Below are 56484 nucleotides of genomic sequence, written 5' to 3'. Positions count from 1 at the left end.
GGTCTTTGCCAATTTGTAAAGACCATCCAGCAAACGCGGAGAAGGCCGGCAGAATAATGGTTCTTCCATGATGTGAATATTGTTATTCCGGACGGCCTTCATATCAGACCACCCTTTCCGTTTCTTGACCAGCTCTGGGTTTACTTTTCGTAAAGGGACACCGACCCAAGCTAAGCAAATATGGTCGGGATCCTTTTTTTGGACATCTTCGGAAGTGACTTGAATGCTTGCCATGTCTACATCTTCGAAAAGGTTATATCCTCCCGCAAGCGTGCTGATCTCGGATAACCAATTAACTCCCCCTGGGCTGAATAAGGGATTAGGCCACCATTCCCAATACAGGGACGGCTTTGTTTCGATTTTGTCGGCGACGTTTTTATATTGAAGGATGGCATCACGGAATTTGGCAGCCTGTTCCTCTGCTTTTTCCTTAAGGTCCATGGCCTCGCCCAAGGTCAGTAAATCTTTTGCGATATCTTCAAGTGATTGCGGGTTGAAGATGATATGGGGGATGTTCCGTTCTTTTAACCCCTCAATATTTTTTTCCATGCCCGGTACACTCAGTGAAGCCAGCACCAAATCGGGTTTTAGTGATTCAACATGATCGATGTCAATCGATAAATCGGGCCCAACCTTAGGAAGGTGCTGTATGGTTTCAGGCCAATCAGAGTAGTCATCGATGGCGATCAGCTGATCTTCAATCCCTAGATATGTGCATAGTTCCGTATTGCTGGGGCAAAGAGAGATTATTTTCAAATTGAACACCTACCCTTGAAAGATGAAAAAGTGAAGTGCCAGTGCAATGAATACTCCGGTCAAGGCTCCGAAAAATACCTCGATTGGCTTATGGCCCAACAGTTCCTTTAATTGTTGCTGTTTCTGTTTATCTTCTTTTTTCTGCCAGTTCTTTGCTTGCTCGACAAATGTATTGAAGTCGGTAACGAGCTGGTTCAAGACGGCTGCCTGTTCTCCTGCCTGCCGTCTCACTCCTGTTGCATCGAACATCGTGATGACTGCAAAGATCGTGGCAACCGCAAATACAGGGGAATCCATTCCGGTTTCGATCCCTACCGCTACGGTTAGGGCTGACACGGCCGCAGAGTGGGAGCTTGGCATACCGCCTGTGGAGTTAATGAGTGACCAGTTCACTTTACGAAATGCTATGAAGTGGATGGGCACTTTAATGAATTGAGCAAAGAAAATGGCAATCAATGCTGCGATTAAAGGGAAGTTGAGTAATAATTCCAAGAGTATCAGCCTTCTTTCTAGTTATAAGTAAAGATGAAATCCATATCTGGGTAAATACATCCTGCTCGGAATAAGGCCCTTATTATTAGTTCCATTCAGTCCTGTCGATTCCCTGCTGGTAATAGCAAAATATGATCTTTCTTATACTATTACTCTAAAGTCACCCATTCTAAACAATATCCCTTTTTATTATTATTTACGCGGGCCTTATTCGAAAATTTTTGAAGATTTCGTTATAATGAATGTAATTGAATGGAGGAGGTAGCAGAATGTTCACAGTAAAAGGTTCCCTGAATATAGATTTGATTGACGAATGCCTGATTCTAGGCGTATTTGACAGACCCGTAAAATTTACAGGCATAGGAAAAGAAGCGGATGAACGATTAGACGGCCAGCTAACAGAGTTAGTGAAAGCCGGAGAAATCTCTTCCAAGAAAAAATCGGTGGTCAAAATACATACATTAGGTAAATTAAGCGTAAAGAGATTGATTTTTGTAGGGTTGGGCAAGGAAAAGGAGCTATCCTTTGAAACCCTCCGCGAAGCGTTTGGGAAGGCGCGTAAGACGATTAATGAATCCAAGATTACGACTCTTTCGATCGCTTTGGATACATTCACGACTGAAAATCTGGATGCATTGGACGCAGCGCATGCTTGTTCCGAGGCTTTCGAACTTGCTTCCTATAAATTTGACGGATATAAGCAAAAATCGAACCAGGTCGAAAAAAGCCTCGAATCGATTACGGTTTACAGTGAATATGATCAAGAAGAGGTCGGTGCCGCGCTTCATGTAGGGAGAATCTTCGGAAGGGCGACGAACTCAGCCAGAACATTGGTCAACACACCAGGCAATTTGTTGACTTCCACTGATTTGGCGGATTATTCATCCGCATTGGGCGAACGTTATGGTTTTGAAGTGGAGATACTCGAGAAGGGAGATATGCTCAAGTTGGGAATGGGCGCACTCCTTGCTGTCAATAAAGGTTCGGTCGAGCCTCCGAAAATGATCGTCCTGAAGTATCAAGGTAAGGATGAATGGAAGGATGTTATCGGGCTGGTCGGTAAGGGCATCACATTCGATACGGGTGGATACTCATTGAAAACGAAGGCTGGAATCGTTGGGATGAAGACGGATATGGGCGGTGCGGCGGCAGTTTTAGGTGCAATGGAAATTATCGGTGAATTAGGACCGGATCAAAATGTCGTGGCTGTCATTCCATCCACTGATAACATGATCAGCGGTGATGCATTCAAGCCGGATGATGTGATCACTGCCATGAGCGGCAAGACGATAGAGGTATTGAATACGGATGCGGAAGGCCGGCTGGTTTTGGCGGATGCCATGACTTACGCTAAACATCATGGTGCTGACTATCTTATTGACGTTGCCACTTTAACGGGCGGTGTAATAACGGCGCTGGGCATGGATATGACGGGTGCAATGACAAATGATACGGAATTCTATGAGCAAGTGGTCAAAGCCTCAGAGGAGGCCGGGGAGCCCATTTGGAGATTGCCGATTACAGAAAAGGATAAAGAACGGGTACGCAATAGTAAAATGGCGGATTTGAATAATTCACCTGGAGGGGCAGGACATGCGATCATGGGCGGGGCCTTCATCGGCGAATTTGCTGAAGACACTCCGTGGGTTCATCTGGATATCGCCGGAACTTCCACAACCTCGAGCAGCTCCGAATTGTGCAGGGCGGGGGCTACCGGTGTCATGGCACGAACGCTTGCACTATTGGTTGAAACCTTTGAAACGAAAACAAGATGAACCCAAATATCCGAAGCCGAAAATAGGCTTCGGTTTTTTTACCAAAAGAGTGTGGTGGACGTTATACATCACTCCATTTCAAGCTGACGATGATATGACAATTTTCTTCTCCCGCTTTAGGATAGAAATCAAAACGGATCCCATCGGGGTTATACGTGATATCAGGTTCGTTCTTAATTCCTATCTTTCGGATCATATCGATCACGACACTCTTTTCCGATGCTTGGGCAGCAGTCATCAACCGGTTCGAGAAAGGCTTCGATGTGGCTAAAGTATCCATGACTTTTTTTACATCAAGCATTAAAGATTGCGAGGTCTTTGCCGATTTAACCAGCAGATCTGGGTTGGGTGCCGAGTAGGGACGCAATGTTCCTTCCCGCTCCCGATTCATATTCATTGCCCCGACGTGAGGCGGAAATAGAATAGGGTCATAAAAAAAATAAGGGAAATCCTCCAAAAGGTTTCCGTCCTTTCCTTAAGTCTGTCTATAGACACGTTTTCGTTATACGTTAAAATATGTATAAAGGCCAGCCGATATGATAGCGGTTTGTGAATGACCTTTCATCTGCAAAAAAAAACTTCTTGAAAATTATGACCAAAGACACACTATTATTTGTAAACTGCTTCATTGACAGGTATAGTGTATAGTAATATACTTACTTACCTAAAGTAAGGAGAAGGCACACTATAAATTATAAAATAGGTGATGTTAACATGAAAATAACCGAGGAAACAAAAAACCTTTTAATAGATAAAATGAATATCATCAAAACTCCGGGAAAAGCTGATATATGCCTTGTGGGGCCTGTGAACCTGCCTGTTGAACAAGGAGATTTCTCAACGGTTTTCCAATGGTATACATGGCTTCAGCTTGACGGCGCGGATAATGACAAGGAAGCGGTGCTTGATTCGCTTTCGGAAGCCAATCTCGCTTTTGGACAGCAATCCTCCGTATTGGTGTATGGAGATTTTAAAAATTCCGGGGATGCACTTGTCCGGATGCATAGCATCTGTCACACGGGTGATATCTTCGGCAGTAAACGCTGTGATTGCGGCTACCAGCTCCACCAATCGATGAAGATGATAGCCGAGCATGGGTGCGGGGCCATCTTTTACCTTGCGGACCATGAAGGAAGAGGGATCGGCCTGTTTTCCAAGTCTCTTGCCTATTTGCTTCAGCAGGAGGGTTATGACACGGTCGAGGCGAATGAGGCTTTAGGATTCGAAGATGATACGCGATCTTACGAGGGAGCCATTCGAGTGTTGAGCGAACTGCGCGAGGATCCGGTGACTTTAATCACGAACAACCCGAAAAAGCTGGACGCCCTCATGAAGCATGGACTTGCGGCAAAGGACCATATTCCGCTTTGGGGCGGTTTGACGGAAGATAATAGTTTCTATCTGGATACAAAAGTTAAGAAGTCTGGACATATCCCCCAAAAGAAGCCAACTTTGATTGTATAAGGAGAGCTATAGTATGAATGATGATCAATATTACATGAAGCTGGCACTGGATTTGGCGGCCAGTGCAAAAGGAAAGACGAATCCGAATCCAGTGGTCGGTGCAGTCATAGTCAAAGACGGTGTGATAGCTGGGACAGGAATCCACCGTAAAGCCGGTGAACCGCATGCGGAAGTACATGCATTCAAAATGGCGGGTGAGTATGCAGAAGGTGCAACGCTATATGTGACTCTTGAGCCTTGTTCGCATTATGGAAAGACACCTCCTTGTGCAAATTTGGTAAAAGAATCAGGTGTGCGGCGAGTTGTGGTGGCTACTCAAGATCCGAATCCGGAAGTAGCGGGCAGAGGGATATCGATCATCAAGGATGCGGGCATTGAAGTGGAAGTTGGCATCCTGGAAAAGGAAGCTCAAAGGCTGAATGAGCGTTTCATTCACAATATGCTGACGAATCGGCCCTTTGTCATATCGAAGTATGCGATGACGCTCGATGGAAAACTTGCAACCCACACAGGCCATTCAAAATGGATAACAGGGGAACAATCACGTCATTCCGTTCATTTGCTGCGTGATGAGGTGGATGCCATTCTTGTTGGTATCGGGACTGTATTGGCCGATGATCCATCACTGACGACCAGACTTCCGGAAGGCGGAGGGAAAAATCCGATCCGGATCATTTTAGACAGTGAATTACGTGTTCCCTTGGATGCCAATGTTGTACAAGTATCAGATGCGAAAACCTTGATCGTAACGCATGAAAATGCATCCGCGGATAAAATGGACATTTTACGTGAAAAAGGGATCGAATTCATTTTCGTCCCTAAAAACGAGACGGGACTGAATCTAAGGGTTTTGATGGAAGAACTATATAAAAAAGGGATTACGGATGTCTTGCTGGAAGGCGGAAGCGAAGTGAATGCCTCTTTCCTTAGGGAAGGGCTCATCGATAAATACTTGATTTATATAGCTCCTAAACTATTGGGCGGAAGAAACTCACTAACACCGTATACTGGAATGAATGTTGATACGATGGATGAAGCGATGGATGTTTTCTTCTCTGGCGTGGAAACGTTTGGTGAGGACATACGCATCACGGCTTATCCTAAATAAAAATAGACAACAGGTGAAGAGGCATGTTGGTTAAATCAGATGTATGCATAGTAGGTTCAGGACCTGGAGGAGCCCTGCTGGCCTACCTATTGGCCAAGCAGGACATTTCAGTCGTATTGCTTGAGAGGCATTCTGAAGTTTCAAGGGAGTTCAGGGGCGAGTTCTTGAACGATGAAGGAGAGGGCATTCTTAAAAAGCACGGTTTATTCGAGAGTGTGGAAAGACTAGGCTTGCTTAGGATGGAACAAATTGAATATTGGAATGACGGCCAATTATTCAAAAGGATATTCCCTGATTGGCCTGTCGATCATGTTGGGATACATGTCCCTCAAAATCATCTGCTTACAGCTATATTGAATGAAGCTGAAAAGCTGGACTCTTTTCAATTGATGATGAATACGAGGGTTACGGACTTGATACAAAATGAAATGGGCCGTTTTACGGGTGTCAAGGCTCGAAATGGCGGAAATGACCTGGAAGTGCAAAGTTCATTGATAATCGGAGCGGACGGCAGATTTTCCATCGTTCGAAAAAAAGCGGGAATTCCAGTGGAGATTAAAAATCATGGTTATGATTTACTGTGGGCAAAAATTCCAGCTCCAGAGGGATGGAAGCCTTCGATCAAGATGGCATTGGTCAATGGCTCACAGGTTGCCCTCTTCACTCAGGCTGGAGGTTTCATCCAAATTGGCTGGAATATAGAACATGGTTCGTTTCCCCATTTGCGAAAACAGCATTTTGATCCGTTCATTGAAGATTTGCTTTTATCCTTTCCTGAATTAAAAAAGGTTGTGAGTGAAAATATCCGCTCTTGGCATGACTTCATTTTATTGGATGTTTACAGCAGCTATTGTGAAACATGGACAAAGGATGGCGTTGCTTTATTAGGTGATGCAGCCCATACGATGACACCTACAGGTGCGTTCGGACTCAATTGTGCCATGAAGGATGCCGATATATTAGCCGAGCTTATTTCTGGATGCATCCTGCAGGGGGATACTGGTTTCCTGGGGCTAAAAATGGCTGAGCCAAAAAGAAAAGCCGAAATTGAAAGATTACAGGCCATTCAGGTGGACAAGGAAGTTTCCTTCGCATCACAGTTTGCCGCCGCTTATGTTTAAATGGGAGTGAAGGATATGAAATTCGGTTTTGATATTGACGATACCCTTATTAACTTGAGGGAGTTCGCGTTTCATCTTTATAATGAAAAGCTTAATACGAACATAGAGATAACGAAATTCAGAGCTTTAAAGACGTTGGAGATCCATGAAGCTTTCGGGCTTGATAAAGAGGCTGGGGGCAAGATGTGGAACAGCCTTGCCGAGGAAGTGTATTATTCATCCTGTCCAGCCTTCGAGGGCGCAGTGGAAACGCTGCAGGAGCTTGAACGCGATGGTCATGAAATCTATTACATCACCGCCAGAAAAGCGGAGCATGGTGAACGGACGAAAAAATGGCTGATTGAAAACGGCTTTCCGGTTAAGGATGACCATTTTTACTGCGGTATGAAGGATCATGAAAAAATTGATACGATCCGCAAATTGGAATTGGATTATTATTTTGATGATAAACCGGCAGTGCTGGAAACTTTATTGGATATTCCAACGAAAGTGTATGCAATAGATAACTCCTATAACAGGGAATTGGATATTCCAAGGCTGACAAGCTGGCTTGAATTAAAAGAAATCCTCTCCAAATAATACAATTCATATTATTGACGGATGACTTAATAGACTTGGGTCATCCTTTTTTTGTATACTGATATGAATAGTGATTCATTTTTTTGATGTACATGGTAAGAAAAAAACATGAGAGTTAGGGGTAATGGGATGGAGAGAAATATTGAAAAGTCATTGATAGGCACGCTTGGGATAGAAATGAAAGAAGTCGGTGATGGGAAAGTCATTGCGACGATGCCTGTGGATGAACGAACTAGGCAGCCGTATGGTTTATTGCATGGGGGAGCTTCTGTTGCCCTTGCGGAATCTGTTGCAAGTTTTGGCGGCATGCAGCTGGTGGATAGTACAAAACAAGCTGTCGTTGGCCTTGAAATCAATGCCAATCATGTAAGGGGCGTCCGTTCCGGTTTTGTTACCGCAGAAGGGAACATCATCCATCGCGGGAGGACGACGATGGTATGGGATGTGAAAATCCATGATGAAGAGGATCATCTTATCTGCGTTTCACGCTGTACATTGGCCGTTATCGACTTACCAAAGCCAAAGTGAATCAAAAGAACAATCCAATAAAGTGGTGTAATGATTCTACAATGTCCGGTTTAAGTATAATATGGCAAAAGATTATTGTATGAAAAGAGGTATTTTTATGCTGGTTGGACATATACAAGAAATCACCCGTCATCCTGTAAAATCATTCACTGGTGAACAGGTACAGAAAACGAGGGTGATGGATTATGGACTATATGGAGATCGCAGTCATGCTTTTAAAGATAAAAATGGGAAATTCCTTACGATAACCCAAGTCCCGGAAATGGTCCGTTATCAAGCTGCTTTTTCTGGTGAGGAAACCCTAGACCAATATCCGGAAATCAAGGTGAAGACCCCAACAGGACAGGTGCTGACATGGGGAGGGGAAGCCTTTCATGAGGAAATGGAGCGGTTATTAAACCAGGAGGCTACCACCATTGTTTATCCGCCTGGACATATCCCATTGGGGGCGATTGAAGAAGAAAACATCCTGCTTGTCAGTGATGCCTCGATTGGCGAATTGACAAAGCTTTGGGGAAAAGAACTCGATGGCAGGAGATTCAGGCAAAATTTGGTGCTATCTTTAGTGAACAAAACACCCTTTTTAGAAGAGCAATGGTTCGGAAAAAGGATTCTAATCGGAAATGAAGTGGAATTGGAGATCAAAAGGTATTGTGAGCGTTGTATGATCATAACGGTCGATCCAAGCGATTCCCAGAGAGATCCAACTCTCCTGAAAACTGTCGTCAAGGAAAGGAATAATCATTTTGGCGTATATGCCTCGGTCATCAAAACAGGTGAAATCAGAGTGGGCGACCAGGTATTTTTAAAGGATTGAGACAGAAAAGAGCTGCTCCTGTAATCAGGGCAGCTCTTTTGCAATGGCAGGAATCAGCGGGTTTTCTTTAAATCATCCTGGACACTCCGATCCCACATCTTGACGCCAGAATGATATGCCGAGCGATTGATTAAATGCCCGGCTACAGGGCCGGTCATGAAGATAAAGATGATCGCGAGCACGACCCGGAAATCGAAATGGCTATGTTTATAGTAAAAATATAACAAGGTGCCGATCAGGATGAACATGATCCCAAGTGTCGAGCATTTTGAGGCAGCGTGATTTCTTGTATAGACGTCGGGCAGCCGGATGATACCGAATGCCGAGACTAAAAAGAGAAAGACTCCCATTAAAATGAATAGGGCCGATAGGATTTCAACGATTGCGGTCATCTTCGATAATCTCCCCTCTCTCAAGGAATTTGGCGAAAGCGACCGTTCCGATGAATGATAGGATTCCGAGCAGAAGAATGGCTTCCAGATATGCACTTGTATCCATGACAATGGAGGCAAGTGCAACGATTGCGATAAGATTGATTCCCATCGCATCGAGTGCGACGACCCGATCCGGTACGGAAGGCCCTTTGATTAAACGGTATAAGAATCCAACCATGGAAAGCGAAACACCGAGCAGCGCGATTTTAAGCATTAAATCGAACATTATTTGCTCACCTCCATAATCGCTTTTTCAAATGTATTTTTAATGCTGTCCACAGCCTCATCTTTGTCGGCAATATCCATCGCATGGATATAAAGAATCCGATTATCTTCCGATACTTCAACGACAAGTGTTCCTGGTGTCAACGTAATTAAATTCGATAGTATCGTAATTTCCCAATCCTTGGTCAGTACCGTTTCAAATGCGAATATGCCAGGTCTAATATCCAGGCTCGGTTTAAGCACGGCCTTAAGGACGCTAATGTTGGAAAGTATGAGTTCCCTTGCGAATATGAGCAGCAATAGAACGACGGCATTCACCCTTTTCAAGTAAAAACGTTCATTGAAAAAATGACGGAAGACGAACATGATGCCGAGCCCCAACATATATCCGATGATAAAAGTGCTCCCGTTAAACTCATTTTTCAAAAACATCCAGATAACCGCAAGGAACACATTCAGTAAAATTTGGAATGACATCAGGCACTACTCCTTTAAAACCGCTTTGTTATAGATTTCGGGATTCATTAATGAATCCACAGCTTGTGTAATGAATGGGTAAATCGATTCAGTTCCCACTCCGAATAAAACGGAAATGATAACAAGTAGGACGGCAGGGACCAGCATTTTATTAACCGTTTCATTAGTTAAGGCATAATCAGCTTTCGGAGTTCCCCAAAAGCCATTCATGAATATTTTCATGACGGAATATAGGACCATCAAACTTGAAAGTAAGACAATGGCCATTCCAAAGTAGGCCCCTTTTTCGGCAGCTCCCTGAAGAATCAGGAGCTTGCCGGCAAAACCGCTGAACGGCGGTATACCCGCCAATGATATGGCAGCTATGAAGAAGGTCCATGCAACGGCCGGGTATTGCTTGATCAAGCCGCCCATGTCTCGTAAATCATCCGATCCGCTGATTTTGATCATAATGCCAACAAGCAGGAAGAGTGCAGCCTTGATCAGCATGTCATGAATGATATACAGAATGGAGCCTGATAAGGCCTGTTCATTCATGACGGAGATGCCGAACAGGATAACTCCGACGGCGATGATGATATTGTAAATGATGATTTTTTTTACATCCCAATAGGCTATCGCACCAATGACACCGATGATGATGGTCAAGATGGCAAGTATCGCAAGGAAAGTATGGGTGAAATCCTGGTCATGATAAAACATGAGTGTATAGGTCCTGAAAATAGAGTAGATCCCGACCTTTGTCAGCAATGCACCGAATAGGGCCATCACGGGAATGGGTGGAGCATAATAAGACCCAGGCAGCCATTGGAAGAGCGGGAAAATGGCTCCCTTCAAACCGAATACGATCAAAAAGCCAATTGCTATCACCGAGACGATTCCAGGCTGGTTGACTTCCGCTATCCTCTGGCTGATGTCCGCCATGTTCAATGTTCCTAGAACTGAATAAAGGTACGCCACCATGATGACGAAAAAGGAAGAGGAAAGCACATTGACGATGATATACTTCAATGATTCCCTCAGCTGAATTTTCGTCCCTCCCAGTACAAGCAGCACGTAGGAAGCCATCAGCATGACTTCGAAGAAAACAAATAGATTGAAAAGATCTCCCGTAAGGAAGGCGCCGTTTACACCAATCAGCAAAAATTGATAAACAGGATAATAATAATGTCTTTCACGTTCCTCCCCTATGGAGTGAAACGAGTAAAGCAGTATGGCCAATCCTATGATATTTGTGGTCAGTACGAGCAGTGAAGAAAGCATGTCTGCGACGATCACGATCCCGAATGGCGCATCCCAGCTGCCGACACCTAAAGTCAAGATCCCTTGAGTATGGACCGTAAACACCAAATAAAGGGAAATCGCAATTCCCATAAGAGAGGAAAAAAGGGATATCCCTCTTTGCAGCTTGATTTTTTTTGCAAAGAAAATGAGAAAGATGCCTGTGAAAAGCGGCCATAAAACAGGCATGAAAGTAAGATTATTCATTCGCTTCGGTACCTCTCATTTCTTCCATGTCATCCGTACCGAGTTCCTGGTAGGTCCGATATGCAAGTACCAGCAGAAATGATGTGACCCCGAAACTGATGACGATTGCCGTCAAGATAAGCGCTTGCGGAAGCGGATCGACATAGGATGCTGCTTCATCACTCAGCAATGGAACGGAACCGCCTTTCAAACCGCCCATCGTCAAAATCAAAAGGTGGGCGCCGTGACTGAGCAGCCCAGTACCGATTATGATTCTTAAAATGCTTTTGGAAAGCATTAAATATGTCGCACACATAAATAGTATTCCAATGACAATAGCCATTAAAAGTTCCATTATTCACTCTCCCCTATCGTTTGAATAATGGTCATCGTTACACCAACAACCACAAGATAAACACCCAGATCAAAAAGTACCGCGGTATGAAGCGAGATGTGCCCAAGAAGCGGTAAATCAACATAATGATAAACATGTGTCATGAGGGGCACCCCGAATACCAGCCCCCCGGCTACGGTCAGGCTTGATATGAACAAGCCTGAACCGATCATTAACTTATAGTCAATCGGCAAGATGCCGGTAACGGTCTTAATGTCGAAAGCGAGCAACAGCAGGACTATGGCGGCTGAAGTCATTAACCCGCCGACAAACCCGCCTCCTGGCGAATAATGCCCGCCTAAAAAGATGGCAACCGCGAACAGCAGGATAACAAAGGCGGCGACTTTCGTAACCGTTTGTAGAATCAGGTCATTTTGCTTCATGATTTATCTTTTCCCCCCGTCAAACGCAATTTGATCATCGCGAATATTCCGAGCGCAGCGATGGAAAGGACACTGATTTCAAACATCGTATCAAGTCCGCGGAAGTCTACGAGAATGACATTTACGACGTTTTTTCCGCCTGCTTCCTTATAAGCATTTTCAAGATAGTAATTTGATATGGAATCAAATAGTTTATTGCTATGTGCCGATAAGGCAATCAATGTCACGATGACTCCTACACCAATGGATATCAAGGCGTTATTCAACTTGAATGTCATCCGTTCTTCCTTTCTGCTTGCCATTAACGGAAGGTGGAAGAAACAGAGCAAAAACAGGGATACCGAAATCGTTTCGATGACTAGTTGAGTCAGGGCTAAATCCGGTGCCCGCAGCAAAACGAAAAATAAGGAAATCGCATAACCGACCGCTCCTAAGATGATAATGGAAGTTAAACGGGATCTTGCAAACAGAATGGCGATCGAGCCAAACACGATGATCGCTGCTAATACCAATTCATATAGGCCGATCGGGGCAAAATTCCCTGTATCCAATTTAAATGCATCCTTCCAATAGAGCGTAAACCCTAATGAAAGAATGAAGAAAAGGAAGATTGAAAGCAAATATGTCCGAATATAACCTGTCATTAAAAATTTCATGATGGAAGATGCTGAGCGTTCGAGCCCTCTAACCCCGTTATCATACAAAGCATTCAGGGAGATACGTTCAGGAATCCACTGAGTGATCTTCTGCCACTTCGGAAGCGTTTTGTATAAAAGGATTCCAAATGCTATGATGCCGACGGTCATCCATACTTCAGTATTCAATCCATGCCAGAAGGCGATATGGACCTGGAAATCGGGACCCGTCAAGCTTGGCTGTATGCTTGCTACCGCAGGTTCAATGATTCGTGAAGATAGCAAGTTTGGAAAAATACCGAAAACGATGACCAACGAAGCAAGGATGATCGGGGATATCAGCATCCCGACCGGTGCCTCGTGGGGCTTCTTGTCCAATAGTTGCAACTGAAGTTTGCCTGTAAAGGGTTTGAGCACGACGATCATGCTATATATAAAAGTGAATACACTGGCTACCCATGCCACCACAGGGAAAAGGACCCCCCATGTCTCCATATTGAAGATATTCAATTCCAATACATTCACCATGCTGGCCAAGAACATTTCCTTGCTCAAAAAACCATTGAAGGGCGGAAGTCCAGCCATTGAAAAAGCACCTATGACAGCGACGGTGAAAGTGATCGGCATCAGCTGCATCAATCCGCCAAGCTTTCTAATATCACGTGTACCGGTTTCATGGTCAATGATGCCTGCAACCATGAAAAGGCTGCCTTTAAAGGTTGCATGATTAATCAAGTGGAATACTGCAGCAACCGTGGCTGCCAAGTATATATTTTCCCCCAAAGATTCATAATGGAGGGCCGCCGCACCAAGTCCCAAAAGCGACATGATCAATCCGAGCTGACTGATGGTGGAAAAAGCGAGAATCCCCTTTAAATCAGTCTGCCTGATTGCAGAGAATGAGCCCCAGAACAGGGTGATCAATCCGGCGATCGAAACGAGCCAGAACCATAATCCTGATTCGGCAAAAACAGGGCTTAATCGGGCTACCAAATAAATTCCGGCCTTGACCATTGTGGCGGAATGAAGGTAAGCACTGACCGGTGTCGGGGCTTCCATCGCATCAGGAAGCCAGATATGGAACGGGAACTGTGCGGATTTGGTGAACGCGCCAAGCAGCACAAGCAAAAGTGCAGGAATGAAGAGCGAGTGGTCCATAAGTTCCCCGCTTTGGGCAATCAATTCACGAATGCTGAATGTGTTCCCCATAATGGAAAGGAGAATGATGCCGCCAAGCAAGCTTAAGCCTCCAAGCACAGTGATCAGCAGGGATTTCTGCGCCCCATAACGTGAACGCTCCCTTTCATTCCAATATCCTATCAATAGAAAAGATGATAAACTCGTGAATTCCCAAAATGAATAAAGGACAATTAGATTATCGGATAGGACGACACCAAGCATCGCTCCCATGAAAAGCAAAAGGAAGACGTAAAATTGGTTCAGCTTTTCTTTCTCTTTGGATAAATAGAAAATTGAATACAGAACGACGAGTGAACCTATACCTGTAATGAGCAAGGCGAACAAAAGCCCTAGTCCATCTATATAGAAATCAACATGAATTCCGAGAGAAGGGATCCATGTAGCGCTTTCCATAATGATATCCCCTTGTTTGGTCAAGGAAATGAACCTTGAAAAATAGGTGAAAAGGAGAATCGGTAAAATCAATACAAACCATCCTGTATGTATTTGTCGAAATAGTTTGTATAATATTGGTACAATAATTGCTAATAGAAACGGTGATAGCACCGCCCAATGAAGTAAAGACATAAACTCCCCCCTTTTTAAAAACGAAGTCAGTCGTCTTATTATGCTTTTTTTGAGCAATCCTAGACGTTAGGAAATCTTCGCTGAATATGTATTTTTTTATCGAATACTTGCCTCGCTTAAAAGTATAACGCAATTTATGTGGGTTTGCATGGCTTTGAAAACGGTGAAGGCCAACTTAAATGAAGTTTTATATATAGGTAGAAAAGGAGGGGGAAACGACCTGAAAAATTTATTAAAAAAATTTTTTCAAGGGTGAATTAGTAGAGTATCCATTGTGAAATGGTGGATTATCTAGCATAATATAGGATAAAAGACGCATGGATGGAGAAGTCATGAAAAACACATATTTACTTAGCTATTTACCAATCATTTCAATCTTATTATTCAGCCTCTCCTTTGCCGTTTATGGGGAAATGCAAATGCTCAAGTTATTTGGGAATTTGGGAATCTACCAAGGGATGCTTGAGTTCTTTTCTGAAACCGGCATCAAGCTGGCGCTGCTGATCGTATTGCTCCTATTATTCTTCATGGTTTTTGCTGCATTGAAGCTGATCTCCGATACGATATTGGAGCTGTCTTTATTATTCTTTTCCAAGGATTCGGAAGGTAAAGCCCTGAACAGTGTAAGAAAGGGATCTGTCATATATGTGATTGGCGGTGCCTGTTCATTGTTCAGTGTTCAATTCATCATCGGGCTTGGGTCGATCTTTATCGCAACGAATGTCGCGGCTTTAATTTATTTTGTCAATAAGTTAAGCTCGAGCCTGAATTTATCGAGGCTGGTGGGATTGGTCTTCTTTCCAATCTTCGCTTGGACGGCACTGATTTCAATAGTCGCTTATGCGGGATTGAAGCTTTATAACAGCGTTATTGCAAGTCTTCCCATATAGCAAAAAAGAAGGTGCCATCATCGGCACCATACAGACTGTAGATAAACTCGATAATCATTGAGTTTGCCTACAGTTTTTTTTCTAAAAAAAGTTCCAGTTGTTTTCAGAAATCAGCTCCCTTTCCGCCGACTGTCTGCCAAGCCTCATCAAGCAAGTGTCTGTGGGGTCTCGGCTAGATAGTTATTTTGCAGGAGTGTCGCAAATTTCTTCAAACTAGTAAGGGTTTCATCCATATAAAAAAGTAAAAAAACATGGAGTATAACCATGCCTTGTTTTAAAATCATAGTAATAATTCCCTTGATAAAATCGTTCAGGGATATCGACAAACCAAGAAGGTGACATCTCGGCACCTTCTTTTTTCACTCGGCAGTCTGGCTGATATCTTTCCAAATCAATACATGGGGTGATTGTGAATAAATGGATTGTAGATTGGATGGTTTGTCCCTTCCAACCCAAACCCCCGTTGTATAGTTTGCTGTCAGACCGACAAACCACATGTCTTTCACATCATTGGTCGTACCGGTTTTACCGCCGACATAATCCGTAGGAAAGTAGGCTTTGCGGGCTGTCCCGGAAAGGGTTGTTTCGTGGAGCAGCTGCCGCATCTTGGCTACGGTGCTTTTATTCCATATCTCCTTGGAACGGTCTTTCCATTTATAAAGGACTTTACCTTCTTGATCGGTGACTTTAGTAATGGCGCGCGCTGGCTGATAGTTTCCGTCATTGAAGGAAGTATAGGCATTCGTCAGTTCAAGGGGACTCATGCCATATTCGAATCCGCCTATGGCCGAACTTGTATGGTGGTCTTTTTCGCTCACCTTTTTAAAGTCGAAAGCATCCAGGTACTTGAAACTCGTTTCCACCCCCGTCTTTTCAAAAAGTCTTATGGCGGGTGTGTTATAGGATTGAGCGAAGGCAGTTCTTAGTGTGACCATCCCGTAGCTGTCGCCGCTATAATTCTTTGGGCAATAGCTATTGCTGCAATAGCTTGCTCCGCTAACGAGCTGATTGATGTCAGCATCCGTTTCTTCTAAATAGGGAGCATAATCGAGAAGTGGCTTAATGGCTGACCCTGGCTGCCTATAGCTTTGGTATGCCCGATTGAAAGAATTTTTTTTATAATCCTTTCCCCCAATCAAAGAGACAAGCTCGTGCGTATGATGCTGTATAACCACTAAAGCTCCCTCGATATCATTGACACCGAGTTTTGATTGAACAGCAGTCTTTGACTGTGTTTGCAGTTTAGTATCGAGGGCGGTATGGATGGTTACACCGGAATTCAAAAGCTTTTTTACCCTTTTATCCAGCTCGGCTTCCGCCTGCTTACGTATAGCGACATCGGGACTTTGCAGGGAATTGTCGAGACCCTCGGAGGATGCCACCAGGTTTTTCAATTCCTGATGAACATACGTCACGTAATCGGGATATAAGTCGACCGGGGTGGACAAGTCTAATTTAATCGTACTTTTGATAAGCTTTTCGTACTCGTCCTGTTCTAAATCACCTTCGGCCACCATTTGTTTCAGTAATCTCTCCTGACGCTTTTTCGTCGCATCGAAATGTTTAAGAGGATTATAGTTTTCCGGATTATTGGGGATTGCGGCCAGGAAGGCAAGTTCCGCCTTGGATAACTCTCCAGTAGGTTTACTGAAATAATATTGGGAAGCAGCTTCGATTCCATAAGCTCCATTACTGAAATATATGGCATTCAAATACAGCTCCATGATTTCCGGTTTTGATTTTTTTCTCTCTATCTGATGGGCATAAATGAGTTCACTGAGTTTTCGGTTATACGTCCTATCATGTGAGAGATAAACATTCCTGGCCAGTTGCTGGGTAATGGTATTGCCGCCTTGTTCGATTGTTTTATTTTGTGAATTGATAAGAAGCGCCCTGCTTATGCCGGATATGTCAACGCCTGCATGATCATAAAATTTCTGATCCTCTGTAACGATGAACAGATTTTCCAGGAAAAGGGGGATGTCTTCAAGTTTTAGGTAAGTCCGTTTCTCACCAGTGGAAATTTCACTGATGACCTTTCCATTTGCGGCCTTCATGTAACTATTCTGAGCCAGTTTTATCGATTCAATGGGAATTTGCTCGTCGAGTACATGATAGGGAGATTGTGCTGAGGACCACTCCTGATAAGAAAGGAAAATGAAAAGGATCAATATGGGAACTAAGAGGAAAATCGTGATATAACCAAGATACGTGCGCATAGTTCAACTTCCTAACAAATATATTTTTAGTATGTCCTTGGATTGAAGGGATGAAAATGGTACTTTTGGTTCATTCATCCATCATAATCCAAATAAGGTAGACAATAAAGAGTTTTGGGTAAATTAGGTATGACGTCAGATCCGTATCCGAATGGTGTGTTACGATCCTAAGAAAAAAACTTTCTAAATCTTCTGTTATAATGAGAAAAAACCATTTTTTGTTTATATGTTGATGTCAGGAATATGAAGGGGGTCATAAAAATGGAGGAACAACAGCAATATGTATTCATTGATTTTGAATTTACGATGCCGGAAGGAAAAGCCAATCCAGTAGGGTTTTATCCGGAAATCATTGAGGTTGGTTTAGTCACCGTCATTAATGAGACCATTCAGGAACAATTCTCATCTTTTGTTAACCCGATGAAATTTCCAGTTTTGACGGGAAGATGCAAGAAGTTCTTGAACATTGCACAGGATCAGGTGGACCGGGGGATTTCATTTGAAGAGCTGGTCACTTTATTGAAGAAAATAGATGAGCAGCACCCGACGACGATTGTTACCTGGGGAAATATGGACATGAAGGTGCTTCGCCAGAACTGTCAGAAATCAGGGTTGGATTTCCCTTTTTCAGGGAAACAAATTGATCTTTGCCTGGAGTATAAACGCTTTTTCGGGGATCAAAACCAAACCGGACTTTGGAAAGCTGTACAGGCCTATGGCAAAGAAGGGACAGGCAAGCATCACAGGGCGCTGGATGATGCCATTACGACATATAATATCTTTAAGTTAGTAGAGAAAGATAAAAGTTATATGAAAAATCATGAACCGACGACAATTGGCGATCGCATTGATTTATCAAAGGTATTGAATCATTTAGCGTTATAAAAGCCAAATCATATACTACTGATTTGGCTTTTATCATGCTTTATTTGAAATAATCAGCCGCTAGATCTTCAAGCAAGTGTAAGCTTTTATCATTCCACTCCGTTTGGGCTTCGCTTAAAGTGCTTTTCATTTTCTCAACTGCTTCTCTTAAGGATTCCTTATACTCAGGAATCTCCTCATCAAAGTTCCTTACCATATTCTTTGGTACATTGGTTTGCTCCCGGAATGCAAGAGCACGCCGCTGATGGAACATGGACACTTCCGTTTGCTTCGGGTTATGAAGATCTCCCTGCATGGGATGCTTCAAGACAGCCAACACTTTAACAAGATATGCAGCAGGTCTGATATCGGTGACTTCCCCGATGTATTTTCCAGTTTTATATATGGCGGTAACCTTATCGCCGATCTTAAAATCCTGTTCTGACATTTCCCTACCACCTTTCTTTTAACTTCCTTCATGATACATAAGAACAACGATTTTTCACAGCGAATTCGTTCAATTTCGTAAAGATGCTTTTTTTATGAAAATCGTGTAAAGTGTACAAATGAAGATGAAAAATGGTGTTTCATGCCATTTTATTTTAAAAAGAAAGAGGTTATATACAATGACAAACTTTCCACAATTAACAAGTGAAGTTTTGGAAAATGAAAAAGCGGTCATCATGCAAACGACGATGGGCGATATTAAAATTAAACTATTCCCTGAACTGGCTCCAAAGACAGTGGAGAATTTCTTGACACATGCTGAAAACGGTTATTACGAAGGAATCATCTTCCACCGTGTCATCAAGGATTTCATGCTTCAAGGCGGAGATCCGACAGGGACTGGAATGGGTGGAGAAAGTATCTGGGGAACTCCATTTGAGGACGAGTTCTCCATGCAATTATTCAATTTGCGCGGAGCTCTTTCCATGGCTAATGCAGGCCCAGGAACAAACGGAAGCCAATTCTTCGTCGTACAAGCCCAGCATGTGGACAGCAGGATGGGTGAGCAAATGAAGCAAGCCGGTTATCCGGAGGAAATCATCAGTGCTTATATGGAACAAGGTGGCACACCATGGCTGGATCATAAACACTCTGTTTTTGGACAAGTGGTCGAAGGCATGGACGTTGTTGATACGATTGCTAACGTGGAGACAGTTGCGGGAGACAAGCCAGCAGTGGACGTGGTCATTAAAGGGATCACCATTTTATAAATGAAAGAGAAGCGGGGGGGCTTACTGCCTCTCGTTTTTTTAGGTTTTAGTGGATTAGGCCCACTAGTGGATTGTTCTGGTAATTGATATAATGGGATAATGCAGTTTAATTCCCTATCAGGAAGGATGTATCGGATGGACTTTCTCAATCATGCTTTACTGGGTTTGTTTCTTTACTTTCCAGAAGACAAGACTGAATATATCTCGGCTGGTATAACTTGCTTCATTTTTTTAGTGGCAGCCGTTTTTACGATGAGGGCAATTATAAGATATTCAAAGAAGGAAGAAATGAAAACCAAGCAATTCGAAGATGAGGTCACAAAAAGGAACCAGCGAATCAAGGATGATACCATTTCTTGATCCCGGAAGATGCCAGCAATCGCGAGCCCCGTTTTTTGATATTGATTATCTGAATATGAATGGTATTATGTTTTGTTAGAAGGTCGTGAAGAATTAAATGTTCCCTTATCAGCATAAGCATTTTATACTATAAACATAGAGATAGAAATTTTGGGGGCGTAATTGGTTATGCAAATCATAGCGAAAAGAATGATTGCGGCAGATACGGTTAAGGATTTTTTCATTCAGCATTGGGAGACGACTCAAGTCGTTTTTTCAAGAGGCTTGTTTCATTATGCGGAACTTGAGGGTTTTGGGGTGATGGACGAGAATGAAAAAATCACGGGGTTGGGAACATACAAATTATCCGACCATGTTTGTCAGATCATCTCTTTGAATAGTGAGCATGAGAATCAAGGTGTGGGCTCATCGTTGCTTTATGTGATGGAAAATATCGCTAAAGAAAAAAATTGCCATACTATTAAAGCGATTACAACGAACGATAATTTACAGGCATTGAAGTTTTTTCAAAAGCGTGGTTATGTCATTTCGGAAATCGTTAAAAATGCCGTTGAAGAATCACGGAAAATCAAGCCCGAAATACCATTTTACAGTTTTGATGGAATTCCGATCAGAGACGAGATAATACTGGAGAAATACTTATAATAAGGTGAAATTCACCTGGATTTTGATAGGGGGAATAGGGATGTTTAAGAAAATGGCGGCGGATGCCCTTGGTCTTAGTGATATTGGAAGTGTGATTAAGCCTGCCGATTATGACAAGGTGGATGCAGATGACTATATCATGCATGAAGATGGGGAAAAAATTTATTTCCTGATCAAATCAAAAACCGATGAGTATTGTTTTACGAATCAAGCTTTCATACATTTGGACGGCACAAGTGCCATAAGCAAAAAGCGTACACTTACAAGGTATAGCTACAGCCAGCATAATATTTCCAACGCTACGCTTGAAACCGCAGGGACCGTGGATTTGGATGCGGAAATTAAATTTTCGATCGGTGCAAAGACTTTCTCGATTGATGTCCATAAGAAATTCATTGAAGAATTAAAAGACTTATTCAAATCACTCGTGAAAATATCGGAAATTTGCCATGAGAATGAGTATGCCCTTCAATATGCCCAGCAAAGCGTAAACCTTGCTTCTTCCACTTTGAACCAGGTTCGCACTGATGGAAGCCAAATGGCTGCAAGTTTCAAGGAAATTAATTCTGCAGCTTTCGAATGGTTGATGGACAGCCGGAAAAAGTACCATGTTAAAGATTTTGGATTTGTTTTCGAGAAATATATCAATAATTAAAAAAGGAGGCGAACACGGAATGATGTGTCCGCCTTCTTTTTTAATTATTCAAATCACTTAAGCCAGGGTTATGTTCATTAGGCATATCCGGCATTTCAGGGACAGGGAATACTTTTGGCGGATCGGTAACAGCAAGGTTTCCTCCATTTCGGCTCGGTGTCTCCCCTTTGAAAATCTCGCCGATTTGTGTTTGGTCCAACCGGAAATTGATTTGGGCACTATGGTAGCCTAAATCCACATATTTGCGGCATTCAGGATACATAATTAGGTACAGGGAAGATTTCCCCCAGTCAACCCCAAGAGTCTCTAATGCCTTGGCAAATGCATTTTGGTGGGCATTGTCGCGAACCATTAAAAATGCCAGTGTTTCGCGCATCGATTTATTGGAACTCATTTCATAAATCCTGGACTTTTGCAGGACTCCCGTGGATTCAAGCATGACATTGTTCAAAAGGTTAGCCACAAGATTACCGTGATCATAAACCCATGAACCATTCCATGGATTGCCGCAGCATCGACGGGCAGGGATGCTTTCGCACCGATGATGAAGTGATGGGGGTTTGCGCCGCCTTTGATGACTTCATCCAATGGGGCGCCATCGATAGCGGAATCTCAGACATATTCCCGCCAGCACCGCAGCTGGTTGATGGTTGATTGGACAAGTTCAATATGGCTAAGTTCCTCCAAGAAAATCACGATACTGTTTAGCCTTGCCGCGTAAGTTGGCGCTTTGGAAAGAATACTGCATCATCGTCCGCATTTCACCGAATTGTCCTCCAAGCGCTTCCTGAAGTACTTTTGCTGCATTCGGATCAGGTTTATCGGGAACGATCATATTGTAAGTCTTCTTTATAGAAATACAAATGGAGCCCTCCTTAAATTTATATTTCTAAGTTAGCTTCTGTTATCTGAATTAAATTATCCCTAAGGTAAAAAGTACCTTTATGGAATGGCGGGAAGAGAGAAATACTAGAGGGAAGAACGATTTTGAAAGGATGTTGCACATGCTATCCAATCAGCAGATTAAAGAATTTCAACAGCAATTGCAGCAAACGAAGCAAGAGTTGGAAGACCGATTAAATGATTCAGGCAACCACGATTTAAGAAGAAGCTTGGAGGATTCGACAGGTGAGTTATCGAGTTACGATAATCATCCCGGAGATGAAGGAACCGAGTTATATGAACGGGAAAAGGATTTGGCCCTTTCCGAGCATGATCGGGATGAAATACGGGATATTGAACGAGCGCTTTCCGCCATCGAGGCAGGTGAGTATGGAAAGTGTGTGGTTTGTTCAAAGGAAATACCTCTTGAACGTTTGAATGCCATCCCTACCACTACTTATTGTGTCGAGCATACCCCATCGCAGGAAACTTCGGACAATCGGCCGGTGGAAGAGGAAGTGCTGGGACCCCCATTTGGAAAGTTTGATTATGATGACCGTCACGAATCGGTTGCATACGATGCGGAGGATTCTTGGCAGGATGTTGCCAGTTATGGAACATCTGAATCGCCTTCCGATTTTGTAAATCCGCCAAACGATTACGAAGATATGTATGTCGAGTCCGAAGAAAATATCGGATATGTCGAAAATTATGAAAATTTTGTTGGTGTGGATCTATACGGTAAAGAGATAACGGTTTATCCGAACTCCCAATATGAAGAATTGAAAGAAGAACTTTTTGAAGAAAATATTCAAACCTCGTTTGGGGATTTGCCACGATATGAGCATGATCCTTATGTCGATGAAGAGAAAGTTTGAAAAAGAAGAACCAGGATTCTAAGCCTGGTTCTTCTTTTTATTTATGAAAACGCCAATTTCAAACGTTTTAGCCCTTCCATCAGGACGCTGCGTGAACAACCGAGATTCATTCGGACGAAACCTTCTCCGCCAGGTCCATATTTTGAACCAGGTTCCAATGCGAGCTTCCCTTGATGGATCAGTCGATCCTTGATTTCCTTGTCGGTCAATCCAAGATCACGGCAGTCAATCCATAAAAGGTAAGAGGCTTCCGGATGCATGACATGCAGTGAAGGAATTTCAGCAGCAATGAATTCCTCTGCCACTTTTATATTTTCCTCAATGTAGCCAATCATGTCTTCAAGCCATTCCAGGCCCTCTCGATACGCGGCTTCCATTGCTGTTAAGGCAAAGATGTTAAGACCATGGAAGGCCAGTTTCGTTTGCGCCTTTTGCAGTTGCTTCTGCAATTTTTCATTACTGGCAATCAGGAATGAAGCCTGAAGGCCGGCAATATTGAATGTTTTGCTTGGCGCCATCAATGTAACGGTTATGTCGGCCAAATTTTTTGAAAGCGAGCCGATCGGATAATGCCTTGATGTTTTATGGAATAAGTCAGCATGTATCTCATCACTGACGATGACTACATTATATTTTTCACATAACTCCCCGATTCGTAACAGTTCGTCCTTTGTCCAAACGCGTCCGCCAGGGTTATGCGGACTGCAAAAAAGGAATAGTTTCACTCCGCTTTTCAGCTTGTCCTCAAAATCGGTGAAATCAATCTCGAAGCGGTCCTTTTCCGTGATAAGGGGACTATTGACCACTACCCGGTCATTGTTTTTGATCATATCAAAAAATGGGGTATAGACTGGAGATTGTAACAATATTTTATCGCCCGGGTTCGTGAATGCTTGGATTGTTGTACCGATTGCAGAAACGACGCCAGAGCTAAATGAAATCCACTCTTTATCGATTTGCCAGGAGTGCCGGTCTCTAAGCCAGCTTTGAATTTCGGTGAAAACCGTTTCAGAAGGGACCGTATATCCGAAAATTGGATGGTTCAAACGTTCCATCAATGCCTTTTGAATGCCCTCAGGAGATGGGAAGTCCATATCGGCAACCCACATCGGGAGAACATCTTCGCGCCCATACAATGATGTGAGCGAGTTTTTATCCCATTTTGCAGACCCTGAATTTTCCCTGTTTATTTGTTCTTCGAATATTGACTTGTTCAAAATATCCACCACCGATAAAATTTGTCATTTCGCGAAAAGCCTGTTGTTATGATACTATGAATTCATGTTCTTTGAAAATATTGAGCAGGTGATGATTACATGGATACACAGCAAATGAATTTAGCGTTGGTTGCCGTATTGCAAGAATGGGACCCATTCAAGATAGGATGGGATCTTTATGAGCCGGAAATTGCAGATACGGTCGTAGCCATCCGGGATATAGATGACCCAAAGGAACTGGCGGAAAAAATAAAATCCATTTACGAGTTCTCGTTCGATGAATCCGTTCAGATGAAAAAGTGCCTGGAAGTTGCACAAAAGCTGCTCATCATAAAAAATGATGCCAGCTGTTCGATCTAAAGGTAAAAAGGGTGTACCCAGAAATCAGGGGCACCTTTTTACGTTGTTTTTTTGCTCTATACTCGTAGTTTGTGCAGTTTACTCGTGGTTTGTGCAGTATACTCGTGAATTTGCGTGATTTATTCGTGAGCTTAAGTGATTAACTCGTGAGTTTGCGCAATTTACTCGTGAGTTTCGGCGATTTACTCGTAAGTTTTGGTGATTTACTCGTGAGTTTCGCCCATTTACTCGTGAGTTTACGTTGGGGTGGCCACTCCAATAAACCCTTTAATTAATTGATACACTTCTTCCGGTTTCTCCTCTGGAAGTAGGTGCCCGGAATCCTCAAGCACAACAAGCTTGGAATTAGGCAGGTCTTCATGGAGCCTTTGGCCAATATTCAATGGCACCACTCGATCATGCCTTCCCCAAATAAGCAGGCATGGTGTATGAATATCACTAAGGTCCTCCTTCAACAAATCGACTTCCTTATCCCGAAGCATCCTCCCTAATGCCCGGAAAATATCATGCTTCTTTATGAAGGGCCCTAGATATCCCTGCCGCATTTCATCGTCAATCATGGCCGGGTCATGGACGACATTTTTCAAATTCTTTTCGATACCTGATTTTTGTAGATACCGTTTTATCCCGAATGAAAAGAAAGGCAGGTAACTGACCATCTTCATTTTCTCCGAATAGCCGGGCTGATAGCCTGAACCGGCAAGAAGAATGGCATGGTCGACAAGTTCGGGATATGATTTGATGAGCTGCAGGGAAATTTGCCCGCCCATGGAATGGCCGATGGTGCTGAATTTCCTGATGTCTTTTCCCTCTAAAAACATAACGACGGATTTAGCGATGTTCCGGAATGAATATGTATATCGATAATCTTTTCCGCTTTGCCCGAATGGCGGGAGGTCTATGGAAATCACATTGTATTCCTTGATTAAATAGGGCACTAATTTACGGAAACTGAAGCTCGACGACAAAAATCCATGAAGCAGGACAAGGGTGGGGAGGGAATCATCGATTCGGTCATATTCAAAATAGATTTCCATATTACCCACCCGTTCGACGCCTTTGATTGTATGACTTTCCATAAAAGCTCCTCCTCCGTTATTGGTCAATGATAAAAATCCACGTTCCCCTTAATATTCCAAAAAAGGTCCTTTAATACTGTTGCATAACAGTAATTGTAATAATAACGATGAAAAAAGACAATTACTATAACAGGTCACCAACCAATTTTGATATAATAGTGTAAGTTTATCCTGACAGAATAGGACTTATTAAATTATATTGTCATATAGGTTTTTAAAAAAGTCTAATAAGGTAATTCGTGAGACTATCTGCCAGCCAAACCATCACATCTAAATTAGTGAATTCCAAAAGGGGGGTTTTCCAATGCACTTGAATGAAGAGGAATTGGAAGTCTTGAGAATCATTGAAAATAATAGCCGGATTGATATGAAGGATTTGGCTAAAATGACCGATCAATCAGATTCGGACATTGAAATTACATTGAAGAAATTAGAAGATATGCGGGTCATTGTCCGTTATTTAACAGTCATTAACTGGGCTAAAGTGGATGAATACCACGGTGTCACAGCGATGATCGATGTAAAAGTCACTCCAAAACGCGGCGTCGGTTTCGATGAGGTCGCAAAAAGGATTTACAAATTCAAAGAAGTCGAGTCCGTTTATTTAATGTCTGGGGCTTATGATCTTTCGGTCATTGTCGAAGGACGTTCGATGAACGAAGTGGCAAGCTTTGTTTCGGAAAAGCTTTCGACACTGGATTCCGTCATTTCTACGACGACTCACTTCATTATGAAAAAATACAAGCATGATGGCACCATTTTCGAGCAAACTGAAGAAGATAAAAGGATAGTGGTGTCTCCATGATTAAAACGAGTTATGTTTCAAAAACGATTGCAGAGCTTAAACCATCAGGCATCCGCCGCTTTTTCGACTTGGCAGCCAATTTGGAAGGGGTCGTCTCCCTTGGTGTGGGTGAACCGGATTTCGTTACATCTTGGGCAGTAAGGGAAGCGGCGATCAACTCCTTGGAGGAAGGGTATACCTCTTATACGGCCAATGCCGGATTATATGAATTAAGGTCGGAAATCAGCGGGTACATGGAGAAGCAGTTCCATGTTTCGTATAGACCGGAGGATCAAATCATTGTCACGGTCGGAGCAAGCCAAGCCCTCGATATTGCCTTGAGGACCATTTTGAATCCGGGTGAAGAAGTCATTGTCGTCGAACCTTGTTTCGTCGCCTATGCACCGCTTGTGACCATGGCTGGGGGAATACCGGTCACGGTCCAAACATCCAGGGAAGATGACTTTAAGTTGACTCCCCAACAACTCGAGGCGGCGATCACGCCTAAAACGAAGGCCGTTTTAATCTGTTCACCGAATAACCCGACGGGAACCCAACTTGGGCAGGAAGAATTAGTGATGCTTGCTGACATCGTTAAAAAGCATGACTTGCTGGTGATTTCCGATGAAATCTATGCAGAACTTGCTTATGATGAGACATTCACTTCTTTTGCTGCCATTGACGGCATGCTTGAGCGGACAATTGTCATCAATGGGTTTTCGAAAGGGTTTGCGATGACTGGATGGCGTCTTGGGTTCGTTTGTGCACCTAAGGAAATTTCCGAGGCGATGCTTAAGCTTCATCAATATGCGATGATGTGTGCACCGACCGTTGCACAGCACGCTGCATTGGAAGCTTTAAAGCACGGAATGCAGGATGTGGAGGAAATGCGTCGCAGTTATCGGCGGAGACGAAATTACATCGTGAAATCATTTAACGAGATAGGCCTGGATTGCCATAATCCTGGCGGGGCTTTTTATGCTTTTCCTTCAATCGAAAAAACGGGGTTGACTTCGATGGAATTTGCTGAAAAACTTCTGACGGAAGAACTTGTAGCCGTTGTGCCGGGTGATGTGTTTGGGGAAAGCGGTGAAGGTCATATCCGCTGTTCCTATGCATCCTCCATGGAACAGCTTCAAGAAGCGCTTAGAAGGATGGAACGTTTCATGAAGAATCATTGCAAATAAAAGCAAAAAAATAGGGATCCGGCCGTTCCAAGCAGCCGGATCCCTTTCCATAGGGGGAATTAGAAAAAAGAGTTAATCTAATGGATTAACATAGAAAGTGTTAATCATAGTATATCCAGTACCCTGAAAAAAAATACACATACTACGACCTTTTTTTGAATTAGGCTTGTGTTTTATATAAAGTATGCATAACATTCAGAATTTGTTCTTCGCTAAAGTCCTTGGCTGTTCTTAGAATGAGCTCCGCTTTTTTTGTTCCGATTTCTTCAATCAGCTTTTTTATGTCCTCGTCGATCCCATCATCGTTCCCAGTTTGGGCATCCTTCAGGAATTCTGAAGCTGGAATGTCAAGAACGGTGGAAAGCCGTAGAATGGTTTGTGTATCTGGAACCGATTCACCCGATTCATACTTTTCAATCTTCTTCGTGCCGATTCGTAATTTCAAAGCCAGTTCCTGTTGAGTGAGGTTGTGTTCTTCTCGGTATTGCCGAATGTTCTTCGCGATATTTGACATAGACAGACACTCCTTAGGAAATATATTTTTTTATGTAATTATTTTACCATATTATTACTTAAGGAAAGAAAATGAATATGTAGGTTTTGTGAAAAAAATGCCGCTTCGAGAAATATCGAAACGGCATGTGAATGTTAAATGAGATTAGTGGACTTAAGGAATACGAGTATGATCATGATCGGCACGATGTAGCGAATCAGGAAATACCAAAGTTTAAAAAGTGATCGGCCGGAATCAGCGCCAGACTCGAACTCCTTTTGTACCTCGATCCTTTTCATTTGATAGCCGATGAAAAGGGATATGAACAAGGCACCGACTGGCAGCGCGATATTGCTTGTCAGATAATCGGCGAAATCGAATATGGATAAATTGAAAATCTTCAGATCCGAAAGCACGCCAAATGATAATGCGCTAGGAATCCCAATCAGGAAAACGGTGATACCAGCTATCCAGGAAGCCTTCTTCCGCTTTGCAGCATCACCCTTGATCATGGCTGCAACGACGATTTCGAGAATGGAGAATGCCGTCGTAAGGGTGGCAAATAATAATAATATGAAGAAAATGAACATGAAGATCCCGCCAAGCGCCATTTCATTGAATACGGCCGGCAACACGACAAAAACCAGTCCAGGCCCGCTTGAAGGGCTGAAACCCAGTGCGAAAACAGCCGGGAAGATGACCAAACCTGCCAGCAAGGAAATGAAGATATTCAGTCCAACTACCGAAAAGGCCGATTTTGTAATATCTTCTTTTTTACTTAAATAGGAAGCGTAGGTTACCATCACGGAAACACCGACACTTAGTGCAAAGAAGGATTGGCCAAGTGCCAATAGGATCGTTTCCCCTGTTAATGCGGAAAAGTCCGGCTTCAAGAAGAATTTAACACCTTCCATCGCTCCATCCAGAGTCAAGGAACGGATAAGAAGAATGATGAAAAGTATGAACAAGGAAGGCATCATATATTTATTAGCCTTTTCAATTCCCTTGGAAACGCCGCCTTGCACGACCCAAATGGTAAAGACCATGAATAATAACTGAGCGATAACCGTTTCATATGGATTACTGATTATCGTATTGAAGAAGTTCCCATATTCTTCTTGCGTCAAGTTTGTGAGAGAACCTGTAAAGCTTCTTGCCAAATATGAGATGATCCAGCCTCCAACAACACTGAAGAAGGAAAGCAGAATGATTGAAGCGACGACACCGCCATATCCAATCAACGCCCAAGGCTTTCCAGGGGCGATATGTATATATGCGCTAATGGCATCTTTCTGTGCATTGCGGCCAATCGTGAATTCCGCTATTAATATCGGTGCACCGATAAGTATGGTGAATAAAATGAAGAGCAGGAAAAAGACCCCTCCACCATTTGCCCCAGTCATATATGGGAGCTTCCAGATGGCGCCCAATCCAATAGCGGATCCCGCGGCTGCCAGGATGAACCCAAGTTTTGAAGTCCATTGATCTTGTTTTGACATGATGGAAAAACTCCTTTAGATGTAAAGAATATCTAGCTGTATATTACTTTTTTTAAACATTTTCTCATCTTACTATGATTATGGGGAATTGGATAGTGTTCCACTATTGCAATCTTTAGAAAAATAAGCAAATATTTTAAGGGGAATAGAGGTTATTTGCAAATTTTTAGGATAAGTTATACATAAAGAACTTATAATATTTATTATTTCCAAAAAACAAACATTTTTAATGAGTAAAATCCCAAAAAGTATGGTATACTTAACTTTGATTATTTTCCAATTATGTGATATAATTTTTTATTGCGTGAAAAGACGAAAAAATATATATAAAATAGGAGTGTTACCATGTCTGAAAAATTCGAAATTGGTGCGGTAGTTGCTGGTAAAGTAACTGGTATTCAACCATACGGTGCATTTGTTGCTCTAGATGATTCAACTCAAGGTTTAGTTCATATTTCTGAAATTACTCACGGCTTCGTTAAAGATATCAACGAACATTTAAAAGTGGGCGATGAAGTGAAAGTTAAAGTGCTTTCCATCGATTCAGCTGCTGGAAAAATCGGCTTATCGATCCGCGCTACAGAAGAAGCTCCTGAGCGTACTGAAGCTCCGAAAAAAGCTCCGAAAAAACGCCAAGCTTCTGTTAAAGCGACATCTCACATTGAATCTACTGAAGGTTTCAACACATTGAAAGACAAACTTCAAGAGTGGATTGAACAATCTCAACGCGAAGACTTAATCAAAAAATAATTTTGGGAACCGGCAGATCCTTCGATCAGCCGGTTTTTTTTGTCCATTTCATGGCCGGTAGTGGGCACATGAATGAAATAAAGCCGGGTCATGTGTTTATCCATGGTCCGGCTTTATTTTATAAAACATAAACAATGTCGATGACATCAACGAGTCGGTTTAGTTTCAGGCTCTCTGGAAATTTCAGGGCTTGGTTTAAAGAGAAGACCAAGATTAATGAGACCGGCAATTCCAACCAATCCATAAACGATACGAGCTAATCCAGCATCTTGCCCTCCGAAAATCGAAGCGACCAAGTCAAATTGGAAAAAACCTATTAATCCCCAGTTGATTGCCCCTATTATTGTAAGAACAAGTGCAGTTCTTTGTATTCCACTCATTGTACTGCCTCCTTTTTTTTGAAAAAATCAGTTCTTTATTTATCATGCTTTTTCATCATGTAAATATGCATCACTACAAAAGTTCCGGGCGGATATTTTGTATTTAAATGGAACATTGGTCATAATGAATAAAAGAAAAGCTAGCACTTGCACTTTGGACAATTCAAAAACGGAGTCAATATGGCATTAAAGGAGAGATATCCATTGGAGAATTACACTTATAAAAATCCTACTAAAGTCATTTTCGGGAAAGGTCAGCTTGAAAGCTTAAAAACTGAAATTCCTGCGTATGGCGATAAAGTTTTACTTGTATACGGTGGAGGAAGCATAAAGAAAAATGGCTTATATGAAAAAGTGGTCAATACCTTGAAAGTGATCGATGCAGAGGTGCACGAGCTTTCCGGAGTTGAACCGAATCCACGCATCTCGACAGTCCGAAAAGGTGTTGATCTTTGTAAAGAACATGGTATCGACTTTGTCCTTGCTGTTGGGGGAGGAAGCGTCATCGACGCTACAAAGGCCATCGTTGCGGGTGCTAAATATGAGGGGGATCCATGGGATCTTGTCATTAAGAAGGCACCAGTCGAAGAGGCGCTTCCATTCGGAACGGTGCTGACTTTAGCTGCAACCGGCTCTGAGGCGAATTCCGGATCTGTCATAACAAACTGGGAAACGAAAGAGAAATATGGATGGGGAAGTCCATTGGTATTTCCGCAGTTCTCCATTTTGGATCCTGAAAATACTTTTTCAGTACCAAAAGACCAAACGGTATATGGAATGGTCGATATGATGTCACATGTGTTCGAAACGTACTACCATCCGGAAACGCATGCGCCGCTTCAAGACCGTTTTTGTGAATCGTTGTTATCGACGGTGATTGAAACGGCACCTAAACTATTGGAAGACCTGGAGAATTATGAGCACCGGGCTACTATCCTGTATGCCGGAAACCTGGCCTTGAATGGGTCGCTTGGGGTCGGTTACAGCGGTGATTGGGCAACGCATAACATTGAACATGCCGTTTCAGCTGTTTATGACATCCCGCATGCAGGAGGATTGGCCATCTTATTCCCAAATTGGATGAAGCATGTGCTACATGAAAATGTCACACGCTTTAAACAAGTGGCAGTCCGTGTATTCCATGTAGATCCTGAAGGTAAGACAGATGAGGAAGCGGCCCTTGAAGGCATTGAAAGACTTAGGTCATTTTGGAGCAGCTTAGGGGCGCCGACCAATCTTTCGGATTATGGCATCGATGACTCACAATTGGAAGTCATGGCTGATAAAGCGATGAGCAGAGGGGAATTTGGAAGATTCAAAGTCCTGAACCGTGAAGATGTCCTTGCCATTTTACGGGCTTCATTATAAACGAGTGATATGATCCTTTCTCCCGCTTTGTCAGGTGGGAGATTACTTTATATGCATAATTCCTTATTTACTTGATCGATTTCTTGATTATGAGAATTACATCAGATAAAGTGAAAGGGAAACTAAAGAATTCAAGGAGGAATTTGAATGGCCCATATTCGTTTCGATTATTCAAAAGCCCTGCCGTTTTTCGGGGAGCATGAAATTACCTATTTACAGGATGCTGTAAAAGTGGCACACCATTCCCTGCATGAGCAGACAGGGGCAGGCAATGAATATCTTGGCTGGCTTGATTTACCTGCCAATTATGATAAAGAAGAGTTCTCAAGAATCAAAAAAGCGGCCGCGAAAATAAAAGAAGATTCAGAAGTGCTGCTGGTTATCGGAATCGGTGGATCATATCTGGGAGCACGGGCAGCAGTTGAGATGCTTCAACATAGTTTTTATAACATTTTACCGTCGGATAAAAGAAATGCACCGCAAATTTTATTTGTGGGTAATAATATAAGCTCTACATATATGCAGGACGTAATGGACCTATTGGAAAATAGGGATTTCTCGATCAATGTCATCTCTAAATCCGGTACGACCACGGAGCCTGCACTGGCCTTCAGGATTTTCCGAAAACTGCTGGAACAAAAATACGGCGTTGAAGAAGCTAAGGGCCGCATTTATGCTACCACTGATAAAGAGAAGGGTGCATTAAAAACGGTAGCGACGGAGGAAGGTTTCCAAACTTTCGTCATTCCTGATGATGTTGGCGGACGTTACTCGGTCTTAACGGCTGTAGGGCTGCTTCCGATTGCGGTCAGCGGGGCGGATATCGATCAAATAATGGAGGGAGCCGAGCGCGCTAGGGTGGACTTCAGTTCTTCCGAGTTAGGTGAGAATCAGGCATACCAATATGCGGCGGTTCGGAATATCCTTTACAATAAAGGGAAAACGATTGAAATGCTGATAAACTATGAGCCTGGACTTCAATACTTCTCTGAGTGGTGGAAACAATTATTTGGGGAGAGTGAAGGAAAGGATCAAAAAGGAATATTCCCTTCATCGGCTAACTTCTCGACTGACCTGCATTCATTAGGGCAGTATGTTCAGGAAGGACGGCGTGATCTTTTTGAAACAGTCATCAAAGTGGAAAAGGCCCGTCATGAAATCTTGATTGAAGAAGCGGCCAATGACTTGGATGGCCTGAATTACCTATCAGGTGAAACGGTGCAATTCGTGAATAATAAAGCATTTGAGGGTACGCTGTTAGCCCATACGGACGGTGGCGTTCCAAACCTGATCGTAACGGTTCCGCAACTCGATGCTTATACTTTTGGCTACCTTGTATATTTCTTCGAGAAAGCTTGTGCAATGAGCGGATACTTACTGGGTGTAAATCCATTTGATCAGCCTGGAGTGGAAGCCTATAAGGTGAACATGTTTGCTCTTTTAGGAAAGCCGGGTTATGAAAAGAAAAAAGCGGAGCTCGAACAGCGCTTATAATATAAAAGGCATCAAGCGGGAATAACATCCTGCTTGATGCCTTTTTTGTTGAAAGTTAAAGCAGTGCCATCAAGGAAGCGATGAAGAGAGAGAAACTTCACAAAAGCATAAGGGTGGCTTGGAAGCCAAGTTCCTTTCGCCAATCGAGGGAACAATAGGCCCGGTTTTTTTAATGCATTTTGGTTAAGCTAATAGAAAATTAGCGAAAGAGGTTTTATACAATGATTAAAATTTCTTCTCAGTTGGAAGGGAAAACATTCGGTTTGTTCGATCTGGAGACGAAGTTAAAACCGGAAGGATATGTGATAGGCGGGGGATGGGATTATGACCACGGGTCTTTTGATTATAAGATTGATGGCAGTGATGGCTACCAATTCTTGCGAGTCCCTTTCAAGGCTGTTGATGGTTCACTCGATAAGGATGGGGTAATGGTCGAACTATTACAACCGTTTTTGTTATCTCATAAGTACGAGGACGGGATGGATGATGAAGGAAATATCGGAAACCTCTCCGCTTCCTTCAATCAGTTTGCTGAACCTGAAGATCCGGATGCCGAATTTCCGGAAAACTATATCTCATTAGGAAAAGCGCTTGTCCGTGATTTGGAAAAGCTTTTATTACATTAATCTTCAATGATGAGCAAGGTGTCATCACGATGTATGATTACATCTCCAGGGGGCTTGATCAATGTCTTGCCTCCTGAAATGATGCCGACCAATAAAATGTCTTGATCGAATAGCTTAACGTTCAACTGTTTAAACGTCAATTCATGCCAGTCATCCTGGACGGGCAGCTGCTTGATGTTCAAACCATCCCGCTCTTTTTGCTCTTCGGCTTCCGCAAGGATCCCCTTCGATAAGCAATCCTGCATATATTCACTCGCGAATTTATTCGTTTCCACGATACCGTCCGCCCCTGCCCGTAAAGCATTTTCCTTTTGTTCATGCGTTAATATTTCCACAAGACAATATACATGAGGATTCAGCCCTTTGACGGCCAGCAATGTTAATATCGAGAACATATCCGTTTGCAGCTCGTCTTGCTTAAGGTCAGCCGTGATCAGGACGCGTATGGCTTGTTTTACATTTGCTTTCTGCAAAACGGAATCCAATGTAGCTTTTCCTTGGATAAAGTGGATATTCGTTCTTGGAAGCGGGTGCTTTTGCAGCGTATCATCTATAAGGACAATGGATTGATGATGTTTACGATCATGAATGTTTTGGATGATTCTCTGGGAACGGCCATTCCAGCCCACAATGATAATATGACCGCCGCCGCCGAATACTTTCTTTCCTGTTAGAAATTGCTGCTCATTGGAAATGGAAATCTTTGCAATGTACGCAAAATAAGAGGTAATCAGGCCGGCGCCTGACAAAATGAGGACCATTCCAATGACTTTTCCAAGATTTGTAACGGGAGTGAAATCCCCGTAACCAACCGTTGACATAGTCACGATTGCCCACCAGATGCCATCAAGTAAAGTAGGGAATCTCTTCGGCTCCACAAAGTGTATCAAGACTCCGAATGAAAGTAAAAATAATGCGATGGTGGATAGCAATCTGATGAAACGCGGAAATCTGGGAACGGTGCTGATGAATGAACCGATTCGAATCATGTTTTTCACACCCCTTAAGCTGTTCCTTTTAGTATGTTCAAAAAAGGCTTGGCTCATAAGGTTGCGGACAGACAAACTTTGAATGATGAATATTGGAAAGTTGCCATTCGGTTTCGGGTAAATGATAAAAGCCCTCCGGTGATGTCGGAAGGCTTTTATGGTTGAGTCACGTATCCTGAACTGGACTTCATGCTCGATGATTGATTATATGCCAGTTTGCGTTTCGGTATTCCTTTATCTTTTCTTAGACCCTTCTCCGGACGTTAAAGTTATCACTGATGAGCAGCCAGTTTTGAGGGAAGGCTAAGCCGAGCTTCCAATAACTCATTCCCCTTAGGTTCAGTTCTTTGATTAAATCGAATTTTGCCTGAATGGATCTGGCATCTTCAAACCACACCTCATGGCGCCTATCCTCTATATCGGTATAGTTGAAGTGCGGGGCCTGTGCGGTTTCATCATACTCGATGGCAACATTATTGGCCGCCGCAATCTGGATGGCCTGCTGCGGACTCACGGCCTTGGCAGTGGATCCCTGTACAAAAGGCAGGGTCCAATCATAGCCATATAGATTCTGCCCCATCAGGATCTTGTTTGAGGGAATATCGGTGACAGCATATTCGAGAACTTCCCTAACAGGTCCAATAGGAGACACAGCCATTGCCGGTCCTCCGCTATATCCCCATTCATAAGTCATGATGATAACGAAGTCGACGATTTCACCATGTGCTTTATAGTCATGTGCCTCATACCAACGGCCTTTTTGCTCTGCACTTGTTTTAGGGGCAAGTGCCGTGGAAATGAACCATCCTTCTTTCTTGAATCGTTCCTTGGCTTTTCGGAGAAATTGATTATACGCTTCTTTATCGGCCGGCCTTAAAAACTCAAAGTCAAAGTGAATATCCCGGAATCCATATTTCTTTGCCGTTGTAACGATATTGTTCAGGAACTTATTCTGAACGGAAGTATTCGTTAAAATGATTCGCCCAAGCTCATCGCTGAATTGGTCATTTTCCTGATTCGTGATGACCATCATCAGAACATTTTTATTTTCTCTGGCGATGGCAGGGAATTCATTGAGCAAAGGCTCTTTTAAGGAGCCGTCACGAAGCGCCTGGAAGCTGAATGGGGCTAAGTAGGTTAAATAGGGCCCGGCTTCCCTGGCGGCCGTTTCAAGGGCCGGTGCAACCGATGTACCCCGCGGCTCGACATAACCGTTGAATTCGGCGGTCCTTTTCTTTCGTGCCGGAATATAGAGCCGGTATCCAACGGATAGGTTTTGATTTTCGGAAATGCCATTTATTTTTGCCAATTCTTGAACAGGGACATCAACTTTTTGAGATATCGAATATAAACTATCACCCTGTTGAACGAAATAATAACTGCCGACGATTGGAATGACAAGGGCCTGCCCCGAAACAAGATTATTTGGGTTAGGGATCTTATTTGATTCGACGAGCCTGTCAACGGTTACGCTGTATGTCTGGGCGATGCCATATAACGTCTGGCCTGGCCTAACCACATGTATTTGCAATTCTTTTCCCTCCTACTGAAAGTTTCCTAACAGTTTATGAGCATAAAAAGAAATTCATGATAAAGAGCTTAGGTTTGAGAGACGGTAATCAAAAAAATTCAATAAATTGGCAATAATAATTTAAGCTTAAAATGCTAATTAATATTAGTAGGAGGTGAAAACACATGGCAAACAACAATAACAGCAATCAACTAGTAGTAGCTGGTGCAGAACAAGCCCTTCAACAAATGAAGAATGAAATCGCTAGTGAATTTGGTGTAAACCTAGGTGCTGACACTACTTCTCGCGCTAACGGATCAGTTGGTGGGGAAATCACAAAACGTTTGGTTCAAATGGCTGAACAACAATTAGGCGGATATTCTCGTTAATTAACTGAATAAAAATGGATTAGAAAGAGAAGGAGCATCGCTCCTTCTCTTTCGCATTGTTCAGCTAGTTGCCTGCCATGCCTTTAAAATCTTGATTGCCTTTTCAGGGAAATCGGTCATGATGACGTCGACTCCCAACTCTGCCAGCTTGACGATGTCGGCTTCATCGTTGGCGACCCAAGGCCGGATTTTATATCCAAGTTTTTTCGCTGTTTCATTAACTGCTGGAGTCAGGCTGTTTTTATCTGGATGGAAACCCGATTCTTTTTTATCACGTAAGATTTCTTCGAAGTTTTCAGGAAGCCCCTCGAACAATAATGCACGTTCAAGTTCTGGAGCAAGCTTCTTCACTTTTTCAATCGATTGATGGTTGAAGGAAGAGAGGATCACCCGCTTTTCCATTTGATATTGATGAATTAAATCAATGATCTTCTGTTCAATTCCTTCGTAAGCGAGTTTATCCGTCTTGATTTCGATGTTCATCAATAAAGCATTTCCCTTAGCCCAGTCGAAAACGTCCATTAAAAAAGGAATCCGCTCCCCAAGGAATTCACTGGAAAATTTGCTCCCGGCATCAGCCGTTTTCAGCCTTTGTGCTGAATGCTCTTTTACATAACCAGTAAGGGTGGTCGTTCGATCAAGTGTTTCGTCATGGATGATGACCAATTCCCCATCAGAACTGAGATGGACATCGAACTCGATCCCTTCAGCCCCAATTTCTGCCGCCTTTTGAAATGCAGCCATGGTATTTTCAGGATGCGTTCCCTTGGACCCCCTATGGGCAAAAATAAGTATGTTTTGCAAAATTATCACATCCCCTTTAAACTTTATCTTGAACCCTATCATACATGTATCAATGAATTGTTTCAGCAATGTTTAATAGACAATATTTTAAACAACGAGTAAAATACATATGGTATTTCCATAAATAGGTGTTCGAAATATGAGGTGAATAAAATGAATATGTGGGAAATTTTTGTTGCAGTTATCCTTGGTCTTGTAGAAGGATTAACTGAATTTGCTCCTGTATCGTCTACAGGGCATATGATCATCGTCGATGATTTATGGTTGAAATCGACCGAGATCTTCGGGAGTGAAGTAGCCAATGCCTTTAAGGTGGTCATCCAGCTTGGTTCGATACTCGCCGTCGTCGTGCTCTTCTGGGGACGGTTCATGGACTTGCTTGGGTTAAGGAAGTTGAAAGATACAGGTGCTGTGAAGGGACCAAAGCTTAACCTATTGCAGATATTCATCGGATTGCTGCCGGCTGGCGTTTTAGGTCTATTATTCGAAGATTACATTGATGAACATTTATTTACGATGAAGACGGTCATCGTCGGATTGTTCCTTGGCGCGTTATTGATGATTGCTGCGGATAAATTCCGTCCAAAACTGACTGCAGAAACGGTTGACCAAATCACTTATAAACAAGCTTTCGGTGTAGGGTTAATTCAATGTTTGTCACTGTGGCCGGGATTCTCGCGTTCAGGTTCAACCATTTCCGGAGGAGTGCTTTTAGGAATGAGCTATCGCGCTGCTTCCGATTTCACGTTCATCATGGCAGTGCCGATCATGGCTGGTGCCAGTCTCTTGAAAATCGTGAAATATTGGGAGTTCTTCACGCCTGAAGTTCTGCCATTCTTTATTGCAGGTTTCATCAGTGCATTTATCTTTGCGTTATTCTGTATCCGCTTTTTCTTGATTTTAATCAATAAAGTTAAATTGACTCCTTTTGCCATTTACCGGATCGTCTTGGCGGTTGTGCTTCTATTCATTATTTGGTAATACGAAATGAAGCGTGAAATAGGAGAGGAGCCACCCCGTTGATTCGGGGTGGCTTTTTTTGTGGCCGAAAAAATACGGGAATCACAGAAAATTCATCACGAATGATAATTGAGTTTTATGGTTTTTAATTCGTTATTATCAAGGTAATTATCAATAAATCCTTTTGTAATAAAAAAATATTCGGTTTTTGATGCAGTTTCAGACATAATTAGTAAAAAAAATATAAATGAAATAATGCTCCCTGAGCGTAGTGATACCAACGTGTTTGAATATTTTTTGTAATATTCAAATGATTGCATAAACTATTCTCGTATAATTTGTATGATATAATTTTAGTATAAATAAAGTACATGTGTACACCTGGGGAGGACAACATGGGAAATGACCAATTGAAGAAAACGGTTGGCTTTTGGGTTGGAACATCAATTGTAGTTGGTACAGTTATCGGTTCTGGTATTTTCATGAGACCTGGTGACGTGCTTGAGTTAAGCGGTAATTCAACCATGGCCTTATTAGCTTGGCTGATTGGCGGCCTGATTACCCTTGCAAGCGGGTTGACGATTGCGGAAGTGAGTACACGTATCCCTAAAACGGGAGGCTTATATGTCTATATGGAAGAAGTGTACGGAAAAGCGTGGGGATTCCTATGCGGCTGGGTTCAGACATTGGTATATGGACCTGCAGTCATGGGCGCACTCAGTTTATACTTCGGGTTATTAGTCGCAGGAATATTTAATATCGCTTCTGGCTACACTTTGGCGATAGGGATTTTTACGATCGTATTTATTGCAGGCATGAATCTTCTGGGGACAAAATACGGCGGTATCATCCAAACCTTATCGACCGTTGCTAAATTAATCCCCATCATCTTCATAGCGGTGTTCGGTATCGCACAAGGTGATATGCCTGTATTCAATATCGATAGTGAAAGTTCAATGAAAATCAGTATGGCCGGTGCGATTTTGGCTACGCTCTGGGCTTATGATGGCTGGATGAATGTCGGCTTCATGGCTGGGGAAATGAAAAACCCGCAGAAAACGCTGCCGCGGGCAATCATAACGGGATTAGTCGTGGTCATGGTCGCTTACTTGGCTGTGAACCTTGCCATGCTTCATGTATTGGGGGCGGAGGGAGTCATAGCTCATGGTACGAATGCAGCGAATGTTGCGGCAACGCTTTTATTCGGTGAATTGGGCGGGAAATTGATATCAATCGGAATTGCGATTTCAATCTTCGGTTGCTTGAACGGAAAGCTTTTGACCTTTCCGCGCATTACCTTGGCGATGGCGACTGATAAAATGATGCCAGGCCATAAACAAATCGGAAAAATATCGCCCAAGTTCAAAACGCCTATAAATGCGACGATATTACAAGTGATCATTGCAATCATCATGATGGTTGCAACAGACCCTGACAAACTTACCAATATGGCCGTATTCTCTGTCTTCTGCTTTTATGGATTAGCCTTCTTTGCGGTCTTCATCTTACGCAGAAAAGATCCGGATGCAAAAACTTATAAAGTACCATTTTACCCATTCATCCCCATCGTGGCGATTGCTGGTGCAATATATATTGTTTTAAGCACATTAATCCAAACACCTTTAAATGCCCTGTACTCGGTGATCATCCTCATTATAGGAATGCCTGTGTACTGGCTGCTTAAAAAAAGTGAGCGGAATGATAAACGGTCATATTAATGAAAAACCCTTCACTGCATGCAGTGGAGGGTTTTTTTAAAAATTGCTGGAACGAAACTTTCCCTTTGGACAAAAGTGGCGAAATAGACAACTCGGGAAGTTCGTATTAACATAGGGGGAAAGTTAAATAGTGAAGGGTCTGAACAAAAGTGAATTATATCGAGCCTGCTGGTAAATCATTCAGGAAAACAATCTTGGCTTTATTTCTTGGTAGCTTTGTAACGTTTGCGGATCTGTATAGTACCCAACCGGTCATACCGGTTTTCGCAAAGCAATTCGGAGTCTCTCCTGCAATGGCAAGTCTTACATTATCTTTTGCAACAGGAACGCTTGCCATCTGTTTATTGCTTGTTTCCTTTTTCTCAGAAAATATCGATAGGAAAAAAATAATGGGGACGGCCCTCACTCTGTCTGCATTGTTATCCATATGTGTCAGCTTTATCCAGGATGACCTATACATCCTTATCGCAATACGGGCGATTCAAGGAGCGGTGCTTGCAGGTTTCCCGGCAATTGCGATGGCCTATATCAATGAAGAATTTCATCCGAAAAGCCTGGGCTATGTGATGGGGATCTATGTGAGTGGTTCGAGTATCGGCGGATTGGCAGGCAGGCTGATTGTTGGGGTGCTGACCGACCATTTTTCATGGAACATAGCGATTGGAAGCCTTGGGGCTTTAAGTTTGATCATCAGTCTGGCTTTTTGGTGGATGCTTCCGCCTTCGCAGCATGCCATCCGCGTAGGGGCCTCATTTTCGAGAATCAAAACCTCCCTTATTAATAACTTAAGGAATGGCAGACTAGTACTATTATTCGGCATGGCCTTCCTATTAATGGGCTCGTTCGTTACCGTCTATAACTTTGTGGGCATACCTTTAATGGGACCGCCATATCATTTATCTCAAACATTGATAGGCTTCATTTTCATTATCTATCTTGTGGGGACATTCAGTTCCACATGGATGGGGAAGCTTGCCGATCAATATGGTCGGAGGCATGTACTTCTTATCGGAATCGCAATCATGCTGATGGGCGCCCTTTTAACCTTATTGGATCCGCTTTTGCTTAAAATAATGGGGCTTGCATTGTTTACATTTGGTTTTTTTGGAGCTCATTCAATTGCGAGCAGCTGGGTCGGAAGGTTGGCTGATAAGAATGAAAAGGCACAAGCGTCCGCTTTATATCTCCTGTTTTACTATGCGGGATCAAGTGTAGTGGGGGCATCAGGCGGTTTATTCCTGATGAAGTTCGGCTGGGGAGGGGTCATCTCGGCTGTATCCATTCTGATCATCCTGGCGGCCGTTTGTGCAATGATGGCTGGAAAAGTGAAAACCGTTTAAATAAAATGATCTTTTCTATCATGTTTTTCCGGAATCCTGAATATAATCTAGTGAAAATGGATATTGAATAATAGATTGATAAGAGAAGAGGGTAATAGATAGAGTGAAACGAAAAGCAGTAATTCTCATTGGGTTAATAGCCGTTTTAATTATATTATTCGTTGTATACTTAACAAGTCCGGGCAGATTGGAAAAGGTGGAGATTGTTGAAAAATATTATCCTCATTTCTCCGATGGCAAGGCAGTCGGTTTTAAGACGAACGAAGTCATTGATGTGACGGAAACCGAAGAGGGATCCAATTGCGCAATGAAATTCAACAATGGGAAAACGTTGGAAATTGATTGTGACCGTTATTTAACATACAAAATTGATGAAACAGTCTATATTACTACTGAAGGGAACCATGTGAAGGAAATCCGGAGAAAAAGGTAGAGGCTATCAATATTTAATGACGGAAGAGCTGGGTTTGCATAATAAAGCAACTCAGCTCTTTTTTTATCCACTCAAAAACCCAGACCGTTTTGGACTGGGCTTTTTCATTTTTTATCTTTGGTTTTACTTTTATCCTTTTTATTACGCCGAAGTACATCCATGATTCTGCGGCTGTTATTTTTACTGTTTATGAGTTCGACTAAATCGCTCATGTTTTCAGATTCAAAGTCTTTTTGATCTTTTTTCATGATAATCCCTCCAAGTCATATATCATAATACCCTTATGTAGAAAAGGGTAAACGTCTATTATCATATTGGCAATAGAAGGATTTTATATCCTTAACCATTCATTATTTGATAAAATGTATAAAAGCCCTGTATGGGAGGTCCATATGGAAGAATTAAGAATGATCGGTGAAAAAATTGAAAAATTTAAATATATCTTAGTGGAGCATATAGAGTTGTTTGAAGAAGAGGAACCGCTCTATGATTTTGAAACGAGTAAAGAGGTACGGTCAAAGCTTATTCAAATACATGCAGATGCCTTGATTCATGGAAAGGCACAAGCGATGGAAAGTATGAAAATAACGGGTATGGAAATAGGTAAGCGCATCGTGGATATGGGCATTCCTTTAGATAAGAATATTGAGGAAGCTCAGCTGATACGCAATCTTTTCTGGAGTTTCATTGAAGAAGAAGTAAGCAATCGCTATTACTCCATCGAAATTCTGCTAAAGGCAAGCTCGATAATAGATGCAATCCTGGACCAATTCATACACTGTGTAAGTATCAGTTACGTGAATCATTATAAAGAAATGGCGAAAATGGCAAACGATTCTTTGCGGAAGATAAAAGAAAACCAAGAAGTCATGGAAGAACTGTCCACCCCGATCGTTCAGACCGTATTAAAGGATGTGCTGCTCTTGCCATTGATCGGACGCATTGACGATTGGAGAATGGAGTCGATGCAATCGACTGTGCTGCAAAAATGTGCAGATTTGCATGCGGAAGTAATAATCATGGATTTCTCGGGAATTACCTTTACGAAGGAAAGCAATATGCTCTCCCTGCTGGATCAATTAGTGGGGGCACTGGCGTTGATGGGGACGGAAACGATTTTTGTCGGCTTTACTCCTGATGTCGTGAAAGAGATCGTCACACTTGATTTTGCAAATCGGGTAAAAGCCTTTCTATCGTTCAGGCAGGCTCTGGAATATCTGTTTAAACAAAGGGGACTGGCTGTTCGGCCAGTATGATGGAGGTATCCTTTTTCAGGGTATCTTTTTTCTATGTCAGGCTAACATTCCAGCAGCATTCATATTTTATCGCCCATCGCCATTTCTCCATGTTATAGTGAAATGACGTCGGCGGACATGTTGATCTTCATTTGTATTAAATAGGACATGTAAAGCGTGTAAGGAAGGTGGATGAAGAGTGTTTTTCAAGAAAAGTGAAGAACCTGATCATAACGAAAAATGGTATTGTGTAGGAATCATGACGGATAAAGGGCTGGAGGATGAAGAATATGATGTTTTGTCCAAACGCATCCTCGACTCAGTCCAAAATGTCTCGGTCATATCGGACTTGGTAAGGGTGGAATGGGATCGGGATAAATTGCGAGCCTTGAACGAACGTTTTCAGGACCCTTCATTTTCCGACCCGTGTTTTATCATTAATGAATTCATACCAGAGGATATAAAAAGGGAAAGAAAACTTCTGGAGAAAACCAACAAATGGAAGAGACTCTTTGGACTCCTTTCCCCGATTGAATACATGGAAGCCGAGACGAAGGCGGCCCATGACTTTGATAAGGCTCTCTTTTATACAGACGATGCAGATAAAGTGATTGAATACATTCTTGCAAATAGCTAGCATCCCCTGCCACATCGATACATTGTATCGGTGTTTTTGCATTTGATTCAAAGTTTATCGGTACAATTTCGCGGTAGTAATTCGACTATAAGCGGGATGATTCGACTTTACGGCACTAATTCGACCTTGCTCGGAATAATCCGTCCTTGTGCGAGTAAAGTCCGACCTTGCGCCTTTCCAACCTTTCGGAAATAAAAAGAGAGAATGTAAGGAAGTTGGTAGGAAAGATGGGGATAAACGCGGAATATCTAAAATAGAAAAAAAGAGAGTTTTAAGGGGAGAGGAAGATGAAGCGATGGAAGTTGCCATACCTCAGCAAAAGCCAAAACGGAAGTGGAGAAAGCGTGCGCTATGGAGTTTTGGTATCCTGATTATTCTTTTGCTGTCCGTTTTGATAGCTGCAAATGTATTTCTTTCAAGATCCTTGCCGGAAACAAAGGGGGATATATCGCTTCCAGGTCTTTTGGAACCGGTTACAGTGGTGAGGGATTCAAGTGGGGTCCCGCATATCAACGCAGCGAATGAACATGATTTGTATTTAGCCCAAGGGTATATCCAAGCACAGGACCGCTTATTTCAAATGGATTTAAGCAGGCGTCAGGCGTCAGGAAGATTGAGTGAAGTGATTGGTGAGAAAACCGTCAAAAATGATAAGTATTTCCGCACACTTGGCTTGAGGCGGGCGGCTGAAGCCTCTTATGCAGCATATTCAAGTGATGGGAAAGAAGCCTTGGATGTGTTTGCCGAGGGGGTAAATCTTTATATCGATGAATTGAAGGAGAATGGGAAATGGCCGGCGGAGTTCACTCTGCTTGGATACGAACCAGAGCCTTGGACACCCGTCGACTCGCTGACCATCGGTAAATATATGGCCTTTGATTTAGGCGGGAACTGGGAGGATCAGGCGTTTAGGCAGTATTTGCTGCAAACGTTCCCAAAGGAAAAAGCATATGATTTATTTCCTGATTATCCAAAGAACGCTCCATATATCATCAGCAAGGAAGAACTGGATATTGAAAAAAGTTTTGCCGGGGCCGTTATTCCTTATGAATTCAATGGCAGCAATAATTGGGTCGTTTCAGGCAAGAAAACGGATTCCGGTCAGCCGTTATTGGCGGATGATCCCCATCTGGGATTAGCTACACCATCCGTTTGGTATCAAATGCATTTGGAGGCCCCGTCAGTCAATGTGAGCGGTGTTATTTTTGCGGGGATTCCGGGAATCATACTAGGTCATAACGAAAAGGTCGCTTGGGGTGTGACCAATACCGGTCCTGATGTTCAGGATCTGTATATCGAGAGGAGGAACCCGGAAAACGAGAAAGAATTCTCCTACAAAGGTAAATGGGAGAAAGCCGATATCTTGGACGAACCCATCAAGGTGAAGGATGGTAAAACACTTGACTATCAAGTGACGGTTACCCGCCATGGACCTGTGGTCTCCGAGTTTGCCGGGAAAAGCGGAAAAGATACCGTGCTTGCATTAAGGTGGACGGCACTTGATCCATCCGCCGAGCTTGAAGCTGTACTGAATATGAATAAAGCGGGAAGCTGGAAAGAATTCGAAAAGGCCCTCTCGAAATTCGAAACGCCGGCACAGAATTTCGTCTTTGCCTCAACCGATGGGACCATTGCCTATAAGGCGAATGGGAAAATCCCAATCCGGAAAAAAGGCGATAGTATGCTGCCTGTACCTGGCTGGACGGATGAATTTGAGTGGAAAGGCTTTATTCCCTTTGATGAACTTCCAAAAACGGTGAATCCGGAAGAGGGATTCATTTCGACAGCGAATAATAAAGTCATCTCGGATGATTACCCTTACCACATCAGCAATAACTGGGCACAGCCGTACCGTCAGATGAGGATACAGGAGTTTTTAAAAGCCAATAAAAAGCTTACTGCCGAGGATATGCAAAGCCTGCAGATGGATAAGGTGAATTTGCAAGCCAAGGAGTTTGTTCCTCAATTCGTGGATGTATTGAAAGGTCCATCGGGGAAACAGGAAGACCAGGCACTAACGATTCTGAAGAAATGGAATCATATTGATTCCGTTGATGAAGCGGCACCGATGATTTTCAATGTCTGGATGAAAAAAATAGGGGATGTTCTGCTTACGGAAGAAATACCGGAAGAAACCCTCAACCTCTTTAATGGAAGGCGTTCGGCCGTTGATGAACTACTAAGGCGGGCGCTGGACGGTAAACCGGGCCCTTGGATTGAAGAGGCAGGCGGACTTGAGCAGGTGCTTGCCAAGTCGTTACAGATGACGTTAACGGATCTTGAAGAATCACAAGGTGACGATATAACTGATTGGGAATGGGGAGAATATCATCAGGTCAGGTTTAACCACCCGCTATCGAGTGTAGTCCCGTTAAATTATTTATTTAACAGCGGCGGCGGAATACCGGTAGGCGGTAGCAGTGTCACCGTACAGGCGGCGGCATTTTTAGATGATGGAACCGTTAATCACGGTGGCTCCTGGAGATTCGTCATCGACCTAGCCGACATGAATCAAGGATATCACCTCGTTGGCCCGGGTCAATCAGGTAACGTTAAAAGTAAGTGGTACCATGATCAGCTTGATGATTGGGCAGAAGGTACTTATCACAAGACCACAATGGATGATCCAAAAGGGGATAAGCTGACATTGAAACCATCATACTGATATTCAGAAAAAAAATACCAAGTCCAGCATCCTTGCTCTGGACTTGGTACTTTTTCATTGTTTTTGCTTAGTAAAGAATTCTGCAAGGAACTCCTCAAAATTAGGGGCCTCGATTGCTGCGATTTTTTCATATGATTCAATGATCTTGAGTTTAATTTCTTGCTCCAGATCATTTCGGTCTTGATAGTTCGTGTTTTTTAACGATTTTTTTATTTTAGGATTCAAAGAGTCTATGAGATCCAACAATTCTTCTTTTGACAGTTTTTTATCCACAATGGCTTTTCTCCTTTCTAACATATACCTCATCCATATAGTGCTTTCGAAGTTTTTTTAAAGCTTGTTTACGGATGCTTGAGATATTCTGTGGCGACTCATGGAAATAGGCAGCAATTTCCTTGTTGGATAGGCCGTAGGAAAAGATCATGGTCAATACCAGGCTTTGTTTGACTGTTAACTTCTTCAAGGCTTTTATCATCTCTTCATCACTTATGTGTGAAGCGAGTTCATTCGTTTCCCCCATCTTTTCAAGTTGACCGTCCAAGGTGCCGATTAGATCGATCAATCCGCCAGTATCCCTTGGTGTCGCATCAAGTACCATTCGATAGCGTTCCCGCTGCTTCCGTGCCCTTTTATCAAAATCAACAGAGAAAAAGTAAATTAAGGAGCACATGTATTTGTATACTTTAGCCCGGTAATAGAAAATTTTGAAAGTCTCGTTCAGATGACCAATGTTGTAGGTTGAAGGGGAATCAAGAGTTTCAGTGAAAATCTTTAAATGCTCTGGGTTCTGTAAAAATACTTGAATGATCGGTTGTTCAAAGAAAGATGAGTACTGTTGCTGCAGAAACTCCAATGAATGAGAAAAAAAATGAGAAGTTAATTGGTTCATTGTTATCCCTCCTTTAATTAATAAAGTGAAAGACAAGGGGAATAAATCAATTATATAGGAACATTCGTTCTTTTTTCCATAAATCAATAGTGCTAGATTGATTTTTTTAAACAAGTTTCACTTTAGATATCAGATACAAGAAAAGGGGTGAAGAGGATGATGATTGAGGATGCTAGTATGTGGGTTTCATTAGTTAGCGAATTTGGCTATCCATTCGTCGTTTCTATGTTTTTGCTCTTCCGCTTCGGTAAACAATTAAAAGAACTGACAACGGACGTAGAGAACTTAAAAAAGTCCGCTCATAAAACGAAAAAACGATAACCTCAGGACGTAATGTGCCAGGTGATAAACACCGAATTTCGGATTCTATTCTAAAAAGGGTCCGGAATTCGGGTATAAAGAAATGGGTACTCTGAAAATCAAGACTTAGTTAAATCCCTCCTTTAAACTCAAGTAAAATAATGGTAAACCATTATTTGGAATATAGCACAAAATAGGTAAAAAATAATCATCATTTGGAATCATTTTACTACTATAATTCATCCGACAATGGAATTAGATAGGAAATCCTCCCCTCGTACGATTTTAGTTTTATGGATTAAAGTGAAAATACTTTTAAAAAAACAACATTCATCAATAAACTTATGAATAGTATGCGGCATCCAAGTAAAAGGGTGCTGCTTTTCTTATTTTTTGGTAATAAACTGATAATATGGAAAAGGGGTGGATAATTTGAAGGATAAACAGCTAGAAGATATTCGAATCCTACAGCAAGAATGTGAACGTGAAGGTTTTACTTTAAAGCTGAACTGGGAAACGCTTCGCAGTCGAAATGGTGTGCATAAGAATGATTTTTTTCACTATGATGGATTGAAGCTTGTTGGTTTTATTGGTCTTTACGATTTCGGAAACAAAGTGGAGATATGCGGGATGGTGCATCCTGATTACCGGAGGCAAGGCATTTTTACAAAGCTGCTGGAAGAGGCTATAAGGAGTGCCGTGGAGCGCAACTATAAGTTGATTCTCTTGAACTCACCTGCCCAATCCCATTCAGGGACAGGATTTTTGAAACAGCTCCCATGTGAGTTTGCTTTTTCTGAGTTTCAAATGAAGTGGTCCGAAACGGAGCTTGACGATTATGGCGATGCAGTCGTTCGCCCTTCAAGGAGAGATGATGAGAAAACGGAAATTCAGCTGGATATTCAATGTTTTCAATTTACGAAACAAGAGGCGAAGGATTATTATCAGCGCATCCTATATGAGGATACTCTGAAAACCATGATGATTGAAAAGGATGGCCGCGCGGTCGGTAAAGATCCGTGTTGATCACTCAGACCGGGAAGCATGGATTTACGGATTTTCCATTTTGCCAAAATATCAGGGAAAAGGACTTGGCAGAAAGGCATTGAAAAAGGTAGTAGCCGAACAATGCCAGCTGGGATATGATATTTTTCTCGAGGTCGAGGCGACTAATGAGCATGCTTTAAGACTCTATGAATCTTGTGGATTCAAAACCATCCAAAGACAGGATTATTATCAATACAAAGGGACGACAAAGAGTTAGGGGCTGGGATGATGTTGACATTATTCATTTATAACTGGCAGGTGCGAAGTGAGTGGTTCAAATGGTGCAGGGCCATGCCGAGTGAGGAACTGAAACGGCAGCGCACAGGAGGGATGGGCAATATACTGAAGACTCTTGCCCATATTATCGATGTCGAATGCAGCTGGATCAAGGCCATACAAGGGAAGCCTGATGTCGCGATCGATTTGGACGCTTATGATACGATCGAAAAAGTGGAAGATCTATCTATCCGTTATCATTCTGAGGTCATGGACTATTTAAACTCGCATTCAATTGATGATGAGAATGGAATGATTCAGCCATCATGGATGGAGGGGACATACGAAAAAGGCAGGATACTGCGCCATCTGATAGCACACGAAATTCACCATATAGGCCAGCTGTCCATCTGGTCGAGGGAAATGGGCATCGAACCGGTATCCGCCAGTTTAATAGATCGGGCTTTATAGGCTTTATACTTTAAAACTGGTAATGCAAGTTGCATTACCAGTTTTTTATATTGAAAGGAATTCCGAGGTTTTTTCAAAATGTTTCATTGAAGTATAGAGTCTAAGAAACTTATCTTTGATATCTATCTAAGCTAGATTTTTATTAATAGGGAACTTTCTCCCTAAGGATTCAATGCTGATTATATACTTGATTGAAGGTATAACGAGCTATGGACTCTGAATGGAAATGGTTAAAAAGTACCATTTATTCAAAATTCGTAATATTACGGTAAATTTTGGCGCTTATTCGACAAAATCATGATATATTATTCTAGCATTTTACAAAAAATAGAAGGGTTGTGAAGTATGTCGTTCAAGATGCATGTTAATAAGATGCTCGCCCCGATTCTTGCTGTGAGTTTGGTTGCAGCCCCATTTACCGTACCGGGGGAGACATCTGCCAAAGAGTCTAATAAGAAACCTGTCACGACTGAACCATTTATCATTACAGCTCCTACTGTTAATTACACAAAAGGCACAAAAGCGACTGTAACGGTCACACCGAAAAAAGGGAACAAAGGAAATGAAACCGTTGTCTTCCAATTGATGAATGGGAAGAAGGTCATTTCACAGTCAGCCATTGAGGCGGATATTAAATCGGCCCAAAAGTTCTCCGCGTACTTCAATTCGTACAAATCGGGTTATTGGGTCAAAGTATCGGTTGTCTCCAAGTATAACGGCAATACTAGTAACTTCGGCAACAGCCTGGCAGCCTCCGTTTCGGATGCACCATTTGAACTAAGGATCATGGAAACGACTGATATACACACTAATCTGGTGAGCTATGATTATTATAAGGATGCCGTATCGGACTCGGTCGGCTTTTCGCGCACGGCTTCTTTAATCAAACAGGCACGAAAAGAAGTGAAAAATAGCGTTTTAGTGGATAACGGCGACCTTATTCAAGGGACCCCGCTAGGTACGTACAAAGCGAAAATAGCGCCACTGAAAAAAGGTGAAGTCCACCCCGTCTATAAAGCGATGAACTTGCTTGACTACGATGTGGCCACGTTCGGCAATCATGAATTCAATTATGGTTTATCTTATTTGGACGAGGCCATCAACGATGCGAACTTCCCATACGTCAATGCCAATGTTTATAAAAAAGATAAAGACAATAATCCAAAGAATGATAAAAATAAATATACTCCATATAAAATCGTCACGAAGAAAGTGAAGGACATCAATGGAAAAGAAAAATCAGTGAAAATAGGCTACATTGGATTTGCCCCTCCGCAAATCATGGATTGGGATAAAGCGAATCTTGACGGTAAGGTCATTACAAAGGAAATCGTCACGACAGCGAATAAATATGTACCTGAAATGAAGAAAAAGGGCGCGGATGTCATCGTGGCGCTCACACATTCCGGGTTTAATGGCGACACCAAGAATACCGAGGATGTCATCTACTCATTAAGCAAGGTATCCGGCATCGATGCCATCACGTTCTCCCATACGCATAAGGTCTTTCCGGCACAAGATGAGGCTTCTTTAGACAGCCTATTCAAAGATGGCCAAGGAAAAATCCTTAAAGGCGTGGATAATAAAAAGGGTACCATCAATGGTGTACCAGCCGTTCAAGCAGGATATGGCGGCAGTAATCTCGGGATCATCGATCTTGATATCCAAAATATCAAGGGAAAATGGAAAGTCGTCAATTCCGATTCATCAACACGGGCAATCAACGACAAAATTACAGGGAAAAAAGCAGCTGAAGATGCGTCTGTCGTCAAAGCCGTGAAGAAGGATCACGAAGGAACGATCAAGTATGTTAACACGCCAATTGGAACGACTACAGCTCCAATTCATAGTTATTTCGCCCTTGTGCAAGACGATCCTTCCGTACAGGTCGTGACGAGCGCACAGAAATGGTATGTAGAGAAATACATCCAAAGCAACCGCCCAGAATACAAAGACCTGCCCATTCTCTCTGTAGGGGCCCCTTTCAAAGCAGGTCGCAATGGAGTCGAGGAATTCACCGAAATCAAGGAAGGCGGACTGACCATTCGCAGCGCCGGTGATTTATATTTATACGATAATACATTGAAGGCAATCAAGATCAAAGGGTCTGTGGTTAAAGAGTGGCTTGAGATGTCTGCAGGGAAATATAATACAATCGATCCGGCCAAGTCCGAGGAACAGGAGCTGCTTAATGGAAAGTTTGCCGTCTATAATTTTGATGTGATTGACGGCGTCACGTACCAAATCGATGTCACCAAGGCTCCGCGCTATGATGAAAAAGGGGTAAAAGTGTCGGATTCCAGCAGGATTGCAGATTTGAAGTATAATGGTGAACCAGTGGATCCGAATCAAGACTTCATCGTCGTGACGAATAATTACCGTGCTTCGGGCGGGGGGAACTTCCCGGGAGTCAAGGGCAGCGAATATGTAGTTGACTCTGCGGATGAAAATCGCCAAATCTTGATGGATTACATCACACAAGAGGGTGAGATCAATCCAACCGCTGATAATAACTGGTCGATCGCCCCGATTTCAGGCAAGGTGAACGTTACCTTCACCTCATCACCAAAAGGTGCGGAATATTTAAATGAAGACAGCGCGATTTCCTATACAGGCAAAAAGGATGATAAAGGCTTTGGCATTTACAAATTCAATTTGGGGAAAGAAAACGTCAAGGTGCAACTGCTCGGGATCAATGATCTTCACGGCCAGCTTGATACCACCTCCGATTTTGGCGGTATCAAACAAGGGCGTGCTGATTATTTAGCTGCGCACTTGAAGCAGCGTAAAGCTGAAAACCCTGAAAATACACTTTTACTTTCGGCAGGGGATGCTGTTGGGGCAAGTGCTCCCGTTTCTTCATTGATTCAGGACAAACCGACGCTTCAGTTTTTGAATAATATGAAATTCGATGTCGGAACTGTCGGGAACCATGAATTCGACAAAGGGGTAGAAACCCTGATGGCTCAAATCAATGGCGGAAAGTCGCCAACATCCGATGTGGTATTCGATAAATTGAACTTCCCGTATGTAGTAGCCAATGTCGTATATAAAGACACGAAAAAACCGATTTTGGACCCTTACGTCATAAAAGAGGTCGGCGGAGTTGATATTGGGTTCATAGGTGTAGTCACGAATGCCACACCTCAAAAAGTAAGTCCGGATGGCATTAAGAATGTGGAATTCATAGAACAGGCACCTGCCGTAAATAAGGCGGTTAAAGAGTTGAAAGAAAAAGGCGTCAAATCGATTGTGATCATCTCACATGACCCAGGCACGGAAAAGGAAGGGGTCATCACAGGCGAAGTGGCTGATCTTGCTAATGCCGTGGATGATGAAGTAGATGTGATCTTAGCCGGAGATAATCATGCAAAGGTCAACAACTATGTGGATGATAAATTGATTGTACAAGCTTACTCTTATGGAACGGCTTTTGAAGATGTGGATTTGGAAATCGACCCAAACACAAAGGATATTGTTAAAAGATCAGCTGAGATTGTTACGGTTACACAAGATGGCATCACGCCTGATGCCGGGACGACGAAATTCATTAACGACTACCTAGACATGTTCCCCGAGTTGAAGGCCCCGCTTGGGACAACGGATGAGAAAATTTTAAGAGCTAATGCCTATACACAGGAAACGGGCCTTGGGAATTTAATTGCCGATTCGATGAAGGCAGATTTGAATTCCGATTTTGCCTTCATGAACCCAGGTGGAATTCGTGCAGATATTCCAAAGGGGGAAGTCACTTTTTCCGATTTAGCGAAAATCCAACCGTTCGGAAACGTATTGGTTAAGCTGGAACTGACTGGAGCAGAAGTGAAAACGCTGCTTCAACAGCAATGGGTCGTCGAAGGATCTCCGAAAACTTTGCAAATTTCTGGACTTAGCTACACAGCCGATTTCAGTAAACCTGTCACGGAACGTGTCACCTTATTGAAGAAAGCGGACGGAACGCCGATCAAGGATACCGAAACATACACGGTGGCCGTCAATGATTTCATGGCTAGCGGCGGTGATAACTATACCGTCCTGAAAGGAAAAGAGCGTGTGTTTGGACATGCTGACCTGGAAGCATTCGTTAACTATGTGAAAGAAACCTTTAAAGGCGGGAAGATCACGGCAGAAATCGAAGGCAGAATTACGAATATCAATAATTAATTTAGGTTTACTCGTAAATTGATCATTTACTCGTGAAACTCTAAAGAGAGCGCCCCTTAATACAAGGGGCGCTTCTTTATGTGATTAATTGTTTCTGAAAATGGAAAAGTTCAATCCTAATGCGAAGGTGACCCATGCTATGTAGGGAATCATCGCTAAACCGGATGCACGGTCTATTCTATAAAACTCGAATGCCGTTAAAGTAATCAGGGTCAGCAGTGCAGCCATTTCAATAAAGGCTGTTCCGCGCAATCCCCATTTGAAGAATAAAAAAGACCATAAGAAATTCAACCCTAGTTGAGTATCATAGAGGCGTTCAGCGGACTTCGATTTTTTTTCTTTGGATGCAATGCGATATTTCGCTATTCCCATAATGGTATAAAGGCTTGTCCAAGCAACGGGGAAAGTCCAGGAAGGAGGCGCAAATGCAGGCTTCTTGAGTTCATCATAAATTTCTTTTGAATTCCTTGTGGCGAATATACCCACAAGTGAACCTCCGACCACAGGTACCAATAAACTTTTAGCGAATTTTCCGTAGTTCATAATGAATTCACTTCTTTCTTCATAACTTGGATGTTCTTATACCTTTACCTTTTCATATGAAAATAAAACATGGCCTTTAATGACCAAGTGTAACTTTCTTCCAAATTATACGTCGGTACTATTAAGAAAAGGGGGAATACCGATGAACCGTAAAACAATGATGCTTATGTTCTGTTTGTTACTTTTACTTGCTGGATGCAGCAGTAATGAAAAAGATGATTCAGCATCTAAAGCACAGGATGAAACGGCGGACAGTAAAATGGACGCTTCAATTTCCGGGAATAAGGTGCAGGAAGAAGCAGCGGAAAAGGAGGGGATGACGGATGAAAGAAAGGTCATCCATCAAGCCCAGCTTGAGCTGAAGGTGAAGAACCTTGAAAAAGCACAAATGAAGATTGAGAATAAGGTGGCTGAATATGGCGGATATGTGGTCGAGTCCAATGTATACAGGGAAGATGAAGAACTGGTGGAAGGAATGATCACTGTTCGGGTCCCTGAATCCCATTTTCAGGATTTTCTGGCCGATAGCGAGGGCGAGGCTTCAGAAGTGGTCGGAAGGACTGTGACAGGACAGGATGTAACGGAGCAATATGTAGATCTAAAAGCAAGATTGAAATCAAAGAGGGCAGTAGAGGAAAGATTACTTGCATTCATGAAGGATGCTGAGAAGACGGAAGATTTACTGAGAATATCATCCGATCTTGCCGTGGTGCAAGAAGAAATAGAACAGCTGACCGGGCAAATGAAGTATCTTGAAAACCAAACCTCATATTCGACGGTTACCATCACGTTATCACAGGACCGGATAGTTGTGCCGGGCATTGATAATAAGGAATTGAATACATGGGAGAGAACGAAGAAACAACTTGCAACGAGTGCAAATCTATTACTTAAAGCGGGTTCAGGAATCATTGTTTTCATAATAGGAAACTTGCCTATCCTCATCATTTTAGGCGGAGCTGGTGCGGTGGCTTATTGGGTGATCAAAAGAAGGGGTAGTAGGTGAAAGGCAGAAATAGAGGGTGCCAATTAGATTGGGCACCCTCTGACATTTATCTATTCCGTTTATGCAAGCCAGTCACATAATACAGGGCTACCAACAGTAAGATCCAAATCGGACCAACGATTAGAGCGATTCTTGTATCTGCTGAAAAGCCGAGTACTACCATTACAAATACTAAAAAGGCTAAAGTGAAATAAGAAGTGAATGGGAAAAGCGGCATTTTGTAAGACAAGCCTTGCTTTTCTCCCTGACTCATTTTCCGTCTAGACATGATCTGTGTGACAAGTATGGTTCCCCATGTCCAGAGGGCACCGAATGTAGCGACACTTGTGACGTAAGTGAAAACTTTATCGGCTTCCATGTAGTTAAGGTAAACACCGAAAAGAAGCACGACAGCCGAAACGATGATGGCAACGCCAGGAACGCCTGACTTTGTAGTACGTTCGAAACTTTTTGGTGATTCACCTTGCTGCGCTAGGTTGAATAACATTCTTCCTGTACTGAAGATCCCGCTGTTACAAGATGAAAGGGCTGCTGTCAGTACGACAAACTGAATGATTCCTGCTGCGCCTGGTATACCGATTTTATCAAACATCATAACGAATGGGCTGTTTTCTCCATTCATTTCATCCCATGGAGTGATCGATAAAATGACTGTCAGAGCTAAAACGTAAAAAAGTAAAATCCGATAAAAAACGGTATCGATGGCTCTTTTTAAAGATTTTTCAGGATTTTTAACTTCACCTGCGGTTACTCCAAGCATTTCAATTCCCAAATAGGCGAACATGACCATTTGGAAAGAGAGGATGACACCGGAAATCCCATTAGGGAAAAACCCTCCATGTTCAACAAGGTTGCCGAATCCGACCGCGATTCCGCCGTTCCCCAGTCCGAAGATGATC

General features: G+C 42.7%; 60 protein-coding genes and 1 pseudogene (2 of these 61 only partly in view). 35 read left to right on the top strand and 26 right to left on the bottom strand.

The features are described from left to right. Together AC3ISB_RS25700 and AC3ISB_RS25695 are read right to left on the bottom strand one after the other, a co-directional pair. Positions 1-756: the 5' portion of a cobalamin-binding protein gene (locus tag AC3ISB_RS25700; protein ID WP_098371459.1), read on the bottom strand. 33 nt of this gene lie to the left of the window's left edge; only the first 756 of its 789 coding nucleotides appear in the window; the start codon lies at positions 754-756; its stop codon lies beyond the left edge, outside the window. Between the two features lie 9 nt (positions 757-765). Then, positions 766-1248 carry a divergent PAP2 family protein gene (locus AC3ISB_RS25695; RefSeq protein WP_098371458.1) on the bottom strand — a complete coding sequence of 161 codons (483 nt, stop codon included), beginning with the start codon at positions 1246-1248 and terminating at the stop codon, positions 766-768. 269 nt (positions 1249-1517) lie between these two features. On the opposite strand from AC3ISB_RS25695, the gene AC3ISB_RS25690 reads away from it, so the two are divergent. Continuing rightward, positions 1518-3023 (top strand): leucyl aminopeptidase, encoded by a 1506-nt coding sequence (locus tag AC3ISB_RS25690; protein WP_098371457.1) that lies wholly within the window; start codon positions 1518-1520, stop codon positions 3021-3023. 61 nt (positions 3024-3084) lie between these two features. Here AC3ISB_RS25690 and AC3ISB_RS25685 read toward each other — a convergent pair whose 3' ends face one another. Further along, positions 3085-3414, bottom strand: coding sequence for a YuzC family spore coat inner layer protein (locus tag AC3ISB_RS25685; protein ID WP_141992975.1), 330 nt, complete (start codon positions 3412-3414; stop codon positions 3085-3087). 323 nt (positions 3415-3737) lie between these two features. Here AC3ISB_RS25685 and AC3ISB_RS25680 point away from each other — a divergent pair, with 323 nt between their 5' ends. From AC3ISB_RS25680 to AC3ISB_RS25655, 6 genes are all read left to right on the top strand, one after another. Continuing rightward, positions 3738-4487, top strand: coding sequence for a GTP cyclohydrolase II (locus tag AC3ISB_RS25680; protein WP_076368137.1), 750 nt, complete (start codon positions 3738-3740; stop codon positions 4485-4487). Positions 4488-4500: 13 nt separating this feature from the next. After that, entirely contained in the window at positions 4501-5595 is a 1095-nt protein-coding gene (ribD, locus tag AC3ISB_RS25675; protein ID WP_098371454.1) for a bifunctional diaminohydroxyphosphoribosylaminopyrimidine deaminase/5-amino-6-(5-phosphoribosylamino)uracil reductase RibD, read from the top strand. A gap of 23 nt (positions 5596-5618) precedes the next feature. After that, a complete protein-coding gene (locus tag AC3ISB_RS25670) occupies positions 5619-6716 on the top strand; it encodes an FAD-dependent monooxygenase (protein ID WP_098371453.1) in 1098 nt (365 codons plus the stop codon). Positions 6717-6731: 15 nt separating this feature from the next. Then, entirely contained in the window at positions 6732-7295 is a 564-nt protein-coding gene (locus AC3ISB_RS25665) for a 5' nucleotidase, NT5C type (RefSeq protein WP_098371452.1), read from the top strand. A gap of 129 nt (positions 7296-7424) precedes the next feature. Next, positions 7425-7823 carry a hotdog fold thioesterase gene (locus tag AC3ISB_RS25660; protein ID WP_098371451.1) on the top strand — a complete coding sequence of 133 codons (399 nt, stop codon included), beginning with the start codon at positions 7425-7427 and terminating at the stop codon, positions 7821-7823. Between the two features lie 97 nt (positions 7824-7920). Continuing rightward, positions 7921-8640: an MOSC domain-containing protein gene (locus AC3ISB_RS25655; protein ID WP_098371450.1), complete on the top strand. Its 720-nt coding sequence runs from the start codon at positions 7921-7923 to the stop codon at positions 8638-8640. Between the two features lie 53 nt (positions 8641-8693). Here AC3ISB_RS25655 and mnhG read toward each other — a convergent pair whose 3' ends face one another. From mnhG to AC3ISB_RS25620, 7 genes are read right to left on the bottom strand one after another with little or no spacing between them, the layout of a single operon-like run. Then, on the bottom strand, positions 8694-9032 hold the full coding sequence (mnhG, locus tag AC3ISB_RS25650; RefSeq protein WP_098371449.1) for a monovalent cation/H(+) antiporter subunit G: 339 nt from the start codon (positions 9030-9032) through the stop codon (positions 8694-8696). Further along, the gene (locus AC3ISB_RS25645; RefSeq protein WP_377394681.1) at positions 9016-9288 is read right to left on the bottom strand and encodes a Na(+)/H(+) antiporter subunit F1; all 273 of its coding nucleotides are present in this window, start codon (positions 9286-9288) and stop codon (positions 9016-9018) included. Before AC3ISB_RS25645 ends, mnhG begins: the two co-directional genes overlap by 17 nt. An 11-nt stretch (positions 9289-9299) precedes the next feature. Then, on the bottom strand, positions 9300-9776 hold the full coding sequence (locus AC3ISB_RS25640) for a Na+/H+ antiporter subunit E (RefSeq protein ID WP_098371447.1): 477 nt from the start codon (positions 9774-9776) through the stop codon (positions 9300-9302). Positions 9777-9782: 6 nt separating this feature from the next. Beyond that, positions 9783-11264: a Na+/H+ antiporter subunit D gene (locus AC3ISB_RS25635; protein WP_098371446.1), complete on the bottom strand. Its 1482-nt coding sequence runs from the start codon at positions 11262-11264 to the stop codon at positions 9783-9785. Then, the gene (locus AC3ISB_RS25630) at positions 11257-11598 is read right to left on the bottom strand and encodes a Na(+)/H(+) antiporter subunit C (RefSeq protein WP_076368129.1); all 342 of its coding nucleotides are present in this window, start codon (positions 11596-11598) and stop codon (positions 11257-11259) included. Before AC3ISB_RS25630 ends, AC3ISB_RS25635 begins: the two co-directional genes overlap by 8 nt. After that, positions 11598-12020 (bottom strand): Na(+)/H(+) antiporter subunit B, encoded by a 423-nt coding sequence (locus tag AC3ISB_RS25625; RefSeq protein ID WP_098371445.1) that lies wholly within the window; start codon positions 12018-12020, stop codon positions 11598-11600. The genes AC3ISB_RS25630 and AC3ISB_RS25625 overlap by 1 nt, the downstream gene beginning before the upstream one ends. Then, complete coding sequence (locus tag AC3ISB_RS25620; RefSeq protein WP_489274910.1) at positions 12017-14422, bottom strand: Na+/H+ antiporter subunit A; 2406 nt, start codon at positions 14420-14422, stop codon at positions 12017-12019. Before AC3ISB_RS25620 ends, AC3ISB_RS25625 begins: the two co-directional genes overlap by 4 nt. A gap of 332 nt (positions 14423-14754) precedes the next feature. Here AC3ISB_RS25620 and AC3ISB_RS25615 point away from each other — a divergent pair, with 332 nt between their 5' ends. Beyond that, complete coding sequence (locus AC3ISB_RS25615; protein ID WP_489274908.1) at positions 14755-15312, top strand: DUF5366 family protein; 558 nt, start codon at positions 14755-14757, stop codon at positions 15310-15312. A gap of 359 nt (positions 15313-15671) precedes the next feature. Here AC3ISB_RS25615 and AC3ISB_RS25610 read toward each other — a convergent pair whose 3' ends face one another. Beyond that, entirely contained in the window at positions 15672-17531 is a 1860-nt protein-coding gene (locus AC3ISB_RS25610; RefSeq protein WP_489274906.1) for a transglycosylase domain-containing protein, read from the bottom strand. A gap of 261 nt (positions 17532-17792) precedes the next feature. Here AC3ISB_RS25610 and kapD point away from each other — a divergent pair, with 261 nt between their 5' ends. Next, positions 17793-18416: a 3'-5' exonuclease KapD gene (gene kapD, locus AC3ISB_RS25605; RefSeq protein ID WP_480339360.1), complete on the top strand. Its 624-nt coding sequence runs from the start codon at positions 17793-17795 to the stop codon at positions 18414-18416. A gap of 40 nt (positions 18417-18456) precedes the next feature. On the opposite strand, the gene kapB is transcribed toward kapD, so the two are convergent. Then, positions 18457-18843 (bottom strand): kinase-associated lipoprotein KapB, encoded by a 387-nt coding sequence (gene kapB / locus AC3ISB_RS25600; protein ID WP_141992968.1) that lies wholly within the window; start codon positions 18841-18843, stop codon positions 18457-18459. A 178-nt stretch (positions 18844-19021) separates the two neighbouring features. Here kapB and AC3ISB_RS25595 point away from each other — a divergent pair, with 178 nt between their 5' ends. From AC3ISB_RS25595 to AC3ISB_RS25580, 4 genes are all read left to right on the top strand, one after another. Next, the gene (locus AC3ISB_RS25595) at positions 19022-19612 is read left to right on the top strand and encodes a peptidylprolyl isomerase (RefSeq protein WP_098371439.1); all 591 of its coding nucleotides are present in this window, start codon (positions 19022-19024) and stop codon (positions 19610-19612) included. A 135-nt stretch (positions 19613-19747) separates the two neighbouring features. Next, positions 19748-19972 (top strand): hypothetical protein, encoded by a 225-nt coding sequence (locus tag AC3ISB_RS25590; RefSeq protein ID WP_063234074.1) that lies wholly within the window; start codon positions 19748-19750, stop codon positions 19970-19972. 168 nt (positions 19973-20140) lie between these two features. Further along, positions 20141-20617 carry a GNAT family N-acetyltransferase gene (locus AC3ISB_RS25585; protein ID WP_141992967.1) on the top strand — a complete coding sequence of 159 codons (477 nt, stop codon included), beginning with the start codon at positions 20141-20143 and terminating at the stop codon, positions 20615-20617. Positions 20618-20657: 40 nt separating this feature from the next. After that, positions 20658-21272, top strand: coding sequence for a PH domain-containing protein (locus tag AC3ISB_RS25580; protein ID WP_098371437.1), 615 nt, complete (start codon positions 20658-20660; stop codon positions 21270-21272). Positions 21273-21312: 40 nt separating this feature from the next. On the opposite strand, the pseudogene AC3ISB_RS25575 reads toward AC3ISB_RS25580, so the two are convergent. Beyond that, positions 21313-22135: pseudogene (locus AC3ISB_RS25575) on the bottom strand (manganese catalase family protein). A 141-nt stretch (positions 22136-22276) separates the two neighbouring features. On the opposite strand from AC3ISB_RS25575, the gene AC3ISB_RS25570 reads away from it, so the two are divergent. Continuing rightward, entirely contained in the window at positions 22277-23032 is a 756-nt protein-coding gene (locus AC3ISB_RS25570; RefSeq protein ID WP_141992966.1) for a TraR/DksA C4-type zinc finger protein, read from the top strand. Between the two features lie 41 nt (positions 23033-23073). Here the strand turns inward: AC3ISB_RS25570 and AC3ISB_RS25565 are convergent, their stop codons facing one another. Then, positions 23074-24258 carry a MalY/PatB family protein gene (locus tag AC3ISB_RS25565; RefSeq protein WP_339202460.1) on the bottom strand — a complete coding sequence of 395 codons (1185 nt, stop codon included), beginning with the start codon at positions 24256-24258 and terminating at the stop codon, positions 23074-23076. Positions 24259-24348: 90 nt separating this feature from the next. Between AC3ISB_RS25565 and AC3ISB_RS25560 the strand changes: the two genes are divergently transcribed. Then, a complete protein-coding gene (locus tag AC3ISB_RS25560) occupies positions 24349-24609 on the top strand; it encodes a DUF1871 family protein (protein ID WP_489274902.1) in 261 nt (86 codons plus the stop codon). 236 nt (positions 24610-24845) lie between these two features. On the opposite strand, the gene AC3ISB_RS25555 is transcribed toward AC3ISB_RS25560, so the two are convergent. Next, positions 24846-25688 carry an alpha/beta fold hydrolase gene (locus tag AC3ISB_RS25555; RefSeq protein WP_144527635.1) on the bottom strand — a complete coding sequence of 281 codons (843 nt, stop codon included), beginning with the start codon at positions 25686-25688 and terminating at the stop codon, positions 24846-24848. 304 nt (positions 25689-25992) lie between these two features. Here AC3ISB_RS25555 and AC3ISB_RS25550 point away from each other — a divergent pair, with 304 nt between their 5' ends. Then, positions 25993-26493: an Lrp/AsnC family transcriptional regulator gene (locus AC3ISB_RS25550; protein WP_098371432.1), complete on the top strand. Its 501-nt coding sequence runs from the start codon at positions 25993-25995 to the stop codon at positions 26491-26493. Next, complete coding sequence (locus tag AC3ISB_RS25545) at positions 26490-27659, top strand: aminotransferase (protein ID WP_489274899.1); 1170 nt, start codon at positions 26490-26492, stop codon at positions 27657-27659. The genes AC3ISB_RS25550 and AC3ISB_RS25545 overlap by 4 nt, the downstream gene beginning before the upstream one ends. Positions 27660-27819: 160 nt before the next feature. On the opposite strand, the gene AC3ISB_RS25540 is transcribed toward AC3ISB_RS25545, so the two are convergent. Beyond that, a complete protein-coding gene (locus AC3ISB_RS25540; protein WP_098371430.1) occupies positions 27820-28173 on the bottom strand; it encodes a helix-turn-helix domain-containing protein in 354 nt (117 codons plus the stop codon). Positions 28174-28307: 134 nt separating this feature from the next. Then, a complete protein-coding gene (locus tag AC3ISB_RS25535; protein WP_489274896.1) occupies positions 28308-29651 on the bottom strand; it encodes a sodium-dependent transporter in 1344 nt (447 codons plus the stop codon). A gap of 345 nt (positions 29652-29996) precedes the next feature. Here AC3ISB_RS25535 and yugI point away from each other — a divergent pair, with 345 nt between their 5' ends. Beyond that, positions 29997-30401: a S1 domain-containing post-transcriptional regulator GSP13 gene (yugI, locus tag AC3ISB_RS25530; RefSeq protein ID WP_063234086.1), complete on the top strand. Its 405-nt coding sequence runs from the start codon at positions 29997-29999 to the stop codon at positions 30399-30401. 146 nt (positions 30402-30547) lie between these two features. Here yugI and AC3ISB_RS25525 read toward each other — a convergent pair whose 3' ends face one another. Next, positions 30548-30781, bottom strand: a complete 234-nt coding sequence (locus AC3ISB_RS25525) for a DUF378 domain-containing protein (protein WP_063234087.1) — start codon at positions 30779-30781, stop codon at positions 30548-30550. Positions 30782-30985: 204 nt separating this feature from the next. Between AC3ISB_RS25525 and AC3ISB_RS25520 the strand changes: the two genes are divergently transcribed. The 3 genes from AC3ISB_RS25520 (at position 30986) to AC3ISB_RS25510 (ending at position 34269) form a co-directional block, all read left to right on the top strand. Continuing rightward, positions 30986-32149 (top strand): iron-containing alcohol dehydrogenase, encoded by a 1164-nt coding sequence (locus tag AC3ISB_RS25520; protein WP_489274893.1) that lies wholly within the window; start codon positions 30986-30988, stop codon positions 32147-32149. Positions 32150-32296: 147 nt separating this feature from the next. Then, positions 32297-33643: a glucose-6-phosphate isomerase gene (locus AC3ISB_RS25515; protein WP_098371427.1), complete on the top strand. Its 1347-nt coding sequence runs from the start codon at positions 32297-32299 to the stop codon at positions 33641-33643. Between the two features lie 221 nt (positions 33644-33864). After that, complete coding sequence (locus tag AC3ISB_RS25510; RefSeq protein ID WP_098371426.1) at positions 33865-34269, top strand: YugN-like family protein; 405 nt, start codon at positions 33865-33867, stop codon at positions 34267-34269. Here the strand turns inward: AC3ISB_RS25510 and AC3ISB_RS25505 are convergent. Together AC3ISB_RS25505 and AC3ISB_RS25500 are read right to left on the bottom strand one after the other, a co-directional pair. Next, positions 34266-35258, bottom strand: a complete 993-nt coding sequence (locus AC3ISB_RS25505; protein ID WP_179891056.1) for a potassium channel family protein — start codon at positions 35256-35258, stop codon at positions 34266-34268. The genes AC3ISB_RS25510 and AC3ISB_RS25505 overlap by 4 nt on opposite strands. A gap of 244 nt (positions 35259-35502) precedes the next feature. Beyond that, positions 35503-36789: a glycoside hydrolase family 18 protein gene (locus AC3ISB_RS25500; protein WP_141992961.1), complete on the bottom strand. Its 1287-nt coding sequence runs from the start codon at positions 36787-36789 to the stop codon at positions 35503-35505. Between the two features lie 164 nt (positions 36790-36953). Between AC3ISB_RS25500 and AC3ISB_RS25495 the strand changes: the two genes are divergently transcribed. Further along, positions 36954-37157 (top strand): alpha/beta-type small acid-soluble spore protein, encoded by a 204-nt coding sequence (locus AC3ISB_RS25495; RefSeq protein ID WP_057278019.1) that lies wholly within the window; start codon positions 36954-36956, stop codon positions 37155-37157. Between the two features lie 60 nt (positions 37158-37217). Here the strand turns inward: AC3ISB_RS25495 and AC3ISB_RS25490 are convergent, their stop codons facing one another. Further along, complete coding sequence (locus AC3ISB_RS25490; RefSeq protein ID WP_181762215.1) at positions 37218-37961, bottom strand: glycerophosphodiester phosphodiesterase; 744 nt, start codon at positions 37959-37961, stop codon at positions 37218-37220. Between the two features lie 153 nt (positions 37962-38114). On the opposite strand from AC3ISB_RS25490, the gene AC3ISB_RS25485 reads away from it, so the two are divergent. The 4 genes from AC3ISB_RS25485 to AC3ISB_RS25470 all read left to right on the top strand — a co-directional run bounded on the left by AC3ISB_RS25485 (position 38115) and on the right by AC3ISB_RS25470 (position 42412). Continuing rightward, the gene (locus AC3ISB_RS25485) at positions 38115-38942 is read left to right on the top strand and encodes an undecaprenyl-diphosphate phosphatase (protein ID WP_377409677.1); all 828 of its coding nucleotides are present in this window, start codon (positions 38115-38117) and stop codon (positions 38940-38942) included. Positions 38943-39316: 374 nt separating this feature from the next. Then, a complete protein-coding gene (locus AC3ISB_RS25480; protein ID WP_489274888.1) occupies positions 39317-40639 on the top strand; it encodes an APC family permease in 1323 nt (440 codons plus the stop codon). Between the two features lie 149 nt (positions 40640-40788). Next, entirely contained in the window at positions 40789-41979 is a 1191-nt protein-coding gene (locus AC3ISB_RS25475; protein ID WP_098371421.1) for an MFS transporter, read from the top strand. Positions 41980-42082: 103 nt separating this feature from the next. Continuing rightward, complete coding sequence (locus tag AC3ISB_RS25470) at positions 42083-42412, top strand: hypothetical protein (protein WP_061465409.1); 330 nt, start codon at positions 42083-42085, stop codon at positions 42410-42412. A gap of 104 nt (positions 42413-42516) precedes the next feature. Here AC3ISB_RS25470 and AC3ISB_RS25465 read toward each other — a convergent pair whose 3' ends face one another. Further along, on the bottom strand, positions 42517-42660 hold the full coding sequence (locus tag AC3ISB_RS25465; RefSeq protein WP_181762214.1) for a hypothetical protein: 144 nt from the start codon (positions 42658-42660) through the stop codon (positions 42517-42519). A gap of 144 nt (positions 42661-42804) precedes the next feature. On the opposite strand from AC3ISB_RS25465, the gene AC3ISB_RS25460 reads away from it, so the two are divergent. The 3 genes from AC3ISB_RS25460 (at position 42805) to AC3ISB_RS25450 (ending at position 46949) form a co-directional block, all read left to right on the top strand. After that, positions 42805-43668, top strand: a complete 864-nt coding sequence (locus AC3ISB_RS25460) for an STAS domain-containing protein (RefSeq protein ID WP_489274885.1) — start codon at positions 42805-42807, stop codon at positions 43666-43668. Positions 43669-43846: 178 nt separating this feature from the next. Beyond that, the gene (locus AC3ISB_RS25455) at positions 43847-44284 is read left to right on the top strand and encodes a hypothetical protein (RefSeq protein ID WP_098371419.1); all 438 of its coding nucleotides are present in this window, start codon (positions 43847-43849) and stop codon (positions 44282-44284) included. 295 nt (positions 44285-44579) lie between these two features. Further along, a complete protein-coding gene (locus AC3ISB_RS25450) occupies positions 44580-46949 on the top strand; it encodes a penicillin acylase family protein (protein ID WP_489274883.1) in 2370 nt (789 codons plus the stop codon). A gap of 54 nt (positions 46950-47003) precedes the next feature. Here the strand turns inward: AC3ISB_RS25450 and AC3ISB_RS25445 are convergent, their stop codons facing one another. Both AC3ISB_RS25445 and AC3ISB_RS25440 read right to left on the bottom strand, forming a co-directional pair. Then, entirely contained in the window at positions 47004-47222 is a 219-nt protein-coding gene (locus tag AC3ISB_RS25445; protein WP_081395591.1) for a hypothetical protein, read from the bottom strand. Next, entirely contained in the window at positions 47215-47838 is a 624-nt protein-coding gene (locus AC3ISB_RS25440; protein WP_141992955.1) for a sigma-70 family RNA polymerase sigma factor, read from the bottom strand. Before AC3ISB_RS25440 ends, AC3ISB_RS25445 begins: the two co-directional genes overlap by 8 nt. Before the next feature lie 156 nt (positions 47839-47994). Between AC3ISB_RS25440 and AC3ISB_RS25435 the strand changes: the two genes are divergently transcribed. The 5 genes from AC3ISB_RS25435 to AC3ISB_RS25415 all read left to right on the top strand — a co-directional run bounded on the left by AC3ISB_RS25435 (position 47995) and on the right by AC3ISB_RS25415 (position 54036). Next, positions 47995-48159, top strand: a complete 165-nt coding sequence (locus tag AC3ISB_RS25435; protein WP_098371416.1) for a YvrJ family protein — start codon at positions 47995-47997, stop codon at positions 48157-48159. A 411-nt stretch (positions 48160-48570) separates the two neighbouring features. After that, positions 48571-49164: a GNAT family N-acetyltransferase gene (locus AC3ISB_RS25430; protein WP_489274880.1), complete on the top strand. Its 594-nt coding sequence runs from the start codon at positions 48571-48573 to the stop codon at positions 49162-49164. 40 nt (positions 49165-49204) lie between these two features. Next, a complete protein-coding gene (locus AC3ISB_RS25425) occupies positions 49205-49402 on the top strand; it encodes a GNAT family N-acetyltransferase (protein WP_489274878.1) in 198 nt (65 codons plus the stop codon). Between the two features lie 11 nt (positions 49403-49413). Next, positions 49414-49872 carry a DinB family protein gene (locus AC3ISB_RS25420; RefSeq protein WP_141992953.1) on the top strand — a complete coding sequence of 153 codons (459 nt, stop codon included), beginning with the start codon at positions 49414-49416 and terminating at the stop codon, positions 49870-49872. A gap of 345 nt (positions 49873-50217) precedes the next feature. Further along, the gene (locus AC3ISB_RS25415) at positions 50218-54036 is read left to right on the top strand and encodes a bifunctional 2',3'-cyclic-nucleotide 2'-phosphodiesterase/3'-nucleotidase (RefSeq protein WP_489274876.1); all 3819 of its coding nucleotides are present in this window, start codon (positions 50218-50220) and stop codon (positions 54034-54036) included. Positions 54037-54120: 84 nt separating this feature from the next. On the opposite strand, the gene AC3ISB_RS25410 is transcribed toward AC3ISB_RS25415, so the two are convergent. Next, the gene (locus AC3ISB_RS25410; RefSeq protein WP_098371413.1) at positions 54121-54579 is read right to left on the bottom strand and encodes a TspO/MBR family protein; all 459 of its coding nucleotides are present in this window, start codon (positions 54577-54579) and stop codon (positions 54121-54123) included. A gap of 142 nt (positions 54580-54721) precedes the next feature. Between AC3ISB_RS25410 and AC3ISB_RS25405 the strand changes: the two genes are divergently transcribed. Beyond that, positions 54722-55585, top strand: coding sequence for a DUF4349 domain-containing protein (locus tag AC3ISB_RS25405; protein ID WP_141992951.1), 864 nt, complete (start codon positions 54722-54724; stop codon positions 55583-55585). Between the two features lie 46 nt (positions 55586-55631). Here the strand turns inward: AC3ISB_RS25405 and AC3ISB_RS25400 are convergent, their stop codons facing one another. Continuing rightward, positions 55632-56484: the 3' portion of an amino acid permease gene (locus tag AC3ISB_RS25400; RefSeq protein ID WP_141992950.1), read on the bottom strand. Its footprint extends 515 nt past the window's final position; only the last 853 of its 1368 coding nucleotides appear in the window; its start codon lies beyond the right edge, outside the window — the gene reads right to left on this strand; it ends in the stop codon at positions 55632-55634.

The sequence above is a fragment of the Peribacillus sp. GL_122 genome (assembly GCF_057835005.1).
The sequence above is the reverse complement of the archived record's forward strand: the minus strand, read 5'-3'. Positions and strand labels throughout refer to the sequence as shown.

What these genes read in the sequence shown, in the direction of transcription:
- AC3ISB_RS25690 (WP_098371457.1), top strand. Translation starts at nt 1,518, where the DNA reads ATGTTCACAGTAAAAGGTTCCCTGAATATAGATTTGATTGACGAATGC.
- AC3ISB_RS25685 (WP_141992975.1), bottom strand. Translation starts at nt 3,414, where the DNA reads ATGAATCGGGAGCGGGAAGGAACATTGCGTCCCTACTCGGCACCCAAC.
- AC3ISB_RS25680 (WP_076368137.1), top strand. Translation starts at nt 3,738, where the DNA reads ATGAAAATAACCGAGGAAACAAAAAACCTTTTAATAGATAAAATGAAT.
- ribD (WP_098371454.1), top strand. Translation starts at nt 4,501, where the DNA reads ATGAATGATGATCAATATTACATGAAGCTGGCACTGGATTTGGCGGCC.
- AC3ISB_RS25670 (WP_098371453.1), top strand. Translation starts at nt 5,619, where the DNA reads ATGTTGGTTAAATCAGATGTATGCATAGTAGGTTCAGGACCTGGAGGA.
- AC3ISB_RS25665 (WP_098371452.1), top strand. Translation starts at nt 6,732, where the DNA reads ATGAAATTCGGTTTTGATATTGACGATACCCTTATTAACTTGAGGGAG.
- AC3ISB_RS25660 (WP_098371451.1), top strand. Translation starts at nt 7,425, where the DNA reads ATGGAGAGAAATATTGAAAAGTCATTGATAGGCACGCTTGGGATAGAA.
- AC3ISB_RS25655 (WP_098371450.1), top strand. Translation starts at nt 7,921, where the DNA reads ATGCTGGTTGGACATATACAAGAAATCACCCGTCATCCTGTAAAATCA.
- mnhG (WP_098371449.1), bottom strand. Translation starts at nt 9,032, where the DNA reads ATGACCGCAATCGTTGAAATCCTATCGGCCCTATTCATTTTAATGGGA.
- AC3ISB_RS25645 (WP_377394681.1), bottom strand. Translation starts at nt 9,288, where the DNA reads ATGCTTAAAATCGCGCTGCTCGGTGTTTCGCTTTCCATGGTTGGATTC.
- AC3ISB_RS25640 (WP_098371447.1), bottom strand. Translation starts at nt 9,776, where the DNA reads ATGTCATTCCAAATTTTACTGAATGTGTTCCTTGCGGTTATCTGGATG.
- AC3ISB_RS25635 (WP_098371446.1), bottom strand. Translation starts at nt 11,264, where the DNA reads ATGAATAATCTTACTTTCATGCCTGTTTTATGGCCGCTTTTCACAGGC.
- AC3ISB_RS25630 (WP_076368129.1), bottom strand. Translation starts at nt 11,598, where the DNA reads ATGGAACTTTTAATGGCTATTGTCATTGGAATACTATTTATGTGTGCG.
- AC3ISB_RS25625 (WP_098371445.1), bottom strand. Translation starts at nt 12,020, where the DNA reads ATGAAGCAAAATGACCTGATTCTACAAACGGTTACGAAAGTCGCCGCC.
- AC3ISB_RS25620 (WP_489274910.1), bottom strand. Translation starts at nt 14,422, where the DNA reads ATGTCTTTACTTCATTGGGCGGTGCTATCACCGTTTCTATTAGCAATT.
- AC3ISB_RS25615 (WP_489274908.1), top strand. Translation starts at nt 14,755, where the DNA reads ATGAAAAACACATATTTACTTAGCTATTTACCAATCATTTCAATCTTA.
- AC3ISB_RS25610 (WP_489274906.1), bottom strand. Translation starts at nt 17,531, where the DNA reads ATGCGCACGTATCTTGGTTATATCACGATTTTCCTCTTAGTTCCCATA.
- kapD (WP_480339360.1), top strand. Translation starts at nt 17,793, where the DNA reads ATGGAGGAACAACAGCAATATGTATTCATTGATTTTGAATTTACGATG.
- kapB (WP_141992968.1), bottom strand. Translation starts at nt 18,843, where the DNA reads ATGTCAGAACAGGATTTTAAGATCGGCGATAAGGTTACCGCCATATAT.
- AC3ISB_RS25595 (WP_098371439.1), top strand. Translation starts at nt 19,022, where the DNA reads ATGACAAACTTTCCACAATTAACAAGTGAAGTTTTGGAAAATGAAAAA.
- AC3ISB_RS25590 (WP_063234074.1), top strand. Translation starts at nt 19,748, where the DNA reads ATGGACTTTCTCAATCATGCTTTACTGGGTTTGTTTCTTTACTTTCCA.
- AC3ISB_RS25585 (WP_141992967.1), top strand. Translation starts at nt 20,141, where the DNA reads ATGCAAATCATAGCGAAAAGAATGATTGCGGCAGATACGGTTAAGGAT.
- AC3ISB_RS25580 (WP_098371437.1), top strand. Translation starts at nt 20,658, where the DNA reads ATGTTTAAGAAAATGGCGGCGGATGCCCTTGGTCTTAGTGATATTGGA.
- AC3ISB_RS25570 (WP_141992966.1), top strand. Translation starts at nt 22,277, where the DNA reads ATGCTATCCAATCAGCAGATTAAAGAATTTCAACAGCAATTGCAGCAA.
- AC3ISB_RS25560 (WP_489274902.1), top strand. Translation starts at nt 24,349, where the DNA reads ATGGATACACAGCAAATGAATTTAGCGTTGGTTGCCGTATTGCAAGAA.
- AC3ISB_RS25555 (WP_144527635.1), bottom strand. Translation starts at nt 25,688, where the DNA reads ATGGAAAGTCATACAATCAAAGGCGTCGAACGGGTGGGTAATATGGAA.
- AC3ISB_RS25550 (WP_098371432.1), top strand. Translation starts at nt 25,993, where the DNA reads ATGCACTTGAATGAAGAGGAATTGGAAGTCTTGAGAATCATTGAAAAT.
- AC3ISB_RS25545 (WP_489274899.1), top strand. Translation starts at nt 26,490, where the DNA reads ATGATTAAAACGAGTTATGTTTCAAAAACGATTGCAGAGCTTAAACCA.
- AC3ISB_RS25540 (WP_098371430.1), bottom strand. Translation starts at nt 28,173, where the DNA reads ATGTCAAATATCGCGAAGAACATTCGGCAATACCGAGAAGAACACAAC.
- AC3ISB_RS25535 (WP_489274896.1), bottom strand. Translation starts at nt 29,651, where the DNA reads ATGTCAAAACAAGATCAATGGACTTCAAAACTTGGGTTCATCCTGGCA.
- yugI (WP_063234086.1), top strand. Translation starts at nt 29,997, where the DNA reads ATGTCTGAAAAATTCGAAATTGGTGCGGTAGTTGCTGGTAAAGTAACT.
- AC3ISB_RS25525 (WP_063234087.1), bottom strand. Translation starts at nt 30,781, where the DNA reads ATGAGTGGAATACAAAGAACTGCACTTGTTCTTACAATAATAGGGGCA.
- AC3ISB_RS25515 (WP_098371427.1), top strand. Translation starts at nt 32,297, where the DNA reads ATGGCCCATATTCGTTTCGATTATTCAAAAGCCCTGCCGTTTTTCGGG.
- AC3ISB_RS25510 (WP_098371426.1), top strand. Translation starts at nt 33,865, where the DNA reads ATGATTAAAATTTCTTCTCAGTTGGAAGGGAAAACATTCGGTTTGTTC.
- AC3ISB_RS25505 (WP_179891056.1), bottom strand. Translation starts at nt 35,258, where the DNA reads ATGATTCGAATCGGTTCATTCATCAGCACCGTTCCCAGATTTCCGCGT.
- AC3ISB_RS25495 (WP_057278019.1), top strand. Translation starts at nt 36,954, where the DNA reads ATGGCAAACAACAATAACAGCAATCAACTAGTAGTAGCTGGTGCAGAA.
- AC3ISB_RS25485 (WP_377409677.1), top strand. Translation starts at nt 38,115, where the DNA reads ATGAATATGTGGGAAATTTTTGTTGCAGTTATCCTTGGTCTTGTAGAA.
- AC3ISB_RS25480 (WP_489274888.1), top strand. Translation starts at nt 39,317, where the DNA reads ATGGGAAATGACCAATTGAAGAAAACGGTTGGCTTTTGGGTTGGAACA.
- AC3ISB_RS25465 (WP_181762214.1), bottom strand. Translation starts at nt 42,660, where the DNA reads ATGAAAAAAGATCAAAAAGACTTTGAATCTGAAAACATGAGCGATTTA.
- AC3ISB_RS25460 (WP_489274885.1), top strand. Translation starts at nt 42,805, where the DNA reads ATGGAAGAATTAAGAATGATCGGTGAAAAAATTGAAAAATTTAAATAT.
- AC3ISB_RS25450 (WP_489274883.1), top strand. Translation starts at nt 44,580, where the DNA reads ATGGAAGTTGCCATACCTCAGCAAAAGCCAAAACGGAAGTGGAGAAAG.
- AC3ISB_RS25440 (WP_141992955.1), bottom strand. Translation starts at nt 47,838, where the DNA reads ATGAACCAATTAACTTCTCATTTTTTTTCTCATTCATTGGAGTTTCTG.
- AC3ISB_RS25435 (WP_098371416.1), top strand. Translation starts at nt 47,995, where the DNA reads ATGATGATTGAGGATGCTAGTATGTGGGTTTCATTAGTTAGCGAATTT.
- AC3ISB_RS25420 (WP_141992953.1), top strand. Translation starts at nt 49,414, where the DNA reads ATGTTGACATTATTCATTTATAACTGGCAGGTGCGAAGTGAGTGGTTC.
- AC3ISB_RS25415 (WP_489274876.1), top strand. Translation starts at nt 50,218, where the DNA reads ATGTCGTTCAAGATGCATGTTAATAAGATGCTCGCCCCGATTCTTGCT.
- AC3ISB_RS25410 (WP_098371413.1), bottom strand. Translation starts at nt 54,579, where the DNA reads ATGAACTACGGAAAATTCGCTAAAAGTTTATTGGTACCTGTGGTCGGA.
- AC3ISB_RS25405 (WP_141992951.1), top strand. Translation starts at nt 54,722, where the DNA reads ATGAACCGTAAAACAATGATGCTTATGTTCTGTTTGTTACTTTTACTT.